The organism is Ruegeria sp. BHSA118, from assembly GCF_059613405.1.
On sequence record NZ_JBXWSM010000005.1, the window covers coordinates 1 to 57,671 of the forward strand.

Here is a 57,671-nt window from a genome sequence, read left to right on the forward strand (position 1 = left end):
TACAGAAAATCCATTCCGCATTTCATTGAAGCCTCGCGGATGAAGCCCGATGATCCGCAGTTTGCCGAGAACCTGGCAAACGCTCTGATGCAGACAGGGCAAATTGTGCAGGCATTGACCTACGCAGAGAAAAAGATTGAACGATTTCCAAACAATCGTGAACTCACCAGAGTCATCGACGAAATTCAACGCCAAGGGGAAAACTGGCGATCAATCATCCAGTTCACCACACACAAACTGGCGTCTGATCCGGACAACGCCGAATTGCTCTCAAAGCGCGCCCGCGCCTTCCAAAGCATCGGTTTTGTCGAAGAAAACACGCGGGATATCCAACATATCCAACGCGCGTACGAGTTGGAACCAAAGAACACAACGATTGCATTGCAAATGGCCATCAATCTGCACCAGACTGGTGACAGGGCCGAAGCGATCAAAGTTCTTCAAAACATCCTGGAAACCGATCCCCACAACCCGAATGCCCTGTTGCAATCCGCAATATTGACCGCACCGGAAAACGTGCCGCAGATGATCCCTGCGTTGAACGAGGCCATCGCTCAAACAAATCAACCTTTGCAAGAGCTCGAGTTTGCCAAGGCACATCTGATCGAAAAAAGCGAAGGCTTGGCCAAGGCGTTGCCGCAATTTGCAAAGGCAACCGCAATCCAACAGAGTATTCTGCCCTACGACCCCGAAATCGAAGAGAACAAATTATCCGATATTCTGGACATGTTCCCTGGAGGGTCGCCTGGGGTCAGTGCAGGGCAAAACAGCACGCCGACACCAATCTTTGTCATCGGTCAGCCGCGATCCGGAACCACTTTGATGGAGATGATGCTGAGCTCTGCGCCCGGTATCGCCGGTTGCGGCGAGCTGATGCTGATGACCGACCTTTCCGCCAAGCTTTATACGTCCGGCACGTCGCTCGATTCAGAAGCCGTGAAAGCAATTGCCCAAAGCTACCTGGATCAGATGCCCCGGATTCCGGCGGATTCAATCGCCTTTGTCGACAAGATGCCGCACAATTATCAAAATGTCGGCTTCATTCTTGCAGCCTTCCCGAATGCCCGGATCATCAACATGCTGCGGGATCCACGCGATGTCGGTTTGTCAAAATGGATCCAGCGGTTCCTTGCAGACGGCATGAACGACACATCCAACCTTGAAGCGATCGCGCATACCGCAAATCTGTATCGCCGGTACATGTCTCATTGGGACAAGCTGTTCGGAAACCGCATTCTGACACTGCCTTATGAAGATCTGGTGGTGGACCCCCTGATCCACAGCCAGCGCGTTGCCGAGTTTTGCGGTATTGAGTGGTGCCAATCCATGGTGCATCCCGAAAAGAACACCAGACAGGTGCGTACGGCCAGCGTTGATCAGGTGCGCAGCAAGATCTCGACCAAGTCAATCGGGCGCTGGCGCGAGGTCACGGATCAGATCAAACCGGTGCTGGACGGCTTTGACCCGGAACTTTGGCCGGAATACGACTTCAGTTGATCCGCAGAAGCAGAAAAGCCGCATCATGATGACGCGGCTTTTGTCCTTTTCGAAAACAGAGTCACTTCTGTTGGACGCGTCCGTCAACATAAGGCTGGTACGGCGCGTTTTCGGCCAGATATTCCGCGGTTACATCCGCAAGATCCGGACCGAAATCATAGGCGTTCTTGTCATCGCCCTCGAACATCGAATACCCATCGCCACCGTTGCGGACATAGTTGTTGGTTACGACCAGGTAGGTTTTGTTCGGGTCAATCGAAACGAACCCATCACCCTCGGCGACCATCACATCAATGATACGCCCTTCGTTCGGCGCTACGCTGGGATCCCAGGTAAAGCGCAGGCCCGCCACTTGCGGGAACCGGCCCTTGACCTCTTCCACCTGGCTTACACCGTTTTCCAGCGCGTCAACAACGGTCTGCCCGGTGATCTCAAAAGTGGACAGCGTGTTCTGGAACGGCAGCACGGTCAGCACTTCGCCCATGGTCACTTCTCCGGGGTCGATAGACGCCCGCAAACCACCCGAGTTCGCGATGGCAATCTGAACGCCCTGATCGGCAACCCGCGCCAGCATCGCATCGGCAACAAGATTGCCCATCTGGCATTCCTGTACGCGACATACAGAGCGATCCCCCTCGATGGCCTCGGCCGCGCTGGCGACAACCTTGTTTCGGATTTCATCCAGAGGCTGAGCAAGTTCCGCGATCCGGTCCAATGCGGCCTGATCCTCGGTCACGGTATTGTCCATGATCAAGGGTTCACCAACAGCTTCGACCACATTGCCTTCATCATCAAACGTGACGTTCAGTTCGCCCAAAAACTTGCCGTAGGCATAGGCTTGAACGATCTGCACACCGTTGACAACCGTGGGATACGGGCCCACGGCCTTGTCCGATGCATTCGAAAGATAGGTGTTCGAATGGCCGCCAACGATCACGTCGACGCCGCTTGTCTCAGCCGCGACACGCTGATCGACGCCATAGCCCGAATGGCTGAGTACGATGATCTTGTTGACGCCTTCGCCCGTCAGCTTGTCGACCTCGGCCTGAACAGCCGGTACCGGGTCTGAAAAGGTCACGTTGGGACCAGGCGACGCAAGTTCATGCGTATCGATCGGCGTCAGCCCGATCAGGCCAATCTGTTCGCCCCCCACCTCGATTATGGTGGACTTCTTGATGTGGTCGGTCAAAAGTTCTTCGTCGCGAATATCGGCATTGGACATCAGGACCGGGAAATCGACCGAGTCGATAAAGCCACGCAACACTTCCGGGCCGTCGTCAAACTCGTGATTGCCCACGGTCATCGCGTCATAGCCCAGCTTGTTCATGAACTCGGCAGCGACCTTGCCCTTGTAGTACGTGTAGAAAAGAGACCCCTGAAACTGATCGCCGCCATCCACCAGAATCGAATTGCCGGCACGCTCACGTGCTTCATTCACGGCTGTGACCAGGCGCGCCGATCCACCAAAGCACTTTCCTTCGGCATTGTCTTCCGCGTCGCATCCGCTGTCGTATTTGTTGATCGGCTCGAAGCGAGAATGAAAATCGTTGGTGTGCAAAATTGTCAGTTTGTAGTCGGCTGCCGCAACTCCGGCGGTCAGGCCCAGAACCGCAACTGAAGTCAAAATTCGGGTCTGCATCATGGTACTCCCAGTTATTATTTGTGGTGATCGTGCGCGCATGACGGCAGAGAGTCAAAGAAGAAATCCGACTTGATTCCATCTTCCGCGCGGGGCATCAGGTCCGTATGCTGATTTACAAGATTTTCCGAGCCGAAGAGTGGGCCGCCTTGCAGAACCAGGGTGCCTCGGACGGTGCTCCGATCGACGTCGCTGACGGGTTTGTCCACTTTTCCACCGCTGAACAAGCCGCTGAAACCGCAGCCAAACATTTTGCCGGTGTCGATGGTCTGGTTTTGCTGGCCTGTGACGCAGATGCGATGGGCGACGACCTGAGATGGGAGGTCTCGCGCGGGGGTGCCCTGTTCCCGCATCTCTATCGCCAGATCCGGATGAGCGATGTTGTCTGGTCACGCCCTCTGCCTTTTGACGGCACCGCGCACCAGTTCCCAAAGGACATGTCATGACACCCTATATCGACCCGGACCGCGACCAGTTCGAGGCCTTCAAGGCATTGGATCGGGACCAGCCGATCGAAATGCTCAATCTGGTGAAGTTTCGGGCCAAGGCGCAATACCCACCCGCGCACGAATTGGCGAATGCAGGCCTGACCGGAGCGCAAGCCTATCAGAACAACGGGGCTGAAACCGCTCCGATCATTGAACGTATCGGGGCGCGCATCCTTTGGCGTGGGGTGTTTGAAACGACGCTGATTGGCCCGGCGGACGAGGCGTGGGATGCCGTTTTCATTGCCCGCTATCCAACGGCACATGCATTTCTGGAAATGGTCACCGACCCAGCCTATCGTGCGGCGGTGATCCATCGTCAGGCGGCGGTGGAAACGTCGCGCCTGATCCGATGCGGTTCAGGTGAAGCCGGGGCGACATTCGGATGACACTGACAGAGAAACTGGGCCTTGCCGCCCTGCACCGCATGGACCCCGAGACCGCCCACGGGATGTCGATCAAAGTGTTGAAGGCAGGGCTTGCACCCGCACCCGGGCCGGTAACGACGCCGCGCCTGAAAACCGTCGTTGCCGGGCTGACCCTTCCGAACCCGGTTGGGCTGGCCGCCGGGTTCGACAAGAACGGCGAGGTTCTGACCCCACTGTCCCGCGCCGGGTTCGGTTTTGTCGAGGTCGGGGCGGTCACGCCGCGCCCGCAACCGGGAAACCCCAAACCCCGCCTGTTTCGCCTGACCGAGGACAAGGCAGCCATCAACCGCTTTGGCTTCAACAATGAAGGCATGAAGGTGATGGCCAAACGGCTGGCAGACCGCCCCAAAGATGCGGTCATTGGCCTGAATCTGGGGGCCAACAAGGACAGCGAAGACCGCGCGGGCGATTTTGTCAAAGTGCTGGCCCATTGTGCCGAACATCTGGATTTTGCAACCGTCAACGTATCATCGCCGAATACGGAAAGGCTGCGGGATTTGCAGGGCAAAGCCGCTCTCACCGCGTTGTTGAGCGGTGTGATCGAGACACGTGATGCGCTGCCGCGCCCGTTGCCGATCTTCCTGAAGATCGCACCGGATCTTACCGAGGCCGAATTGCAGGACATCGCCGAGGTCGCACGCGAAACCGGGGTGGACGCTGTGATCGCCACCAACACCACCCTGTCCCGCGACGGGTTGCGCAGCGCGCAGAAAGACGAAAGTGGTGGATTGTCGGGCGCCCCGCTGTTTGAAAAATCCACCCGTGTACTGGCTCGGCTGAGCAAACTGACGGGCGGGGATATCCCCCTGATAGGCGTGGGCGGCATCAGCAATGCCGAACAGGCCTATGCCAAAATTTGCGCCGGGGCATCGGCCGTGCAGTTCTATACCGCAATGGTGTATGGCGGCATTTCCCTGGCGGCCGACATCGCCAAAGGGCTGGATGACTTGCTGGCGCGTGACGGTTTTGACACCGTATCGCAAGCCGTCGGCAGCAAACGAGAGGATTGGCTGTGATCGAATACTGGCACAACCCCCGCTGTTCCAAATCCCGCGCCGGTCTGGCGCTTTTGGAAGAAAACGGTGCGCAGGTCTGCGTTCGAAAGTACCTGGAAGACGCGCCGTCAATAGACGAGTTGCGCGCTGCGCAATCCGCCCTTGGGCTGTCGCCCATCGAAATGATGCGCACAGGCGAAAAACGGTTCAAGGAACTGGGGCTGGCCAAAACCTCGCCCGACGATGACCTGATCCGTGCCATGGCCGAAAACCCGATCCTGATCGAGCGCCCTCTTGCAATTGCAGGAGACAAAGCCGCCATCGGGCGTCCGCCGGAAAAACTGTTGACGCTGCTCTAGGCCACCTGGGCTTCAAGCTTGGGATAGCGCCAGCCCATCGTTACACCACGTGCGATGTTGAGAACCATCAGCGCGGCCCACAGGCCATGATTGCCGAAGACAGGCACCAGCATGAACAAAGCGACCACATAGATCGCCACCGACTGAATCATCGCGTTTCGCATGGCGCGGGTCCAGGTGGCACCGATGTAGATACCGTCGAACATCCAGCTTGCCACCCCGATCACCGGGGCGATTGCGGCCCAGAACAGGTATTCGTGCCCGGCTTCACGCACTTGCGGTGAAGTTGACATCAGGTCGATCAGCGCCGGGCCGGCGACGAAGAAAACCGCAGCCAGCAACAGCGCGCCCCCAACACCCCATTGCGAGGCCATGACAGAGGCGCGACGCACCTGATACCTGTCTCTGGCGCCGACTGCGCCTCCGACCAGCGCTTCGGCGGAAAAGGCGAACCCATCAAGCGCAAAGGCGGTAATTTCAAGAAATTGCAGCAAGACCTGATTGGCCGCCAGATTCACGTCACCCAGATCCGAGCCAACAAAAAGGAATGTCGTGAACGATCCGGTCAACAGAACCGATCGCAGCATGATATCACCGTTGACCTGCAACATGCGCCGCAGCCGGGCGGCATCGAAAACCCGAGCCCAATCGCGCCAGATTCCATCTGCGAACCCATCCCGGCAAAGCCACAACCCCAAGGCCAATCCGGTCCATTCTGCAATCAGGGTGGCAATGGCAACCCCTTCGACTCCCCAGCCAAGGCCCAGAACGAACCACAGGTCGAGACCGATATTCAACCCGTTCATCCAAACCTGAAGGATGAACACGCCGCGCGTACGCTCGACGGCGATCAGCCAGCCGGTAACGGCATATAACGCGATGGTGGCGGGCGCCCCCCAGATGCGGATCTCCAGATAGGATCGGGTCAGGGCTTCGACTTCGGGGCTTGCCGGGGAAAGCGCGAACGCCCCCGTAAACACAGCCACTTGCGCAAGGATAAAGAACAGTCCTGCCGCGCCTCCCAGGATCAGGCCGCGCATCAGCAGCGCCCGGGTTTCAACGATGTCGCCTGCCCCGCGGGCCTGCGCCGCCATCCCGGTTGTGCCCATCCGCAGGAAACCGAAGATCCAATAGATTGTGGACAGGATCACAGCCCCGATGCCGACCGCCCCGATCGGGGCCGCCTCGCCCATCTGACCGACAACACCCGTATCCACCGCACCCAGTATCGGCACGGTGGCATTCGACAGAACTATGGGCACCGCGATCTTCAGCACCCGCCTGTGCGTGATGGGCGCCGAGGCGTCCTGCACGGTCAGCTCTTATCTCTGGAAGGTTGCGGCATCAGGAAATGTCCGGAAGCCTGCGCAAACAGTTTCGCATGATTGTCCTGCCAGGCTTCGACCCGGACCGAGGCATACCGCCGCCCGGATCTGCTGATGAAGGCCCGTGCATATGCGTCCCGTGGAAGGCCCGAGCGCAGATAGTCGACGGTAAAGTCGATGGTCTTGGGAAAGCGGATATTCGGGTCGGTCACAATGGCCTCTCCGTCGATCTCGCCACTTTCGATACGCGGGAACATATGTTCCCAACTGAGTGTAATGACGGCGGTCACTTCGAGGAATGCCGCGGTTACACCGCCGTGAATCGCAGGCAGAAACGGGTTGCCGATCAACTTGTCGTCGAAGTTCAGAACACCGGTCAGTTCGTCCCCGCGCCGGTCGAAGCTGATATTGAGAAAGCGGATATACGGGACACCGTCAACCAGCGCATGCAACGCTGCATCGCGTCGCTGCTTGACCACCTGCATTGGTTCGGGACGAGGTCTTGCCATGTTATTTCCCCTCAACCGTAAAGGACCCCGAGGCCGTGGCCACCGGCAGGTCTTTGTCCTGGTCCATAGCCGTGGCTCGTACAAACGCCACGTTCCGCGTGATGTGATAGCAGACGGCGTGCGCTGTAACCGTCTGACCCGGTGTCGCCGCGCGCATGTAGTCAATGCGCAGATCAATCGTGGCTGTCCCGCCGGGGGCCGACGGGTGGCTCATCACGGCAGCACCGCAGCATGTGTCCAGAATTGTGGAAATCGCCCCACCGTGAATCACCCCTGTGCGCGGATCACCGATCAGATCCTCATTGTAGGGCAACGTGATCTCTGCCTCGCCCTCGCCGATCTGTGTGAGCTTGAGGTTCAATGCCCGCGCATGGGGGATCGCCTCGATAAACTGGCGGGCTAAAACTGTCTTGTCGACCATAGGTTTGCGTCCTGTTCTCTGCCCGTCCTTTATGAGCCGCTGTTTCCGTAAAGGGCAAGCCCACCTGTTGCGCTTGGGATCGGGACCGCCTAGGTTGCTGACAAGGAGATCTGGAATGTCCAACAACCGTTTGTCATTCAAAGAGATGTGCGCCGAGTTCGACGTAACTCCGCGCACTCTGCGCTATTACGAATACATCGAGCTTTTGCAACCGGACCGCGAAGGTCGGTCCCGGTTTTACGGCCCGCGCGAATGCGCGCGGATGAAGCTGATCATGCGCGGCCGCAAGTTCGGATTTCCCCTGGAAGAGATCCGCCAATGGCTTTTGATCTACGAAGATCAGGGCAATGAGGCGCAAATGGCCACCTTCGTCGAGATGGCGGATCGCCAGATGAACGAGCTTCAGCAGCAGCGCCAGCAACTGGACGAAGCCATGGACGAGCTCAAGCGTCTGCGCGACCAGACGGCCAAGTCGCTGGGATAGCCGCCCCCAATCCGAAAATTCGAATTGATCACCCTGGATCTGCGCAAGCAGATGCGCGGTGTTTCCGCAATTGCGACAGCTTTGGTGGGAAATTCCGCATGACGCAACGGAAAGAAAATTGCGTCAGACCGTGCTTACGTGACCGGATGTTACGTCAACTTTGAAATGACGCAGCGTCTGGATTACGTAAACGTCACTCTCATGTTGTAAAGCGCGTACCAACTGCGCAACTCATATCTCATGACGCCAGTGACGAGAGTATGACGAATGACCGAAGATGTGATGACCATCCGTGAGATGTGCGAGACCTATGATGTCACGCCACGCACCTTGCGGTTCTATGAGGCCAAGGAACTTCTGTTCCCGATCCGTGAAGGCCAGAAACGTCTGTTCACCAAGCGTGATCGGGCGCGGCTCAAACTGATCCTGCGCGGCAAACGATTTGGGTTCAGCCTGGAAGAAATTCGGCAACTGCTGGATTTGTACCATGTCGGCGACCAGCAGGTCACGCAGATGACCCGCACCTATGAGATCGCGTGCGAGCGTCTGGAGGACATGGAAGCGCGCCGCGAAGAGCTGACGCAGGCCATCGACGATCTGAAAGAGCAGTTGCGCTGGGGCGAGAAAGTCATCGCCTCGATGAAACAGGAAAAGAAGGCAGCCGAGTAACATCGACCTGTCATCCGGACATATGAATTAAGGGAGCTTCACATGCCCGTTTACAACGCGCCAACCAAAGACATGCAGTTCATCCTGCACGACGTCCTGAATGTCTCGCAGTCGGACATACCCGGCTATAACGAACTGGAAGCCGAGTTTACCGGCGCGGTTCTGGAAGAAGCCGGCAAGGTTGCCACAAATGTTCTGCATCCGCTGAACGTCGTCGGCGACACCGAAGGGTGCCGGTTGGAAAACGGTATTGTGTACACCCCGACCGGGTTCAAGGAAGCCTTCGAGCAGATGAAGGAAGGCGGCTGGACTGGCCTCGACATGCCGGAAGAGTATGGTGGTCAGAACATGCCCTATGTGCTTGGCACCGCTGTGGGTGAGATGTTCTCGGGCTCAAACCAGGCCTTCACCATGTACCAGGGCCTGACGCACGGCGCGGCCTCGGCGATTCTGGCGCACGGAACCGACGAGCAGAAGAACAAGTACCTGCCCAAAATGGTCAGCTGTGAATGGACCGGCACCATGAACCTGACCGAACCGCATTGCGGCACCGATCTGGGCCTGATGCGCACCAAAGCGGAACCGCAGGGCGACGGAAGCTACAAAATCTCTGGCCAGAAGATCTTCATCTCGGCTGGCGATCACGACATGGCCGACAACATCATCCATCTGGTGTTGGCGAAAATCCCCGGTGGCCCCGAGGGTATCAAAGGCGTTTCGTTGTTCATCGTTCCCAAGTTCATCGTCAACGAAGACGGTTCGCTGGGCGAACGCAACGGCGTCTCGGTCGGCAAGATCGAAGAAAAGATGGGCATCCACGGCAACTCGACCTGCGTCATGAACTATGACGAGGCCACCGGCTGGCTGCTGGGCCAAGAGCACAAAGGTATGCGTGCTATGTTCACCATGATGAACGAAGCGCGTCTGGGTGTGGGCATGCAAGGCCTGTCACAGGCCGAAGCGGCGTATCAGAACGCTCTGGAATACGCCAAAGACCGCCTGCAGGGCCGCGATGTAACCGGTGTGAAAAACCCCGATGGCCCGGCTGATCCGCTGATCGTTCACCCTGACATCCGTCGCAATCTGATGGATCAGAAAAGCTTCACCGAAGGCGCACGCGCGTTCATTCTTTGGGGTGCAACCCTGATCGACAAGGCGCACCGGTCGGGTGACAAAGACGCGGACGGGCTGATCTCGCTTCTGACCCCAGTCATCAAGGGCTTCCTTACGGATGAAGGCTACGACATGACCGTTCAGGCGCAGCAGGTCTATGGGGGCCATGGCTACATCGAAGAATGGGGCATGTCGCAATACACCCGCGACGCCCGGATCGCCATGATCTATGAAGGCGCCAACGGCGTACAGGCGCTGGACCTTGTAGGCCGCAAACTGGCGCAGGATGGCGGCAAGCACGTCATGGCCTTCTTCGAGATGGTCAAAACCTTCTGCAAGGAAAACGCAGGCCAGAACGAAGCCTATGACAAGGCCTTTATCGAACCGCTGAAGGCTGCGTCCAAGGATCTGCAAGCTGCCGGCATGTATTTCATGCAGGAAGGCATGAAGAATCCGAACAACGCGCTGTCCGGTTCATATGACTTCATGCACATGTTTGGCCATGTCTGCCTGGGCCTGATGTGGGCGCGAATGGCCAAGGCCGCGCAAGAAGCGCTGGACGGTGGTGCGTCGGACAAAGAGTTCTACGAGACCAAGATCAACACCGGCCGCTTCTACATGGCGCGCCGCCTGCCCGCCACAGCGATGCACCTGTCGCGCATTCAAACCGGTGCGGACACGGTCATGGCGCTGGACGCGGCGAACTTCTGATCACAGTCTGGGTCCGGGTAACATTGCCCGGACCCAGCTTACCGGAGGAACAACATGCCGAAACGTTTTCGCCTGACCCGCCGTTTTCCGGTTGCAATGACTGAAGACGGGTATCGCAAACTCAAAGCCTTCGCGCGGGATGCTGGTCTGGACGAAGGCGAGGCGCTGTCGTTTCTGTTCGAAAATTTCAACAGCGTAATCAACGAGGACAACCTGACCCATCGCCTGCGCATCTTTAATTCCGAACTAGATACCCGGAAAAAGTGAATGCCAACGACGATTTTTGACGAAACCGCTAACTTGAATGCCGGATGCCTCCGGCGGGAGTATTTATGAAAAGATGAAGCGGCGATGCGTCCCTGCCACCGGGCGCACTCGCCATCAGGACAGGGACGACTTCACCTTTTGCGGTCATCGGCTCTCCAGCCTGTACCGCACGACCATTGAATAGGAAGATGGTTGATCAAAGGTTACCGACTGACCTTCATCTTTTCAAAAATACTCAATTCCGGCTTAGCCACGTGCGCCACGGGAGGGGCGATTGCATGACCATTAAACTGCACTGTTTCGGAGAAAGCGGCAATTCCTACAAGGCCGCTCTGGCGCTGGAAATGTCCGGTCTCGATTGGGAGCCGGTTTTTGTAGATTTCTTCAAGGGCGTCACCCGAAGCCCCGAGTTCCGTTCGGAAATCAACGTGATGGGCGAAGCACCCTTCATGGTCGATGGTGATTTCCAAACCTCCCAATCTGGTGCCATTCAGGCCTATGTGACTGAGAAATCCGGCAAGTTCGGCGGCAAGGACCGGGAAGAGAACTATGACATTCTGCGCTGGGTGCTTTGGGACAATCACAAGCTCAGCTCGATGGCGGGCCTGACCCGGTTCCTGATCAACTTTCTGCCCGAACAGCATCGCAACCCGGATGTGATCGCCTTCAATCAGGGCCGCCTGAAGGCCGCCTATCAGGTGCTGAACGCGCACCTGGAAGGCCGAGACTGGATCGTTGGTGACGGCGTGACCAACGCCGATCTCAGCTGCTGCGGCTACCTTTATTACCCCGAACCATTCGGCTTTGACCGCGCCGACTGGCCCCATATCGACGCCTGGCTGACCCGTTTGTCGGAACAGCCCGGCTGGAAACACCCCTATGACCTGATGCCCGGCAAACCGTCGGATCGAGCTTGAGGAGAAGACCCATGACCGAAGCTTATATTTATGATGCCCTGCGCACCCCGCGCGGCAAGGGCCGGAAAGATGGCAGCCTGCACGAGGTAACCTCGGTGCGCCTGTCCGCCCTGACCCTGAACGCGATGAAAGAGCGGAACAACCTTGAAGGCCACGCCGTTGAGGACGTGATCTGGGGCAACGTCACGCAGGTGATGGAGCAAGGCGGCTGTCTTGCGCGCTCGGCTGTTCTGGCCTCTGATCTGGATCAGTCGATCCCCGGTCTCGCAATCAACCGTTTCTGCGCCTCAGGCATGGAAGCTGTGAACCTCGCGGCGAACCAGGTCAAAGGCGGCGCAGGTGAGGCTTACATCGCAGGTGGCGTTGAAATGATGGGCCGCGTGGCCATGGGCAGCGATGGTGCTGCGATCGCCGTTGACCCTTCGCTGGCGATGGAAACCTACTTCGTGCCGCAGGGCATTTCGGCCGATATCATCGCGACCGAGTACGGTTTCTCCCGCGATGACGCAGATGCTCTGGCTGTTGAATCACAAAAACGTGCCGCGGAAGCATGGGCCGACAACCGTTTCGAAAAGTCGGTCATTACAGTCAAAGACCAGAACGGTCTGACCATTCTGGACCGCGATGAATACATGCGTCCAGGCACCGATATGCAAAGCCTCGGCGCTTTGAACCCGTCATTCGCAATGATGGGCGAACAGATGCCTGGCTTCGACAAGGTTGCAATGCTGAAATACCCCCATCTTGAGCGCGTAAACCACATCCACCATGCAGGCAACAGCTCGGGCATCGTGGACGGAGCCGCTGCTGTTCTGATCGGCAACAAGGAATTTGGCGAGAAATACGGCCTCAAGCCGCGTGCCCGCATCAAAGCAACCGCCAAGATTGGCACTGATCCGACCATCATGCTGACCGGCCCGGTACCGGTGACCGAGAAAATTTTGGCCGACAATGGCATGAAGATCAGCGATCTGGACCTGTTTGAAGTGAACGAAGCCTTCGCCTCGGTCGTGCTGCGTTTCCAGCAGGCATTTGATGTCGATCCTGCACTGGTCAACGTCAACGGTGGCTCGATCGCGATGGGTCACCCGCTGGGTGCCACGGGTGCGATGATCATTGGTACGCTGCTGGATGAGCTTGAGCGTCAGGACAAGGAAACCGGTCTGGCCACGCTTTGCATTGCATCCGGCATGGGTGCGGCAACCATTATCGAGCGCGTCTGATGCCCAAGCTGGATCTTTCTCAGATTCCGTTTCAGGGCGGCTCGGCCTATCCCGGCAAGCTGGCCGAAGCGACCGCAGGTCGCTTCGCGCAGCGCGTGGGCGATGCGGGCGGGCTGACCCAATACGGGGTCAACATCGTGCGGCTGGAACCGCAGGGCCTGTCCTCGCTGCGGCATTACCATATGAAACAGGACGAGTTTGCCATCATCCTCAGCGGCTCGTGCACGCTGGTCGATGATGATGGCGAGCATGAGATGAAGCTCGGCGATTGCGCCGCCTGGCCCGCAGGTGAAGCCAACGGCCATCACCTTGTGAACAAGACCGATGCGCCCATGACCTTTCTGGTGGTGGGCACACGGACCCCGACCGAGACCGGCTATTACAGCGACATGGACATGATGGTGAAGGTTGATGAGAACGGATTCTCCTTCACCCGCAAGGATGGCAGCCCGCTGACGGCTGACCAGATTGGAGATGACAATGACTGATTTCACTCTGAGCAAAGACGCAGACGGCGTCGCCACGATCACCTGGGACGTGCCCGGGAAGACCATGAACGTGATGTCCTTTGACGGGCTGGCAGAATTGAGCGATTGCATCGATCAGGCGCTGGCCGACGATGAGGTGAAAGGCATCATTGTTACTTCGGGCAAAGAAGGGTCATTTGCAGGCGGCATGGACCTGAACCTGCTGGCGGTGATGAAAGAACAGGCGGGCGACAATCCGGCCAAGGGTCTGTTCGAGGGCACGATGAAAATGCACGCCCTGCTGCGCAAGATCGAACTGGCGGGTATGGACCCCAAGACCAAGAAAGGCGGCAAGCCGATTGCTACCGTTCTGCCCGGGACCGCTGCGGGCATCGGTATGGAACTGCCCCTGTCTACCCATCGTATCTTTGCGGCCGAAAACCCAAAGGCAAAGTACGGCCTGCCCGAGATCATGGTCGGCATCTTCCCTGGCGCGGGCGGCACCACCCGTATGGTCCGCAAAGTTGGCGCCATTGCGGCGGCTCCGCTGTTGCTGGAAGGCAAAATGCTGGACGTCAAGAAAGCCAAAGGCGCAGGCTATATCGACGAAATCGCAGCCGATCCAATGGCAGCAGCCAGGGAATGGGTGCTGAGCGCCAAGGACGCCGATCTGGTCAAGCCTTGGGACGCGAAGGGTTATAAAATGCCTGGTGGCGCCCCCTATCATCCCGCAGGCTTCATGAACTTCGTTGGCGCGTCGGCGATGGTGAATGGCAAGACCCAAGGGGCCTTCCCGGCAGCCAAGGCTCTGCTGAGCGCAGTTTACGAAGGCGCTCTGGTCGATTTCGACACCGCGCTGAAAATCGAAGCGCGCTGGTTCACGTCCGTGCTGATGAACCCGTCGTCTGGTGCGATGATCCGATCGCTGTTCCTGAACAAGGAAGCACTGGAAAAAGGTGCCGTGCGCCCCGCCGGTGTTCCGGATCAGTCCGTCAAGAAGATCGGCGTTCTGGGCGCAGGCATGATGGGGGCTGGTATCGCTCTGGTATCGGCGCAGGCCGGTATGGAAGTGGTTCTGATCGACCGCGATCAGGAGGCTGCCGACAAAGGCAAAGCCTATACCGAGACCTACCTGGACAAAGGCATGAAGCGCGGCAAGGTCACGGCTGAGAAAAAAGAGTCTATGCTGGGTCGCATCACAGCGACGCCGGATTTGGACAACCTCAAAGGCTGCGATCTGATCATCGAAGCGGTCTTTGAAGACATGGGCGTCAAGGCTGAGATGACCAAGAAGGTCGAGGCGATCATCCCCGAGGACTGCATTTTTGCGTCGAACACCTCGACCCTGCCGATCAGCGATCTGGCCAAAGCATCCGTGCGCCCAGATCAGTTCATCGGCATCCACTTCTTCTCGCCCGTCGAGAAGATGTTCCTGGTCGAGATCATCAAAGGCAAGGAAACCGGTGATCGCGCAGTGGCCAAGGCGCTGGACTATGTGCGCCAGATCCGCAAGACGCCGATCGTGGTCAATGATGCGCGCTTCTTCTACGCAAACCGCTGCATCATTCCTTACATCAACGAAGGTGTGCGGATGATTGCTGAGGGTGTGAACCCAGTGCTGATCGACAACGCGGCGCGTCAACTGGGCTTCCCTGTGGGACCAATTCAGCTGACCGATGAGACCTCGATTGATCTGGGAGCCAAGATCGCGCGTGCGACCAAGGCTGCTATGGGCGATGCCTACCCGGAAAGCCCCTCGGACGATCTGATCTTCTGGATGGAAGAACAGGGCCGTCTGGGTCGCAAGGCAAACGCGGGCTTCTTCGACTACGACGAAAAAGGCAAGCGTGTCGAATACTGGAAGGGCCTGCAAGAGAAGTATCCGCATGCCGAAGACCAGCCGGACCTGATCGAAGTTCAGGAACGTCTGATGTTCGCGCAGGTTCTGGAAGCGGTTCGGGCGCTGGAAGAAGGTGTTCTGGAAGATATCCGTGAAGGCGACGTGGGCGCCATTCTTGGCTGGGGCTTTGCGCCGTGGTCCGGTGGTCCGCTCAGCTGGCTCGACATCATCGGCACGCCCTACGCAGCCGAGCGTTGTGATCAGTTGGCCGAGAAATATGGCGAACGCTTTGCCTGCCCACCGCTGCTGCATGAGATGGCAGAAAAGGGTCAAACCTTCTACGGGCGTTTCAACCCCGAAGCAAAGGCTGCCTGAATCAGTGACGCAGGCGCGTGAGATCACGCGCCTGCATCGTTTTTGTCAGTGTTTGGTTAGATCTGCCATTCGGGCCGCAGAAACAGCACCGGCGCGTTTGGACGCCCCGGTCGACCCGGCCGCCTGACCCCAGAGGGCGGACGAATCGGAAATATCGGTTCCTGCGGAATGGGTGCAGGCAGAGCACCCAATGGGTTAGCAAGGGCTGACATATCTCCCCTGCTTGCAATCAGGTTGACCAGCTTTGTGCCGGTCTCTTCATCGGCGACATCGTAACCAGCCCCGCTGACCCTGCCGCGCATGTTGAACAGGCCGGAAGGGCAGTAAGCTTGCAGGCCGCCCTCGACAAAGATCACCTGATCTTCGTCGAAATACAGGGAACGGACCTCGAACGACGATCCCGGCGCCTGCGACATAAACCGACCCAGGCCATTCAGCAGTCTTGCGGATACGACTGAACACCCGCTGGCATCGGCATCAAACCGCGACAGGTTCAGAGCGATGCCCTGCTCGGGCATCAGCCAAACGGGGCGCCCATTATACGCGGCGCGTGCAGGTACGAAAACCGGCAAATACTCGGAACGGCGCTCTTCGGCAGGAATGACCACGACGCTGGTCGAGATGCGGCGCACCTCTTTGAACCCGTGATCCAGAGTTCGGACAAGATCGCCGACTGCGATGCGCTCAACCGGTTTCCACCCGCTGGTTGTCGCAACCTTCGTGTCGTTCAAAAAACCACCACGGCGCGCGTTCACGGCGTGGTTCAAACTGGATGGATCAGTGTCGGACGACTGATCAAGATAAACAGAAATACTCGTAACTTCAGACACGTGCCTAACCCCCTTTGGCACAAACTCACTATGCCAAACAGCTAACATCAAAAAATCGGGGCTGTCTTATTTCAGACATATTTATGCCCAATTTGGGCCGTCTCAGCGCGTTTCCGGGGCGATTTGGTAAACACTTACAAGACATAAACAGGCTTTTGTGCAATTCCCGAAACGGTCAACATGAAAGGATCTTACGAATCCATTTGCACCTGATCCGTTGAAGTGAACCCGCTTGTTAGGGACGCAGCGTGCAAAACCCGATGGCAGAGCGCTGTTGCACGTGTCAGGCAAGCTCTTGCCGGGTGGATGACTTCCTGGCCCGCCAGCCCAGCAAAACCCCTGCCGTCGCGATCAGGACAATCCCGGACACCTGCATCAAATCGAGGGTCTGACCCAGTGCGACGAATGCAAAGAGCGGCCCGAAGATCATCACCGAATACTCGAACACGGCCACGTAAGAGGTCTCGCCTATCTGATAGGCTTTGATGAGCATGAAGACGGCAATCGTCGACCCGACGGCCTGAACAACAATCCATTGCAGCGCGGGCCCCACTTCCCAGACCCAACCCCGTGTCACAAAGCCGTCCGGCCCGTCCAGCGTGGCAACGGGTGCAAGCGTGAACAAGGCGGCGCCCACGGCCCCCGACAACCCAAGGGTAATGACCATCGCTGCCAGCATCGCAACCGTGCTTTCACGCGCGCAGTATGTCCGCGTCATGATCGAACTCAAGGCATAGAAAAAACCTGCGGCAACTGGAAAAACCGAACGCATGTCAAATTCGACCGGGTTTGGCTGCAAAACCAGAAGAGTGCCCGAAAAACCGACCAGCACAGCCAGTATGCGCCACGGCCCGATCTTTTGCCCAAGCGCAATGGACGAAATCAACAGCACGAAAATCGGCGAGGTGAACAGCCCTGCCAGGGCTTGCGCAATCGGCATCAACGACAGCGACGCAAAATAGAAAAACATGGCCGTCGTAATCAGAAGACTGCGTAAGATGACCGCCCCCCACCGTTGCGGCCTCAGCCCGCCCAGCCCCATAAGGGACAGGCCGACAATCAGCGGCAGCATCAGCAATGCCCGCATAAAATGGAACTGCCACAGCCCGACCGTCTCGGCCAGCAGGATCACAACATTGTCGATCACGCCGATAATTGCCATTGCCGCTACCATAAGGGCTGAAGCCAGCACCGGAGAGGTGGTCGTGTCTGCCTGCATGTTTGCGCCCTTGTTGCGATCAAAGATCCACGATCTTTTTCCTGACGGGTATCCAGCACAAATCGGAATACCTGCGCAACAAGTTTGCGCACGGCGTTTTCACCATGCTAAGCTGCGGCAAAACAATTTCGAGCAGACCCCAACCAGATGACGGCCCTGAAACAGTACCAGCGGATCGAAGCCACCGGTCTGTGGCGCCCTTCGCCCGATGAACAGCGGCGCGAAGTTGTGGTATCGATTGGCAAGGCCACCCTGACCATTTCCGATTTCAATGACAGGGCTTTGACGCATTGGTCTTTGGCGGCGCTTGAACGGCAGAACCCCGGTGTCTTTCCGGCTGTTTTTTGCCCCGACGGTGATCCGGATGAGACATTGGAACTGGGAGAATCCGAAACCACGATGCTTGAAGCGATCGATCGGCTGCAACGTGCCATCGAACGCTCTCGTCCCCATCCCGGCCGGTTGCGCTGGATGAGCGTCGGAGGCGTTGTGGCCGCGGTTCTGGCCGTATTGTTGTTTTGGCTGCCCGGTGCGTTGCAAAACCATGTTGTTTCGGTCGTGCCCGAAATCAAACGACAGGAAATCGGAGACACGATACTGCGTCGGATCGAGCGTGTCTCGGGACCGGCCTGTTCTTCTGTGGATGCGCAGGCTTCACTGGATCGGTTGGCCAGTCGTACGGGCGTACGGCAGATCATTATTCTGCCCGCCGGCGTTCAGGACAGCCTCAGCTTGCCGGGAGGCACCGTTCTGTTGAACCGGGCGCTGGTTGAAGACCACGAAGACCCTGCCGTCGCAGCAGGCTATATTATTGAAGAGCGCGCGCGGACGGCGCTCAACGACCCGCTGGATGATCTGCTGGACAGAACCGGTGCGTCCTCGGCCTTTCGACTGTTGACGACCGGGGAACTGACACCTGAGATCATCGACACTTATACCGAACAGGTCCTCTCGCAGCCCCGACCTTCCCTTCCGGACGATGACTTGCTGGCGATGTTCTCGCAAAGCGCCCTGCCCTCTACCCCTTACGCCTATGCTAAGGACATTACCGGTGAATCAGTACTGGGTCTGATCGAGGCCGATCCCATGGCCGGCCGGACACTGGAACAGGTGTTGCCGGACCGTGATTGGGTCCGGCTGCAAAACATATGCGGTGAATAAGCCCGGTTACTTGGTTCCGAACATCCGGTCGCCCGCGTCGCCCAGACCCGGCATGATATAGCCTTTCGAGTTCAGCTCGCGGTCCAGTGCCGCAGTGACGATGTGCACATCCGGGTGCGCCTCTTTCATACGCGCCACACCTTCCGGCGCGGCCAACAGACACAGAAAGCGGATATCCGTCGCCCCCGCCTCTTTCAGCAGGTCAATCGCCGCAGCCGAACTGTTGCCGGTGGCCAGCATCGGATCCACCGCGATAACCAAACGGTCTTTCAGGCTCTCGGGTGCTTTGAAATAATACTGCACGGGCTTCAAGGTTTCTTCGTCGCGATACAGACCGACAAAACCGACACGCGCAGAAGGAACCAGCTCCAGCACCCCATCCAGCATCCCGTTTCCGGCACGCAGGATCGACACCAGCGCCATTTTCTTGCCTGCCAGTATGGGGGCGTCCATCTCTTCCATCGGCGTTTCGATATTGCGCGTGGTCAGGGGAATGTCGCGCGTGACCTCATAGGCCAGCAGCAGCGTTATTTCGCGCAGCAACTGCCGGAACCCGGCCGTCGAGGTGCCCTTGTCCCTCATGAGCGTCAGTTTGTGTTGCACCAGAGGGTGATCGACGATGGTCAGATGTTCGCTCATGTTTTCTCCAGTCTTTCCTTGACCCGCGCGCGGGTGTCTTCATCGCAAAAGGCCGCATCCAGGGCGGTCTCGTTCAGGGCCGCAAAATCTTCGGCCTCCCAGCCGAAAGCTGCGTTCAGCATTTCATATTCCCGCCGCATGGTCGTGTGAAAAAATGGCGGGTCATCCGTTGAGACGGTGACCTTCACGCCCGCATCACGCAAGGCCGCAATCGGGTGGGCCGCAAAATCCGGGAAAAGCCCCAGAACCACATTCGATCCCGGACAGACCTCAAGAGTGATGTCCCTGTCGACCAGTTCGCGAACAAGGTCCGGATCCTCGATGGCGCGAACACCGTGCCCGATGCGCTCGACTCCCAGATCGCGCACAGCATCGCGCACGCTTTCCGGGCCTCCGAACTCACCGGCATGTGTCGTCAGCCGCAGGCCGGCCTCGCGCGCGCAGTCGAACGCCCATTTGAAATCGCCCTGTGTGCCAACGGATTCATTGCCACCCATGCCAAAACCGGTGATCCAGTCGCCCGCAGTCTCGGCCGCGCAATTGGCGCTGCGCTTGGCTTGATCGGGGCCAAAATGGCGCACACAGGTAATGACGCCGCGCAAGGTTATGTCAAACTTGCGCTCGGCCTCGTCCGCTGCGTCCTGAATAGCGTTCAGATAGTCCCTCCAGGCGTGCAGGTCGCCGCCGCCACAAAAATCGGGGCTCAGAAAAGTCTCAGAGTAGACGACACCGTTTTCGGCGCTTTCTTCGAGAATGGCCAATGTCAGCCGCCGGAAATCTTCGGGCGTTTTCAGAACTTCGCAGGCAGCTTCATACACATTCAGGAAATGCGCGAAATCGCGGAAATCATAAGATCCGTCCGGCTTGAAGATACCGCTCAGATCCACCCGTTTTTCATGCGCAAGCTGACGTATGAAGGCCGGTGGCGCGGCGCCTTCGTGATGCAGGTGCAGTTCTATTTTCGGCAGATCGGCGACGCTCATAGAAAGTTCCTTCCCGGCCCTTGCGCCGGAATGTTCAGGTGATGGGCGATGCTGGCGGCAATATCGGCAAAGTCTACCTGGCCGATCTGCCCCGTGCCTGACCCGGAAATCAGAACCGGTACTTGTTCACGTGTGTGATCTGTCCCGGTCCAGCTGGGATCATTGCCATGATCGGCGGTCAACAACAACAGGTCGCCGGGGCGCAGCCTGGCCAGAATTTTGCCGATCTCCTGGTCGAACCATTCCAATGCTCGGGCATAGCCGCTGATATCGCGGCGGTGGCCGTAAAGACTGTCGAATTCAACAAAGTTGGCGAAAGTCAGGCTGCCCTCTTCGGCGTCATCCACCAGATCTGAAAGGTGCCGCATGAGTTCAGCGTCCGACCCTTTGCGCAGCGTGTCGATACCCTGCATGGAAAAGATGTCGCCGATCTTGCCCACCGCGTGCACCTTCCGCCCGGCATCCTGCGCCCAATTGGTCAGAACCGGTGCCGGCGGCAGAATGGCGAAATCCTTGCGGTTGGTTGTTCGTTCGAAACCCGCCTCTGGCGAGCCGACAAAGGGGCGCGCAATGACACGGCCCACTTTCATCTCGTGCAAGCGCGGTGCAAGTGCGCGGCACATACCCAGCAAACGGTCCAGCCCGAAACTCTCTTCATGGGCTGCGATCTGAAACACACTGTCGGCTGAGGTGTAGCAGATCGGCCAGCCGGTTCGCATATGCTCGGCACCCAGTTCGGCGATGATCGTCGTGCCCGAGGCATGGCAATCGCCAAGGATGCCTTCGGTCCCGGCGGCCCGGGCCGCTGCGCGGCTCAGGTCCGCAGGAAAAGCCGGAACCGTATCCGGGAAATAGTGCCAATCCCACGGCACCGGCAGACCTGCCAGTTCCCAGTGGCCCGAGGGCGTGTCTTTGCCGGGCGAATGCTCGCGCGCGCACCCCCACAGCCCATTGGGTTTGGCGTCCAATCCGGGGGTTGCTTCACCAGACGCCAGTCGCGCAGCCGCACCCAAACCCAGCGCATCGAGGTTCGGCAGGTTCAAAGGGCCAAAGCGCCCGTCTTCCGCCCGCCCTTCGGCACAGGCCTGCGCGATATGGGCCAGCGTATTTGCCCCACTATCCGGAACGTCGCCATTGAAAAAACGATCGGCATCAGGCGCACCGCCTATTCCAACGGAATCCATGACGACGAGAAATGCACGGCTCATACGCTGATCCTTTCGTGGATCAGATCCGGAAGCGTCGGAGCCGTTTCGCTGATCTCAATCGCGCTCAGCACGGTTTCTGCGGCTCGGCGCGCAGCATCTTCTCGAGCAGCATGGATCACTGCAATCGGCGCGCCCTTTGACACGTGATCCCCAAACCGAAGAATACTGGATATCCCGACGGCGGGGTCGATCTCATCACTTTCGACCTGACGGCCACCGCCCAGCGCAACCACGGCAAGACCCAGAGCTTCGCCATCGACGGTCGAGATAAAGCCGTCCCGCGGGGCCGGAACCTCTTGGATGACATTCGCCTCAGGCAGGAAGCGGGCCCAGGCATCGACAAACTGAACCGGGCCACCAACCGCTGCCATCATACGCCCGAACCGTTCGGCAGCGCGGCCGTCACGGATGATTTCAAAGATCTTCTCACGCCCTTCCTCAACCGTTCCGCACATTCCTGCGTCGGTCAGCAGGACACCCCCCAGCTCGGCGGAAATGTCTGCCAAAGGGGACGCATTCGACCCCGTCAGCACCTTCATCACTTCCGCGATTTCCAAGGCATTCCCCAACGCCGGGGCCAATGGTTGGTTCATATCCGTGATCACCGCCGACGTGCGGCATCCTGCTGCGTTTGCGGTCTGGGTCAATGCGGTGGCCAATTTGCGGGCATCTTCGATCGTTTTCATGAAAGCACCGCTGCCGGTTTTGACATCCAGAACCAGCGCGTCCGGGCTGGCGGCCAGCTTTTTGGACAGGATCGACGCTGTGATCAGATCCAAGCTCTCGACCGTCGCGGTCACATCCCGCACCGCATAAAGGCGCTTGTCTGCCGGCGCGATCTGGCCCGTCGCGCCGACGATGGCCGCGCCGGTATCGCGTAAAATCTGCGCAAGACGGTCCTGCCCGATCTGAGTGCTGACCCCCGGTATCGCCTCTAGCTTGTCCAGCGTTCCGCCAGTATGCCCAAGACCCCGGCCCGAGATCATTGGGACATACGCCCCACATTCCGCCAACGCCGGAGCAAGAACCAGACTGACGCTGTCCCCGACCCCTCCGGTCGAGTGCTTGTCGATCACCGGCCCGTCCACGTCCCACGTCAGAACGTCACCGCTGTCGCGCATCGCAATCGTCAAATCGGCACGCCCCTGAGGGCCCAGTCCGCCCATGCAGACAGCCATGGCGAATGCCCCGGCCTGCGCGTCGCTGACGCTTCCATCCGCAAGTCCCTGCGCAAACCAGATCAGTTCCTCGCGACCGGGCACCTCCTGCCTGCGCAGTTTTGCTATGATCGAGCGGGCGTCCATGCGTTCAGACATCCTCCATATGTGACGCGTCGAATGCGCCCGGCAACAAATCCCCGATGGTTGTTTTAAATTCAGCGCCGTCCACGGTTGCCAGGGTAACCTTCACATCGCGCTTGCCAAACTCGGCCAGTTTCTGGCGACACCCACCGCAAGGCGGCACAGGCTGAGGGCTGGAGGCGACCACATAGACCTCTGTCAGTTCCTGCTCTCCTGCGGCGACCATCGCGGCGATTGCACCAGCCTCGGCACAAGTGCCTTCGGGATAGGCCACGTTTTCAACGTTACACCCGGAAAAGATCTGACCCGTCGAAGTCCGAAGCGCTGCGCCAACCTTGAAATTCGAATAAGGCGCATAGGCGTTTTCGCGGACTGACAAGGCAGCGTCTTTGAGCGACATGGCGATTCCCCGTTTTTTGATCATCTGGTCAGAAATTTGGATCGTTACGTAAAAAGGCAGAGGAATTGAAGCCCCCAGCCAATGTTTTTCAGTCAGCCCAGTGTGGTCGTGAACGTACCGGGCAAGGTGACTTCCAGCAACTCGATGTTGTCCGAGGGCGAGGACAAGCGCGTGCGCATCCCGGGCGGGATGACAAAGGCGTCTCCCTGCTCCAGCCGGTAGGGCTCGCGCCCTTCGCCTTCCAGTGTCACTTGGCCGTCCATCACGAAGGTGAAATGGATATCGGTGTCATGGCTGGCCCATTCCGGATCGCCCTGCCCTTTGCGCACAACCTGAACGCCTGCGACCCCTTTGGTGTTCTCGGCAATTGTCGTATCGCGGCAGATGTAACCCGGAAGACGGAATGGCACCCATTCAGCATCCTTGGCCTGGTTGTAGACAAAGCGTTGCCCCTGCCATTCACGGTCCGGGCGAAAATGCGGCGTGGGAAGCTGCATGTCATGGTCGATTTCCGTAACATGTTCCGCTGGCACACCTATCTCGATGACCTGAACATTGTCCGACGCCTCGAGCACACGGTGACGAATTTCCGGCGGCTGGATAAAGCAATCCCCTGCGGTCAGGCGCATTTTCTCTCCCTGATCCTCGTAGACGACATCCACCCAGCCATGAATGCAGAATATCAGCTGGAACCCAACTTTGTGAAAATGCACCATATCGGGCACCGGGCCCCCGTCCGGGATGCGGATATGGCTGGCGATGATCGATCCGCCCAGACGATCCGGCACCAGATCGCGATAGTGCATCCCCGCCCGGCCGATGATCCAGGGCGCCTGATCCTTGAGCCTGCGCACCACGAAGGAATGAACTGTTTCAGGCATCACCAGCGGCGGATTACGCTCTTCGATTTCGATCCGGGTCCCATTCGGCGCGACAAGAACGCGTTGGCCATCTGCAAAGCTTTCCGGGTCATCTGTCAGGATGCGCAATGTTCCCGGACCTTCGGGCGCGTCTTTTTCGATCCGCAGCCGCAGACCGTGCCCAGAAAACACTGCGACGCGCGGATCGTCTGCGGGATAGATCATGTCCATCTGCATCCCCAACACCTTGGTAAAAAAGGGGATGTCGTTTCGAATTTCCTGGGTAGGCAAACGAAATTCAGCTTGGGTCCGGGAAGGCTCGGATGTTTTTGTCATGAGATGTCTCGTCAGAATTCGATTTTGGCCATCCGATCAGAACAGAGGCCAAAATGCCAATCGAAAAGAACATCTCGAGCGTTTCTTCCATCACGAAAAGCCGCGTTTTCATAACTGACGACAATGCTTCGCCGTGCAGCCCGGTGAATTCTTCAAGAAGTTGGGCGATGACGGCAAGACATCCGGCCGCAATGAACACGATCATAAAAGACGCGCGCTGTTTGACAGCACGCCATCCCGTCGGGATCCCATGCCAGATGACGCCGCCCAGAACAACGCAGGCCAGAACAACCCTGACCACAGTGACGTCCAGCACGGCGTCCAGGCCGTCAAGGATCAGGAACGGCAAACTGCCTTCAGGATAAACGCTTTCCTCAAGCTCACGCTCGGCCAACAATAGGAATGTCAGCCCGATATACAGCCGGGTGACACCCGGGTATCGCCACAAACCCGTCACACCCGCTGCAAACAAACACACCGCGGAAAGTGTTTCAAACAACCCGCCTTCCTGATTGAAAACCAGTGCCTGTTCTGGCCAGATGCCAACAGCACCAAGAAGCACAACACCCGACAGCACCGCAAACCATATGGTCAGCCGCGCAATTCCGGTATCCGCCACAGAACCAGAGAACAGGCCATCGACCTGATCATTTGCCTTGAAAGTCATTACTGCTTCGTCTTGCCTGAGTGTTTGTTCGTTACGCAAAGTTGACTAGATGTAAAAAAAATATGTCAAAATTCAACCCATTTCGGGTGTGCAACTGCGACAAGTCGGCAAAGTTACGCAACGTAGCCAAGCTTGGACAAATAGTTTAATGTTAAATCAAATTCAAAGAGGGAACTGAAACTTCAATGTCTGACACCCCCAGCCTGCGACAGGCCGCCCTTGACTATCACGCCCATCCGAAACCCGGAAAACTTGAGATCAAGGCCACGAAACCGATGGCCAACGGTCGCGATCTGGCGCGCGCCTATTCGCCAGGCGTGGCCGAGGCCAGCCTTGAAATCAAAGCCGACGCCGCCAACGCGGAAAAGTACACGGCACGCGGCAACCTTGTCGCCGTGGTATCCAACGGCACCGCGGTTCTTGGTCTGGGCAATATCGGGGCGCTGGCATCGAAACCGGTGATGGAAGGCAAAGCCGTCCTGTTCAAGAAATTCGCTGGCATTGACTGTTTTGATATCGAAGTAAACCAGCCTGATCCAGAAAAGCTGGCGGATATCGTCTGCGCGCTGGAACCGACATTCGGGGCCATCAACCTGGAAGACATCAAGGCACCGGATTGTTTCATTGTCGAAAAACTGTGCCGCGAGCGCATGAACATTCCCGTTTTTCACGACGATCAGCACGGAACCGCCATTGTCGTCGGGGCCGCGGCCAAGAACGCATTGCATGTGGCGGGGAAATCCTTTGCGGACATCAAAGTCGTATCAACCGGCGGCGGGGCTGCGGGGATTGCCTGCCTGAACATGCTGGTGAAACTGGGTGTGAAACAGGAAAACATCTGGCTGTGCGATATTCACGGGCTCGTCTACGAGGGGCGCGCCGAGGATATGAACCCGCATAAATCGCAGTTCGCGCAGAAAACGGAATTGCGGACTCTGGATGATGTAATCGGCGATGCAGATCTGTTTCTGGGCCTTAGCGGCCCGAATGTCCTGAAGCCTGAAATGGTTCAGAAAATGGCCGATCGTCCGATCATCTTCGCACTGGCCAACCCAACGCCAGAAATTCTGCCTCAGGCCGCGCGTGAAGTAGCCCCGAACGCGATCATCGCCACGGGGCGCAGCGATTTCCCCAATCAGGTCAACAACGTGTTGTGTTTCCCGTTTATCTTCCGGGGCGCTCTGGATGTGGGCGCGACCGAGATCAATGACGCGATGCAGATCGCCTGCGTTGACGGCATTGCGGAAATGGCCCGCGCGACAACAAGCGCCGAGGCCGCAGCCGCCTACAAGGGCGAGCAACTGACCTTTGGGCCGGATTACCTGATTCCGAAACCCTTTGACCCGCGTTTGGTGGGTGTCGTCTCATCTTCCGTTGCCAAGGCAGCGATGGAAAGCGGTGTCGCAAAGCGCCCCATCAAGAATCTTGAGGCCTACAAGGAAAAACTCAACCAGACGGTTTTCAAGTCGGCGCTTTTGATGCGCCCCGTGTTCGAGGCCGCGGCCGTCGCGTCCCGTCGCATCGTATTTGCCGAAGGCGAAGATGAAAGGGTGCTGCGGGCTGCACAGGCCATTCTTGAGGAAACAACGGAAACACCGATCCTGATCGGACGCCCCGAAGTCATCGAATCCCGATGCGAAAAACTGGGCCTGACCATTCGCCCGGGCACAGACTGCCAAATCGTGAACCCGGAAAACGATCCGCGTTATTACGATTACTGGAACTCGTATCATCAGATCATGCAGCGCCGAGGTGTGACCCCGGATCTGGCCAAGGCGATCATGCGCACAAATACAACCGCCATCGGCGCGATCATGGTGTATCGGGGCGAGGCCGACAGCTTGATCTGCGGCACGTTCGGCGAATATCGCTGGCATCTGAACTATGTTGAGCAGGTACTTGACGAGGGCAACCTGCGCCCGCACGGCGCGTTGTCGCTGATGATTTTGGAAGACGGCCCCCTGTTCATCGCCGATACGCATGTCCGGCAATTGCCGACGCCAGAAGAACTGGCGGAATCCACCATTGGCGCAGCGCGGCATGTTCGCCGTTTTGGGATCGAACCCAAGATCGCGTTCTGTTCGCAATCACAATTCGGCAATCAGGCAGAAGGATCGGGAAAACGCCTGCGCGCTGCATTGGACATCCTGGACCAGAAACCGCGCGACTTTGTCTATGAAGGCGAAATGAACCTGGATGCGGCCCTTGATGCGGATCTTCGGGAGCGGATTTTTCCGGGATCACGCCTGCAGGGCGCGGCAAATGTTCTGATCTTTGCACATGCGGACGCGGCCAGCGGCGTGCGCAATATCCTTAAAATGAAAGCGGACGGGATCGAAGTCGGCCCCATTCTGATGGGAATGGGCAACAAGGCGCATATCGTCACCCCGGCCATTACCGCACGCGGATTGCTGAACATGGCTGCCATCGCAGGGACCCCGGTGGCGCATTACGGGTAAGCCGGCCGCCCGACACCCTGAACCGCATCCCCCCGCGGGGGTGCAGTTAACACAATTCTCACCTTTTGACGGCTATATGTCGTTGCATCTCCGTGGGAGCCATGGGGCACGCGGAAGAATGGCGATTGGCTTTGCCCCGAGTCGCCTCGGACGTGATCTTTTGCACTGTCGGGTTTGCAAGTTTGCAAAATGGCCTCTTTGGCGCAGAAAATCCAATGCTGGAAAAGTAGTTTGCAAAAATTTGCAAGCTGTTGCGCGAAATACTGCAAATATTTTGCGATAAACTGACGCGTCGTCATTTGACGCGCTTGCCCGATAGTTTTCTGGGTCCTAACACAAAGACCAAGTCGTTGTGAGGAGGACGAGATGGCGTATCAGGACGTATATGACAGTTGGAAGAAAGACCCCGAGGCATTCTGGATGGACGCCGCCAAGGGGATCGATTGGGTCAAAGAACCCAGCAAAGCTCTGTTCGACGACAACGCGCCTTTGTACGAATGGTTCAGCGACGCACGGGTCAATACCTGCTGGAACGCCGTGGACCGCCACGTGGAAAACGGGCGCGGCGAGCAGACCGCCATCATCTATGACAGCCCGATCACCCACACCAAGCGCGAGATTTCCTATGTCGAGCTGCGCAACCGCGTGGCCAATCTTGCCGGCGCGCTGCGTGCGAAAGGTATCGAAAAAGGCGACCGCGTCATCATCTACATGCCGATGATCCCCGAGGCGCTTGAGGCGATGCTGGCCTGCGCACGTCTGGGCGCTGTGCATTCCGTTGTGTTCGGCGGATTTGCCAGCAACGAACTGGCGGTCCGGATCGACGACGCCAAACCCAAAGCCGTCATTGCGGCGTCCTGCGGTATGGAACCTGGCCGGGTCGTGCACTACAAACCGCTTCTGGACGGCGCCATTGAACTTGCCGAGCACAAGCCGGATTTCTGCGTCGTCTTTCAGCGCGAACAAGAAGTTGCGCAGCTGATCGAAGGGCGCGACTACAACTGGCACGGTTTCCAGTACGGTGTCGAACCGGCGGAATGTGTTCCCGTCGACGGCAATGATCCGGCGTACATTCTGTACACATCGGGCACCACGGGGGCACCCAAAGGCGTCGTGCGCCCCACTGCCGGGCATCTGGTGGCACTGAACTGGACCATGAAGAACATCTATAACGTTGATCCCGGTGATGTATTCTGGGCGGCGTCCGATGTGGGTTGGGTCGTTGGACATTCCTATATCTGCTATGCACCCCTGATCCACGGCAACACGACGATTGTGTTTGAAGGCAAACCGGTCGGCACCCCTGATGCGGGAACCTTCTGGCGCGTGATCTCTGAACATAAAGTGAAAAGCTTCTTCACCGCCCCAACAGCGATCCGTGCGGTGAAACGAGAAGACCCCAAAGGCGAATTGATCGCCAAGTACGATCTGTCTCATCTGCGGGCACTGTATCTTGCGGGGGAACGGGCTGACCCCGACACCATCATCTGGGCGCAGGATGCGCTGAAGGTACCGGTGATCGACCATTGGTGGCAGACCGAAACCGGATGGGCCATCGCCGGAAACCCGCTGGGCATCGAAGAGCTTCCGATCAAGCTGGGTTCGCCCGCGAAACCTATGCCCGGTTATGACGTGCAAATTCTCGACGAAGGCGGCCACCCGATGAAAGCCGGCGAACTGGGGGCCATCGCGGTCAAACTGCCATTGCCTCCGGGCACCCTGCCGACCTTGTGGAACGCCGAAGAACGGTTCAGGAAATCCTATCTGGAACATTTCCCCGGGTATTATGAAACCGGCGATGCCGGCATGATCGACGAGGACGGATATCTTTACATCATGGCCCGCACCGATGATGTCATCAACGTAGCAGGTCACCGTCTGTCGACCGGGGGGATGGAAGAAGTGCTTGCCGCTCACCCGGACGTGGCCGAATGCGCGGTGATCGGTGTATCGGATCAGCTTAAGGGTCAAATGCCCGTTGGGTTCCTGTGCCTGAATGCCGGCGCTGATCGGGATCATGGCGACGTGGTTCAGGAAGTCGTCAAGATGGTGCGGGAAAAGATCGGCCCGGTGGCGGCCTTCAAACTGGCCGTGGTCGTCGACAGGTTGCCCAAGACACGTTCGGGTAAAATCCTGCGGGGTACGATGGTGTCGATTGCAGACGGTCAGGACTATAAAATGCCTGCAACGATCGATGATCCAGCCATTCTTGACGAGATCAAAGAGGCCTTGCAGACAATCGGTTACGCCAAGTAACCCGAGGGCGGCATAAGCCGCCCAATTTTTTTGTCTTCTCTTGCAACCGGAAGCAGCCCCTCTACTGTCACGTTTAGACAGTGAGGACCCATGACACAAACCGATATCTGGCGTCTCAGCGCCACAGACCTGACCACCCTGACAAGACGCGGCGACCTGAGTGCGACCGAGGCGGTTCGGGCCTCGATCGAGCGAATGGATGAGGTCAACCCGCATTTGAATGCGGTGGTGGAAGACCTGCGCGCGCAAGCGTTGGAACGCGCCAAAGCGCTGGACAATGCGCGGGCTGGTGGCAAACCCACGGGTCCGCTGCATGGCGTGCCGGTCACGATCAAGGTGAACGTTGACCAGAAAGGCCATGCCACATCCAACGGTGTCGTCGCATTGAAGGATGTGATTGCACCGGATGACGCCCCGGTTGTGAGCAATCTGCTAAAGGCAGGGGCTGTTGTTGTCGGGCGGACCAACACGCCCGAGTTCTCTTTCCGCGCCGACACGGACAATCCGCTGTATGGCCGTACACACAACCCCTGGGGGCGGCATATCTCACCCGGCGGCTCTTCCGGTGGGGCCGGCGCTGCGGTCATGGCCGGAATCGGCGCGCTGGCCCACGGCAACGATATCGGCGGCAGCCTGCGCTTTCCCGCGGCGGCCAACGGAGCCGTGACGGTGAAACCCGGGTTGAGGCGTGTCCCGGCATGGAACCCAAGCCAGAAGGTCGAACGCGGTTTGCTGGCGCAATCGATGTCAGTTCAGGGCCTGATAACCCGGTCGGCCGCTGACCTGCATCTGTCCATGCCCAGCCTGATCGCCGCCGACGCGCGTGACCCGTTTCACGTGCCGATGCCCTGGCGTGGCCCTGATCCCGACGCGCCCGTCAAGGTGGCCTTTACCAAGAATACATTCGGCTATGCCCTGCACCCCGAGGTGGACAAAGCGCTCGACACGGCACGGGACGCACTGACCGATGCAGGTTACGTGGTGCAAGAGATTGACCCGCCTGATGTATTTGAATGCGGTCGGATCGGTTACCGTACGCTGATGGGCGAAGTGCTCACGCTCATGAAGTCAGATATCGAAGCGGCCGGTTCGAAAACCATTCAGAACATCTTTGCGGTCTATTTCCAGGAATTCCCGCCTATTGTCGAAACCGAGATGATTCAGATGCTGGCCAAACGAAGCCACTATGCGCGGGAATGGTCTCTGTTTTTGCAGGATTACCCTTTGGTGCTGTCGCCTTTCCTGCCACAACCGTTCTTCAAACCCGACCGGGACACCGAAGGCGCCGACGGAGTGCATGAGGTTCTGGGGTGTGCCGTATATTCCTATGCGATGAACTTTCTGGGCCTGCCTGCCGCATGCGTTCCGGCCCGGCTGGCTGAATTGCCAAAGGGCCCTCAGCCGATCAATGTTCAGATCGCGGCACAGCGCTGGCGCGAAGATCTGGCGGTGGATGCGGCCGCGGCAATCGAGGCACGCGTGGGGCAAATGTGCCTGCCGCTTTGGGAAAAGCCAGAGTTGCAGGGTGGCTGCAAAAAATAGACCCCGGGACATTGTACCCGGGGTCCGACTGCTAAAATAAGCCCGGATTTCTGATGACGAGCGTAGCACCACCCACCCTCGCCAGCGCAAAATCTGCGCAATCATTCGAATACGCCGTTCAGGTGGCCACTCACTCCCACCTTGGCGTGTTCTCCGGGCAATTTCACATTAGCCAATCGTTAAGGGAATTCCTGTGAACTGCTTCACATAGGCGTGAGAAAAATTCGGAGGTGGCCGATTTTACGTAAATTGTTCGGATATTAGACGTTCTTCCAACCCATGGCCGGGGTCGAAAAGGATACGGTGCGCAATGGCTGGTTCCGACCTGATCTCGACCCAGTCTATATCCGGGAAAGAAACGGAATCAGCAGCCACGATGACCGGTCGCTTGTCAGCTTCGACCACATCGAACCTGACTTTCGCCATTTTCGGCAACAAGGCACCGCGCCACCGCCGTGGGCGAAACGCCGCGATGGGTGTTAAGGCCAGAACGTCAGCGCCAATCGGGACAATCGGCCCATGCGCGGAATAGTTGTAGGCGGTCGATCCCGCTGGCGTGGCAAGCAATGCCCCGTCACAGACCAATTCGGCCATGCGCACCCGGCCGTCTACGCTGATCTTGAGCCTTGCTGCCTGAGGGCCCGCGCGTAGCAATGACACTTCGTTGATCGCCAAGGCTTGGTGCAGTTTTCCTGATTGGTCCATCGCCTGCATGGCCAACGGGTTGATAACCTCTTCTTCGGCATCCTCCAACCGCGCCATCAGATCGTCTTCGTGATACTCATTCATCAGAAAGCCGATCGTGCCGCGATTCATCCCGTAAACCGGAGTATCGAGATGCTGCACATTGTACAAAGTGTGCAACATGAAGCCATCACCCCCAAGAGCAACCACAACATCTGCGTCGCGTGGTGCTACATTACCGTGTTTGGACACCAGAATATCCCGGGCCGTTTGCGCCACTTTGACCTCACTGGCAAGAAAGGCGATTCTTTTTTTCATGTTTTCCGGTTTCCGGTGCTGCACATTTGGTTCCGAAACAAACATACCTTTCCCCGATAGGCCAGTCTTGACGCCGCAGCGGGCCAAATCGTCGCTTTAAGCCTTTTGCAAATGTGGCGTTTCCGATAGGAAATCCGCAAGATTTTTACCCAGCCATGTGGAGCGCCCATGAACGCCAATCTTCGTGATACCGGATTTTTCACCCAGTCCCTTTCTGATCGTGATCCCGAGCTTTTTGGCTCGATCACGTCGGAACTGGGTCGTCAGCGCGACGAGATCGAGCTGATCGCGTCCGAGAACATCGTCTCTGCCGCCGTGATGGAGGCGCAGGGCTCGGTGATGACCAACAAATACGCCGAAGGCTATCCCGGCCGTCGCTATTATGGCGGTTGCCAGTTCGTCGACATCGCCGAAAACCTCGCCATCGACCGCGCCAAACAGCTTTTCGGCTGTGAATTCGCCAATGTGCAGCCCAATTCCGGCTCTCAGGCCAACCAGGGCGTGTTTCAGGCGCTGATTCAGCCCGGCGACACCATTCTGGGCATGAGCCTGGATGCCGGTGGCCACCTGACCCACGGCGCGCGGCCCAACCAGTCGGGCAAGTGGTTCAACGCCGTGCAATACGGCGTGCGCCAGCAGGACAACATGCTGGACTATGATCAGGTCGAGGCGCTGGCGAAAGAGCATAACCCCAAGCTGATCATCGCGGGCGGTTCGGCCATCCCGCGCCAGATCGACTTTGCCCGCATGCGTCAGATCGCCGACATGGTCGGGGCCTATCTGCACGTGGACATGGCGCATTTTGCCGGTCTGGTTGCGGCGGGCGAACATCCCAGCCCCTTCCCGCATGCGCATGTGGCGACCACCACCACGCACAAGACCCTGCGCGGTCCGCGTGGCGGCATGATCCTGACCAATGATGAAGATATCGCAAAGAAAGTGAACTCGGCCATCTTCCCCGGCATTCAGGGCGGCCCGCTGATGCACGTGATCGCGGCCAAGGCCGTGGCCTTCGGCGAGGCGCTGCAGCCTGCCTTCAAGGACTACATCAAGCAGGTTGTCGTCAATTCGCAGGCCTTGTCGGATCAGTTGATCAAGGGCGGTCTGGACACGGTGACCCATGGCACCGACACCCATGTGGTGCTGGTCGACCTGCGCCCCAAAGGGGTCAAGGGCAACGCCACCGAAAAGGCCCTGGGCCGCGCGCATATCACCTGCAACAAGAACGGCGTGCCGTTTGACCCGGAAAAGCCGACCATCACGTCGGGCATCCGCCTGGGTTCGCCCGCCGGCACCACACGAGGCTTTGGCGAGGTTGAATTCCGCCAGATCGCCGACTGGATCATCGAGGTCGTCGACGGCCTGGCCGCCAATGGCGAGGACGGAAACGGCGCGGTCGAAGCCAAGGTCAAGGCCGAAGTCGCAGACCTCTGCGCCAAATTCCCGATCTATCCGAACCTGTAACTGGTCCACCCTCAAACACGGAACGGCGCCATGAGGCGCCGTTTTTTTGCTTAAGATACCTAAAAACGTTCTGGATCTCGCCCAGCGCATATCCGGTGTTTTGGGCAAGGTCCCGGGCCCAAAGGTCGCCCAGACCATTCAGGTAAATACGCGCTTTTTCCGCCTCGACCAGCTTTTCGCGCAGCAGTTCACATCGGATCCGTGCATTCGATGTCATGACACCCACGGATTTGCGCCATGTTCAGACCTTGGCGCGCTGTCCGGAATCCAAGCTCAGATCAAGCCGCGCCACCACAGAAAAACCAGCAAAAGTGTCGTCAGCGCCAGCATGTTGAAGGCCAGCCCCCCCAGCAGGCCAAGGAACCAACCCCATCTGCGATCCGCAAGATTGATAGACCCCAGATGTTCCTGCACCACGTCGGACGCCTTGAACAGCCTGGGGTTATCCAGAACCAGCCTCAGTTTGGGATGAGACGCCATCGCCTCGGCCCGGGCCAGAATCAAGGCCTGCTTGTAGACGCGCCGCGGCAATCGGCGCCTGGCCTTGCGGATCGATGCCTCAAGCGTCTTGTCGCGCACCCCGAGCTTTGCGCGCAGCAACACAACCGTTTCGGCGATCCGGGTCTGAATGTCTGGGTCCTGCGGCATTGGTGGCCTCCTGCGGAGGCAATCTAGCGGCAGCGTCAATGACCTACAATGGGGCTGGTCGTTTCCGGCGGTGACTTGTATCACGCGTTACATGCTGAACACCATCATACATGGCGAACCGACCGCCCGACCGCCCCTTGTCATTGCCCACGGCCTGTATGGGTCGGCCCGAAATTGGGGCGTGATTGCCAGACGGCTATCAGACCAGCGGCAGGTTGTGGCCGTTGATATGCGTAACCACGCCTACAGCGCGTGGGACGCTTGTCATGACTATCCCCATCTGGCGCAGGATATCGCCGAGGTCATCGAACAGATTGGCGGGACAGCGGACGTTCTTGGGCATTCAATGGGCGGCAAGGCCGCGATGACACTTGCGCTGCAACACGGCGCGCTAGTGAACAAACTGGTGGTCGCAGATATTGCGCCGGTGAAATACACGCACAGCCAAATTCAATTCATCGAGGCCATGCGTGCCGTGGATTTCTCGCGCATTGCACGCCGCTCGGATGCCGAGCAGCAATTGGCCGAGCAAGGCGTCGAAAAAGCATTGCAGAGCTTTTTCACCCAATCGCTGGACATCAAGGGAAAGCGTTGGTTGCTGAACCTGGATGTGTTGGCGGACCAGATGCCAAACGTCATGGGCTTTCCCGAATTGGACGCCCAGTGGCAAGGCCCCGCGCTGTTCTTGTCGGGGGGCGAGTCAGATTACGTCTTGCCGGAACATCGAGCCAAGATCCGCGCTTTGTTTCCCGGCGCGCGATTTGCCAAGATTCCCGGCGCCGGACATTGGCTGCACGCCGAAAAACCGCGCGAATTCGAAGCTGCTGTCAGGACCTTCCTGAACGCCTGATCAAGCGCCTTGATACAGCCGCCTGGCCACCATCCAGGATGCCGGAGCGGCGATTACGGCCCCCGCGGCCGCGGCGCCCACAATTGCGCTGACGGACACCATTCCAGCCGACAGCACGGCGATTACGGCCGAACCAGACAGAGCAGTTGCAATCAGTGAATACAGCATAGCGGCAAGGCGAAACATGGCCGGATTTTCCTTTTGATGGCTTCCGGTCAAATATTTCACGATTCGAATATATTACGCTTTGATTTGTGTCAGTTTCAAACGGTTCCGAAGCTAGGATTTGGAGATTTCACCGCCCCCATTCAACCAGTCCGTCAATCCACCAAGATTGTACACCCTCTGGTATCCCATATCCTTCAGGAGTTTTCCGGCCAAAGCCGCGCGCCCGCCTGATGCGCAGTACAACACGATGGGGCGATCCTTGCGCAGTTCAGGGTCATGTGATTGCAATGCATCATCTGCCCGAAACTCCAGCATGCCGCGGGGTATATGATGCGCCCCGACGGCGCGGCCCGTGTTTTCCAACTCATTCGCATCGCGAATGTCCAACAGCAGCGCCCCCTGTTCGGTCATCGCCTTTGCCTTGGCCGCATCGATACGCTCGACCACCGCGTTGGCCGCCTCCATCATCTCTTTCACCGTCACCGGCATGTGGGTTCTCCTTTACGTCACCGCGCAGAGGTTAACATGCGAATTTTGGAAGGTGTAGACATGGAAGGAAACGCGCGTGTTACTGCTCGCGAAACGCGCGCGACATGCTGTCTGATACCGGTTTGGCGATATAGGCCGCAAAGGTGCGTTCCTCGGTCTGGATCATGATTTCAGCGGGCATCCCCGGTGTCGGAACAAAGCCGCGCACGCGCTGCAACTCATCCGGGGTCAGTGAGACTCGTGCCAGATAGACTTCCTGCGGAACACCGGTCGAATCCTCAAGCAGCGCATCGGCCGAAATATAGAAGACCTCGCCATACAAAACAGGCGTCGTGCGCTGATTCAATGCGATCAGGCGGACTGTGGCGGTCTGCCCCGTGACGACACTGTCAATCTCGGTACGCGGAATCTGTGCCTCGATGATCAGGGGCGCATCCGCGGGCAGGATCTCGGCTATCGGTTCCCCGGTCTCAATCACACCGCCAGGCGTGTGATAATGCAATCGCACCACCGTTCCGGTGACCGGCGCGCGCACCACGGCCCGGTCAAGAACGCTGCGCGCCTGTCGGGATTTTTCACGCACGCTTTCCAGATCAGCTTCGATCACGCCCAGTTCGTCCAGTGCGGCCTCACGATAAGCGGACCGCGTACGCGCAATCTGTTCGTCATATTTCAGCAGCATCTGGTTGATTTCAGCGGCTTCCGCCTGCAACCGGGCCTGCTGACCTTCGGCTTCGGCCTGGACACGACGGATGGTGTTCAACTCCCCTTTGCGGACAAGGCCCTTTTCGAACAGTTGGTTCTTGGCTTCGAACTCCTCCTGCAAGATCTCGGCACGCCGGGCCATGCTGTCCAGCTGCGCCTCAAATCCGCTGGATCGGATTTTCAGTGCTTCCATGTTGCGCTCCAGCAAGGCCAAGTCATTCAGCAGCGTCTTGCGCGACACATCGAAGCTGAGCTTTTGCCCATCCAGAATGGCCATTACTTCAGGATCGTCGGATGCTTCGACAAGCGCCTGCGAAAACACGAGGCGGTCGCGTTCCCCGTACTCGGCCAGCAACCGTTCGGTCATGGCCTGAAGGCGCAGCTTGCGAATATGCAGCTCACGCTCATTGGCCTGCGCCGAGGTCTGGTCCAGGGTCATCAACACCTGACCTGCCTGAACCGCCTGACCTTCCACAACCTTGATGTCTTCGATGATGCCGCCTTCAAGATGTTGGACAATCTTGTTTCGGCCCGTGGCCACAAAGCTGCCTTGCGCGATGACCGCTGCGGCCAGCGGGGCACTGAAGGACCAGACCCCGAAACCGCCGAAGCACACGACAAGCATGACCAGCCCGATCACCATCAACCTGTTGATCGAGCGCGGAACCTCGGCATACCAGACATCTGGATCATTGGCTGAGTTGTTCACAGGTACGAGGTCATTCATGGTCAGCCCCCCTGCTGGCCTTCAATTCCGGTCTGCTTGCGCGGCCCGTTGAGCTGCTGAAGAACCTGATCACGCTGGCCGAACAGGGCCACGCGCCCGTCCGTCAGCAACATGATCTTGTCGACAACATTCAACAACGTCGGCTTCTGCGTAATGACGACCACGGTGATCTTGCTTTGACGCGCCTGTTCGATCGCACATGCCAGCGCCTTGTCCCCTGCGACGTCAAGATTTGAATTCGGTTCATCCAGCACAACCATTCTGGGGTTGCCGAAGAACGCCCGCGCCAGTGCGATACGCTGCTTCTGACCACCGGACAAAGGCGAGCCATCGGCGGCCACCACGGTCTCATATCCCTGCGGCAACGTTGCAATCATGTTATGAACATCGGCCAGAACGGCGGCATCGTGGATCTGTTCGTCAGTGGCATCCGCCCGCATCCGGCCGATATTGTCCTTGATCGTGCCCGGGAACAGCTGAACATCCTGCGGCAGGTAGCCGATGCTTTCACCGAACTGGCGCGGGTCCCAGTTTCGGATGTCCATCAGGTCAAGCCTGACGCTGCCCGATGTGGGCAGAATGGATCCCACCAGAGTTTTCCCAAGCGTGGTTTTCCCGGCACCGGAATTGCCGATGATGGCCAAAGTTTCGCCGGGAACCAGCGAGAACGTGATGCCGTTCAGAACCACGCGTTTGGTTCCGCCCGGTACATAGAGCAGGCGTTCGACATCCAGACGACCTTCGGGGCGTGGCAAGCGCAATTTTTCGTATTGCAGGGCCGAAGTCGACAGCAGCGCCTTGATCCGGCCATAAGCTCCGCGCGTCAGCAGATAGCTGTTCCATCCTTCAATCGAACCTTCGATTGGCGCAAAGGCACGCCCGGCAATGATCGAGGCCGCAATCACCATACCGCCCGTGATCTCTCCTTGTAGCGCCAGGAACGCGCCCCAACCCAGAATTCCGATCTGCGTCAAAAGGCGAACGGCGCGCGAGATTGAAGCGAAGATCACGTTGCGATCCTGTGCCCGAACCTGCCAGGTCAGGGATTGGGCAGTGTCCCGCCCCCAGATCCGCACGGCCTCGGGGATCATTGCCAGGGCGTTGATGATCTGGCTGTTGCGAGACATCGAATCCAGATGCAGATTCGCCATGGACTGTGCCTTGTTGGCCTCGGCAAACGGCTTGGCAGTCATTTTCTGGTTGATCAGCGCAATCGTCATCAGGATCAGCGCAGTAACCACTACGATCATGCCCAGTTGCGGATGCACCAGGAAAATCATCAGGATGAACAGCGGCGCAAACGGCACGTCCAGAAATGAAAGCAGTGTGCCCGAGACCAGAAAACCACGAAGCTGTTGCAGATCGCCCAATGTCTGATACTCGCGCCCGTTTCCATGCAGCGACGCATAGGCCGCCGCGCTCAGAACCGGTGCGCCCAGCCGGGCCGCCACTTCGACCCCGGTCCGCATGAGCATGAACCGCCGCACCGCATCAAAAGCAGACTGGAAGACCACCGCCCCTGCAACGATGGCCGTCAGCATGATCAGCGTGTCCAGCGACCGGCTGGTCAGAACACGGTCACTGATCTGGAACAGATAGATCGGGATCGCCAGGATCAGGATGTTCGTGGCGCAGGTCAGGACCAGAACAAATGCAAGATTGCGCCGGATCGCCCGCATCGAAACGCGCAACGTACGCTGGAAGTCTTCGGGCGGGGTGCGTTTGTGGAAGGTTTGGGGTGGCCCGTTCCCATCACCGCCGCCGGAATTCGTTTGCAACAGTGGCTGGTTTGCCTTGGCCTCGATCGTGGTGCCTATGCCGTTCCCACCGGATGAGCGTGCAGAGGGGGTCTTGCGCGCAGTCGAGTCCCCGGCGGATGCCGGATCTGGGCCGTCGGCGTCGGCCACCCCATTGCCGCCACCCGCCGTACCTTCATCTTGCGCGGGTTGCGGCTGCGCACGCTGATGGGGAGGATCAGCGCGCCGTCGTTCGCGTGAGTGTTTTTGGTCTTCAGCTTGCTGTGGCGCTTCGGTTTCTACCGTCGAATCCGGATCTGACTCAGACACGCGCATCTCCTGCGTCAGGTGCAACCGGGCTTTGACCCGTTGTGTCACTGGATCTGCCCCACCGTCTGCGCGCTGGCGTTTCGGGCCCAAACCGCCCTGCCTGTCCAAGGGACTGGATAAGAGCGGACGGCGCGACGAAAAAACAATCGACATATACAAACCTTCTGGTCACTCGATAAAAACTTGGGGGGGTCAGGCCAGCAGGGTTTGCAGGCCGTCATCTGGTGTCGTTGTGTCAGTGGATGGTGCGTCCAGTGCCAGGGCCGCATCCGGTTGCGGCACAGACATGTCCGCCATGATTGCGGCGATCGCCTCGTTGGTCATTTCTGTGATTTCTTGGTTGTCTGGCATGTCAATCAGGCTGGCCTGATGAAGCAGCAGGTCGGAATAAGATCCGTCAGCGGCCATAACCGTCGAATCCACACCCATTTTGGTCAGATTGACAGAGTTCAACAGGGCGTTGCTGCCTGCGACGACATCGGTATCGGCGGCACTTGGACCGGACAGGTCAATTTGATCCTGATCCAGCATCATGGTGACCTGTTCAACAATGTTCACCTGCAACAAGTCTCCGTCGATCTTGAGCACGCGCAACTGTTCCATTCCTGCGAACAAGGGATCGTTGAGCAGCGCGTTCTCCAAGGCATCGATGTCCGTTTGATCAAGCGCCATGGCGTCGGAAAGGTTTTGTTGCAGATCCTGATGTGTATCTGCGCCTATCGTTTTGACCGACGCGTCATTCATGATCACGTTTTCATCATCTCCGGCCATTGCGCCGGGCTTACCGCCGCTGATGATATCGTCATCCATCAGGGCGTTGGCCTGGTACAACATGTCCACGGAAATCATATTCCCGTCGATCATAATCAGGTCGTAAAAGCTGCCCAGCTGCACGATGTCGGTGACATTGAACATTTCGTTGTCGCCCAACGCGTACAAGGTCGATGCGGCCGAAATCTCGGTCTGTATGTTGTCGATATCCGTGGCGTCGATAACTTGCTTGACGAAGTTGGCCACAACCAGATCACCGTAGACCCAATCCACAACGATGAACTCGGGCTGTCCGGTTGTTCCGGTGCCATTGTCCAGCCAGGGGGCATCTCGACCTTCGACTTCGATCTTCGAGGATTGGATCACATTGGTGCCGCTGCCCGTTCCCGGCGCCCCCACATCCCAATCTGACACAAGCGCGACCTGGCTGATGGCGGTCAGGCTGATCGCCTGCCCTCCGACGGCGATATAGGGAGCATCAACCCAACCTACAGATGCCGAGACAGCATTGATCGCAAGGTTTCCTCCGGTCACGACCAGGTGTCCGTCGTCAAAGTCAGGATCTTTCGACTGATCCCACTCGGCCGGAAGCATGGCCTCGGCCTCATCATCTCCATCTTCGGCTTCATCCGGCTGATGGAACGCAGGCAGGATGTCTGTCCATACCGGAGCGTCGTCAACGTACTTGCCGTTCACGATCACCCCCAACGCATCATCGCCATGAAACTGATGTATCGTGACCCCGTCGATATTCGCGTTTGCCGGGGCCAACATCTGTTCGGCCAGCGCCTCGAGCATTTCGGTCGACTTGTAATCCGCGAGTGAAAGCGAAGGGGCTGCCAGGGTATGAAGCGACAGCGCCATGTCCAGCATCTCTTCGCCCTGGGCGATCAGCGCCTCGGTATCGCGAAAGTCCCCTTCCCCCACCGTGTCGTTGTCGCGCATGACCACCTTTTGCACGGTGAACGTCATTGCCGAACCCAATGGCACTGTATCCGGTCGCAGAATAATCAGTTCCGGTGCAGAAGACGGACCGGATACGCTGTCTGGCACAAATCGCGTGGACTCCGCGCTGTCACCGTTGAGGATGATGACCGACTCATGCACCGGTCCGACAGGAGCTTTTGGCAACGGCAGTTCCGGTTGAGAGGGAAGAAAATTGAATGGCAGGGCTTTGTATTCGCCCGCCGGGATATCCAGATCAGCTTTGATGTGAATCGAGGTTGGCTCGTCAAGCCCGTCTATTTCGGCTTTCCGCCTCAGGGCGCTGAATTCCTCGTACTGATCCCTCAGGCGGGCTTGTTCTATTGTAAGCTCAAAAGTTCCAACAAAATGCGCTATCGTTTCCGTAATACCGTCAAGTGCCATGTCGGTTTTCCTTTTTGCCCGCGGCGGCTCGTAATTTCCGCTTTGGGTTCAGTTGGGCCGGGGCCGCGTTTTGCGGCCCCGGCATTTTCGAAAGGTAGCAAGGCCCGAAAATGCGAGCCCCGCCTTTTGACTTAAACGTCCGTGTCGTCGCTGGCGTGGGACATGGTCATCGAACCACCCACCATGGTCGTATCGACCGTGTTGCCCAGAACGTTGGCGCCCATGATGATCGACTGATTGAATGCAGACGTATCAACGACAGCCGCAGCCGACGCATAGGACTCGCCGGTCACGATACCATCGCCACCATTGTTCGCGCCCCAGGCACCACCATTGCCGCCGGCACCACCGTCACCTGAATAGGCGCCGCCACCGTTACCACCGGTGATCGTGCCACCCATGGTATCGCCGGACGTTGCACTGCCCATCGAAGCTCCGCTGGTTCCGCCGTTCGCGGCGGATGCGCCACCGGCACCACCGTTGCCCGAGTCGGCCGCACCAGTTGCGTCGCCGGAGCCAGTCGATGTGGCATCATTGTCGGAACTGCCTTCGCCACCGTATCCGGCAATTGCTTCGGCCAGGCTGTCAGCCGCACCGTTCGTGTCGGCGTCTCCGAAGATGTCGGCAGCTCCACCGTTGCCTGCGGTATTGGCCGCGTCGGCGGACCCGGCTCCGTTGCCGGTAGACGTTGATGTTGGCGTTGTGCTACCGCCCGCGCCGCCGTCGCCGTCGGCAGCCGATGTTCCGGTACCGGCCGCATCCGCTGCGCCATCTGCTGCGTTCGACCCGCCGTCACCGCCGCTGCCGTCGGTGTCCTGCGAGTTGCTGGCCGCGCCGTTCACGTCGCCGGGGCTCTGGTCGATATCCGGCCCGCTTGCCGACTGATCGCCAACACCCTGCGCATCGGAATCCGCATCAGCGGTTCCACCGGAGCCGTCGCCGCCCGAGCCGTCGCCACCTGAACCGTCGCCGGCCGTGCCGTCGCCACCGGTGCCGTCACCGCCGGTTCCGTCACCGCCTTCGCCTGCTTCGGCGTCAATCATGCCCAGCTCTTCCTGCAAAGCCATGATTGCAGCTTCGACCATCGCGCCGAATCCACCTTCGCCGTCGCCGCCGGTACCGTCGCCACCGGTTCCGTCACCGCCAGTGCCGTCACCGCCGGATCCGTCACCACCGGTTCCGGTTCCGCCAGAGCCGTCAGCCGAGCTGTCCGCGCCGCTGTCAGCAGAGCCGTCCGCAGTGTTGTCACCCGCAGTGGCATCATTTGCATCGGTGTTGCTGTCGCTGGTGTTCGAAGCCGAACCATCTGCCGCAGCATTACCGTCGCCACCATCCGCGCCGGACGCGTCCGCAGCGTTGTCGGCCGTTCCGGTCCCGGTTCCTGTCGAGTCGGAATCGCTGTCGCCGCCATTTGCGTTACCGGCTGCGTTCGAACCGGACAGACCCAGGCCCAGACCCAGACCAAACGAATCTGCGCTGCCGCCGGCTCCGCCGGTTCCGCTGCCATCGGCACTTGTGCTGCCATCATTGTCGGACGACGCCGAACTATCCGCGGCACCGCCATCTCCACCGGCGCTGTCACCGTCGGATCCTGCGCCCGCCATACCAACACCATTGCTGGCATTGCTTGCGTCACCGGTCGATCCGCCCCGGCCGGCGCTGGAATCGGCATCTGCACTGCCGGTATCGCCACCGTCAGCCCACGCGTGGCTGCCAAAGGTTGATGAATCGGCTGCTCCACCGTAACTGGTTCCACCGTCGCCCGATTTTCCACCGTTGGCATCAGAGCTGATACCTTCAGCCGCAGTTGCCGTGCCGCCATTGGCATCACCGTTCTGGGTGAAGTCAGCGTTGTTGGATACGGTCGGTGAATCAAGCGTGTCATCGTCGCTCAGGCTGGCGACCTGGCTGTTCACGGATGACATTGCCGTTCCGGCACCGTCCATCGAGATATCCAGATTCATGTCATCGCCTGGATCATAGGTCAGATCGCGACCAGCAGTGATAACGTCACCCACTGTCGCCGAGTCGCCAAGATCCAGATCAACCTGATCATCGTCGCGCGGAATCCACTCACCGCCGCCGAAATCGATGTTGATTGAGTTGCTGTTGGAGTTGTCGTTGGTGTTGTCGCCGGCATTAAGCGTCTGGTCTTGATCCTGACCCTGGTCCTGATCCTGACCCTGGTCCTGATCCTGGCCCTGGTCCTGACCTTGGTCTTGGCCCTGATCCTGGCCCTGTTCGTTGGCGTTTTCTACATTTTGGTCCTGCTGCTGTTGCTGCGCAGTCACATCGGCTTCGACAAGAGCCTCATCAACCTGAATTTCAACATCAACCGGAGCTTCGAGGTTTTCGACAACAATTTCGTCAACGGTCGTTACGTTTGTATTGTTTACATTACGTCTCATAACAAATTCCCATTTCTGGAACGCCTGACCGCCATTCATCTACAAAGCGGCAACGGGCGTGATTGAAACTAAAAAACCCGCACAGCGTTCAAACACGCTGAATGCGGTCCACGGTCGTTTTCCTGAGGCCACCTCCTTTCCCGGCTAAGCCGAATACGCGACCGTTCACAATCGATGCTGAAATACGCAAAGAACGGGCGCGGCAGGGACAGACGCTTTCACAATTAAAGCCTGACCATGTTTGCAGCGACGCACGCTCGCGCCTAGCTAACTGAAAGTTCTGATGTGGGTAAGATATTGATTTTTTTGACTATAATAAAAAAATCGCGAAACCTTCCCCGGTCTGGATCAAAAAGTTCTAAATAATAAAAGCAACAAAAAATAGTGCAATTGTTTCCGTTGGTTACACAATTCCACGCCAAAAAACCTAAACAATAGTTCTATTTCTCGGGCCCGTGAACCATACCATCTGGTTGTGGAAAATCACGTTTTCAGCTACACTAAAACATATGTAATTCTTTGATTAGTTAACTACTTTTGCGCCGGCAATTCCATTTCGATAAAGCCATTTCCGGTTAACCCCGTATTGTGAGGGAATATAATGAGTGAGTCTTTGAACAATGAATCTGGCAATCAGAGTCTTTATTCAGAAGATTTTTCGATTGTCTTCCTCGGGAAAGAACTATTCTATTCAAATCAAACTCTAAGAAGCGTTCAAACTGAATTTGGCGTCCGCGCTTTTCGCTTCGAAACACTCGAGGCAATGCGCGCACATGTTCCGGACAGCGGCAAGATCGTCGTCGTGGATCAGATGTTGATCGAGGACCTTTTGGCGCGCCCCGATGCATACACCAAAAGTGCAGGTTCCGGCTGTCTAGCTTTCGCCTATCGCAAAGAGGAATCCGCCCGACACCTGTTCGAAGGCTGGAACCGCGCGCAGTTTGGAGATGTCGGTTTTCTACCGATGAACGTGGCACCGGACGCATGGCGCGCCATCCTCCGACTGCTGATGCACGAGGAACTTTATCTTCCGAGCTTTCTGGCTGACTGTGTCTCATCCCCCTGTCAGCGCGCGCCTGAAAGACCACGGCAACGGGAAGCCATTACATCCAACGGCGCGGATCGGCACGCACAGTATTCCAAGCTGACACGCCGCGAAAAACAGGTTCTGCAACTGGTCTCAGAAGGCAAAAGCAACAAGTTGATTGCGGCCAAGCTGGGCATCACGGAACACACGGTCAAACTGCACATGCATAACGTTGTCGGAAAGATCGGTGTCAGCAACCGGACGGCGGCTGCTCACTTCTATTTCGAGGTAGCGCCTCATGAGGCGCAGCAGACCGCCCTTGACTGATCCGTTTGAAGCCCGGTTCGACCGCCTGATCCTTTTGGTCGGCAGGCTGAACTATATGTGGACAAATACCGAAAGCCTGCTGATCCACCTGATCGCCGGCCTGACCGGAACGTCCAAGGACGTGGCCGTAATCATCTTTCTGACTTTGAACACTACCCGCGCGCGAATAGATCTGGTTGAAAGGCTTGCAAAAATGGAAGGGCGTCCTGCCCGGGTTCGCGATCCGATCCTTGAACATACGCAAAGGCTGGCCAAGCTTTCCGGCATCCGCAACAAGTACAACCATTGCATCTATTCCTTCGACCCCGAAAGCGGAAACCCGAAAACGATCCTTATGCGGATCGCTGACCGCAAAACTGACATAAAACTCGGCCGCGAAGATACCGTCGACGACCATGCCCTGCGCCAGATCGAAGAAGTCGTTGATCAGCTGTCAGCCGCAAACAGGGACATTTGGAAACTGATCCGACAATTGGGGTTTCCGGTTTAGGCTCGGTCGCACAGCAGTGTTGAGTGGGCCCCTCGCAGCACCCGCGCGTCCCCCACGGCGCGTCCTGCCACGCACACATAAGTCCCAGCATTTTTCAAAAATTTTGTGGTGCGGGCGGTGGGACTCGAACCCACACGGGCATACGCCCTTCAGATTTTAAGTCTGATATGTCTACCATTCCATCACGCCCGCACGGCGCAGCCTCTGTGGCCATGCAATTTCCTTACAAGCACAGCGGGATGAGAACAATGCGCTTTGACGCAGATGGGCCGGGATTTTTCGGTGGAAAGCTGTGTCTGCCGTCGCCGTCGTTCAGCGGCAGGGCCTTCCCCCGTTTTCAAGGTCACATAGCAGTCACCTTTCCGACATCGTCGCTTCCTCGGCATTCCATCTTCGCGCGGATTGCGCTGCGCGTTCACTTTGCGCATGACCTTGGTGACGTCTCCATTTGCCAACACTGAGAACCGTTCTTCGCCCAATCGCAAAGAAAACCCGACCGGGTTTTCAGCGTCTTGGAATGATCCTTTGTTGGGACTTCCATCGTTTACAAATAATAATATTCATTTTAATGATTGCGTATGAATGGAATTTCTTTGTCCCGACGCAGTTTCCTGTTCAATGCCACGTGCCTTGCGGCACTTGGAGCTCAAGCCAGGATCGTGCAGGCAGAGCTGCGGCTTGGTCCTTCAGCCCGAATTACGACCGTTTCAGACGGATACCTGTCATTGCCACCTGATGTTGTTTTCGGAGCCATGCCCAAGGAAGAGGTCGAGCAAATCCTGACCCGCAATCAAGCGGACGCGACCAAGTACGAGCCAGAGTGCAACGTCACGCTTTATCGGGATGATGAAAACACCGTGCTGTTCGATGCTGGAGCGGGGCCGGACTTCATGCCCACATCGGGCAAACTGATGGAAACTTTTGAAACAATCGGCCTTTCGCCCGAAAGTGTCACGCATGTGGTTTTCACACACGCGCACCCGGATCATATCTGGGGTGTTCTGGATGATTTCGACGACCTGCTTTTCCCAAATGCGACGCACCTCATTGGACGCAAAGAATGGGATTATTGGTGGAACCCCTCAACGGTGGACACGATAGGCGAAGATCGCACGGCGTTCGCGGCCGGCGCCAAACGGCGATTGGAAGCGATCGAGGATCAGGTCGCGTTCTTCGAGGATGGGCAAGAGATACTTCCGGGCATTGCTGCACGGGCAAGCTTTGGGCACACGCCCGGTCACATGGCGTTTGAGCTTCGAAATGGGAATGAGTCTGTGATGGTCGTCGGTGACGCGCTGGGAAATCCGCACGTGGCCTTTGAACACCCCGATTGGCACAGTGGAACCGATCAGGATCCCCAGGTCGCCGCAGCTGCGCGTTACTCACTGCTGGATCAGGTTTCCGAAGAGGAAATGAGAATAATCGGCTTCCATTTGCCGAACGGTGGAATTGGCCGCGTCGAAAAGACCGGTTCTGCCTACAGATTCATTGGAGAGGCGTCATGATACGATCATTCGTGTTTGCGGTTGCTTTCGTCACACCAGCTTGGGCAAGCGAGGATATCGCAGACCAGTATCCGCAAAGCGTTCTGTATTCCAAGCCGGTCGAATACGTCCCTGGCGTCTATTCCGCCATTGGCGCAACCGCTCCGCCGACCTACGATAACTCTGGCCACAACAACAACCTGAGCTTCATCGTGACCGGTGAGGGGGTGGTCGTTGTCAACGGTGGTGCCGCCTATGTGCTTGCCGAGGCGCTGCACAAGGAAATTCAGGCGATTACGGATCAGCCGGTCACGCTTGTCTTCAACGAAAACGGTCAGGGGCACGCGATGCTTGGCAATGCCTACTGGTCGGAAATCGGTGTTCCAATCGTCGCCCATTCGGATGCAGCAGCTGAGTTCGAGGAGTATGGCCCTCAAATCCTTGAGGGAATGAAACGATACAATCAGGACAAGGCAGAGGGAACGTTTCTGGCGGGCCCAACCGAGACATTCGATGATGAATACGTGGTTGAGATGGGCAACTTCCGGATCGAAGCCAAATACCTCGGACCGGCCCACAGCCCCGGCGATATCTCGATCTGGTTGCCGAACCAAAGCCTTGTCATTGCAGGTGACATGGCATTCCACGAGCGTATGCTGCCGATCTTTCAGGATACCTATACCGCGGATTGGCTGGAAACCTGGGACAACGAGTTCGAGGCTTTGAATGCCACATATGTCATACCCGGGCACGGTCATCCCACGAATATGGATCAGGTGCGCCGCTATACACGCGATTACCTGGTGTATCTGCGAACCAGGATTCAGGAACATATGGATGCGGGCGGCGATCTGACCGAAGCCTATTATGTCGATCAGTCCCCTTATGCCCATCTGGACACGTTCGAGGAACTGGCAACAAAGAACGCCGGGCGCGTTTTCGAACAGATGGAGTTCGAGTAAGTCAGGAGTGCTGCAATACCGGCAGCCGCATCAAAATCCTGTGCGTGCCTATCGCCCCAACCCACATGAAGAAAACGGCAAGCCAGGCGGTCAATGACAGGGCGGACCCACCTGAAAGTCCGGCGCCCACGGCGCAACCTCCGGCCAGCATCGCCCCGAACCCCATGAGGACAGCTCCGACGAGGTACCGCTCCATCGGAGTGTCCGGGCCAAAACGTTCGATCCTCCACTCGCCGGAAATGATGGCAGATCCTGCTGCGCCAATGGCCACGCCCGGCACAAGACCGATACCGAAAGACAGCACCACATTTCGCTCTGCAACCAACGTCATCAGCGTGTCTGTGGCCGGGCCGGTAAACGTCACCGAAGACACTGGCACGACTTCAAATGATGCCTGCGCGATGGAAAATGTCATGAACCAGCCAAGCGCCACTGCCCCGCCAACTCCGGCGGCTGTCACGATCTTTGCAGGCGCGACCTTCCTGTGAAGGGCAAACACGATCGACAGGACAAATCCAATTGCGGCAACGGCCGAATAGACCGATGGTGAAAGCCCCATTATTTCTGCAAGATCGCGCCCTGCGCCTCCTGAGATGGTCCACAGACCGGAAATTGCTTCACGGGCCGGGCTGAGAACGCCTGTGTAGGCTGCCTGCGCCACCAAGGTCAAAATCAATCCTGTCACAAGTGCACGCAGATTACCGCACGAGGCCAAGACCAGCAGGCGAGAAGCGCATCCGCGCGCTAGAACCATGCCGATGCCAAACATCGCCCCACCAATAACCGCACCGCTAAGGCTGCCGGTGGACGCGATCGCACGTGCCTCGGAAAGGTCCAGCAATTCAAGCGAGACAAGCGCCTGTACCAGCGTCAGTGCCGCGGTAAAGGCGATCAGCCAAACCGCCAAACGGGGGCCAAGCTTACCTTCGGCAACTTCCACCGTCGATGCGCGCAAACAAAAATGAGACTTCTGAGCCGTCACACCGAACAAGATACCCACCAGCACTCCGGCAAACGCCAAGGTGCCCGGGTCTCCCAGCAAATCGATGAGCCTCTCCATGGGCAGAAACTCTCACTTCGTTGCGTGTGTGTCCTTGTCTTTGGTCAATTCGCCAGCGTCATTGCGCAGCCATTGGCCTGCGTGCCAATTGACATTGCGTCCATAACTCACCCAATGCAGATACCAGCCGGTCCACGTCTTCACTGGTGTGCACCGGCGACGGCGTAATCCGCAGACGTTCCGTTCCTTTGGGAACAGTTGGATAGTTGATCGGCTGGATGTAGATCCCATAGTCACGCATCAGCACATCCGAAATGAAGCGACACTTGACCGGATCGCCGACCATGACCGGAATGATATGGCTTGGGTTCGGTGTATGGGGAATACCCAGATCGTCCAGCCTGTCCCGGACTTCGCGCACGCGCTTTTTGTGCTGTTGCCGCTCTGCATTGCTTTGCTTCAGGTGCTTCACCGAAGCCGCGGCACCTGCTGCCACGGCCGGCGGCAAAGCAGTGGTGAAAATAAATCCGCTGGCAAAGGATCGGACAAAATCTACAAGTTCCCGCGACGCCGCGATGTACCCACCGACCACGCCGAACGCCTTGCCCAAGGTCCCTTCAATCACGGTCAGGCGGTCCATCAGGCCCTCTCGCTCGGCAATGCCCCCGCCGCGCGGACCGTACAGCCCGACCGCGTGAACCTCATCCAGATAGGTCATCGCGCCATACCGGTCCGCCAGATCACAGATCTCGGCAATCGGTGCAATATCGCCATCCATGGAATAGACGCTTTCAAACGCGATCAGCTTGGGCGCATTTGCAGGCAAGTCCGCAAGTTGCCTTTCAAGGTCTTCAAGATCGTTGTGCTTCCAGATCCGTTTTTGACAACGGCTGTGACGAATCCCCTCGATCATCGAGGCATGGTTCAATTCGTCGGACAAAACCGTGATGCCGGGAATGCGGGACGCCAAGGTTCCCAAGGCAGCCCAATTGGATACGTAGCCGGACGTGAACAGCAAAGCTGCGTCCTTGCCGTGAAGGTCCGCAAGCTCCTGCTCCAACAGAACGTGTTCGTGCGTGGTCCCCGAAATATTCCGCGTCCCGCCGGCACATGCACCGCATTTGTCGATCGCCCCGTGCATGGCCGCCAGAACCTTGGGATGCTGCCCCATTCCAAGATAGTCGTTCGAGCACCAGACAGTGACTTTTTCGGGACCACCCCCTGTGAAACTGCGCGCCTTTGGAAACGCGCCGCATTGACGTTCGAGTTCTGCAAAAACCCGGTAGTTTCCTTCTTGTTTCAGCTGATCAAGTTGATCTCGAAAATACTGCCGGTAGTTCATTTCAATTCCCAACGGCCTCTTCCACGATTCCGGACAACAGGGTCTGGACCTTTTGCATCGGGCCGTCCGGATAGCTTCGGTATCCGACCTTCACCCCGTCATCGTCCTCGGTCACGAAAATCCCATATGGGCAATAGCCGATATTCATCGGATCAGCTTCCATCACCTCTCGCGAAATCTTTGCCGAGCAAAAAATAAAAATGTCCGCCGCCGCGAATATCTGTTTGTCGCTGCCGACATCAGCGCCCGTTCGGTTCAACATTTCGCCAACGTGGCTTACATAATCGATGACCAGCCCCTGCCCGACAATGGCGGATTCGACGGCAAAGGTGGCGTCATCAAAACTTCCGTCAAAGGGGGTCGTGATGATATCCTCGGCAAGCCCTTGACTGGCGGAGACTGCAAAAAACGCGGCCGTGACAATAAAGTGTTTCATGGTTTTGATCCTCCTCCTGAGCCGCAGTTTCTCAGATTGAGCTTCGGGGGCTTTGACCCGTGTCAAAACCCCCGAAAACTTCTATCCGAACATGTCCGAGGTGATACCGGCGTACCAACCCAGCGACTCTTCGTACGTTGCTTTTCTCAGATCGGCATCTTCGCCGGTCTGGCTGATGAAGCCGTCCACCTTGGCGATTTTTTCGGGCGTCGCCTCGTAGGTTGCGCCAACCTTCACGCCATCATCCGTGTCGATCAGTGACCAGCAGGTGTTGGAGAACTTGGCCGGGAACACCTTGGATCCGGTCAACGCGCCCCGTACGGCATTCGCACAGACTTTCGCCTGACTGTTGGCCGAGAAGCCCGATTTCGGCATGTCACCCTGCTGGCTGGCATCGCCAAGGACATAGATGTCCGGATCAGCCTTGGAGGACATGTCCGCGGCGTTCACCGGCGCCCAGTTGCCTTCGGTCACTCCTGCCATTTCTGCAATGCGTCCGGCTTTCATCGCCGGGATCACGTTGCAGACGTCGACTTTGGTCTCTTCTCCGTCGATGGTCACGGTCATCGCGTCCGGGTTGACCGAGACATTGCCGCCACCGAAGTCTTCACCGATCCAGTCGACCATGCCTTCGTAATGGTTTGCCCAGCCTTCCTGGAACAATGCCATCTTCGAAAACTTCGGCTTCGGATCCGCCACGATGATTTTCGCTGTGGGATTGTTTGCTTTCAGAACATGCGCAACCATCGAGACCCGCTCATAGGGTCCGGGCGGGCAGCGGTACGGATTTGGTGGTGCAACCATCGCAAAAGTACCGCCTTCCGGCATCGCCATGATCTGAGCTTTCAGAAGCTCCGTCTGCGAGCCGGCCTTGTATGCATGCGGCATCTTGTTCTGCGCCGAGAGGTCCCAGCCTTCAACAGCCCCGTCAACAAAATCGATACCCGGGCTGAGGATCAGCTTGTCGTACGGAACCGAGCCACCCCCGGCCAATGATACAGTCTTGGCGTCGCGGTCAACACCGATGGCCCAATCGTGGACCACGTTTATCCCATAGTCGGCGGCAAGCGTGCCATAGCTGTGGGCGATATCCGAAAGTTCCTGGAACCCTCCAAGATACAGGTTCGAGAAGAAGCAGGTGTAGTAGGTCCGCGACGGCTCGATCAGCGTCACGTCGATCTCACCTTTGCTGTCCTTCGCAATATAGCGGGCAGCCGTAGCGCCGCCTGCACCGCCGCCGACAACAACGACCCGGGGCCTGCCCTGAGCCAGAACCATCGGTGCAGATAATCCGGCTGCCACCACCCCGGCGGCTCCTAGAAATGTACGTCTGTCGAGTGTCATCGCGTTTCCTCCCCTTAGGCACAATCACTCTGGGTTATTGAAATATGCGGCCAAGGCCGCGATCTCGTCATTGCTCAGCCTTCCGGCGATCATTTGCATAACCGGGTGTGGCCGCTTTTTGTCCTTGTATGCGTGCATGGCGACGACAAAATCCTCGTCGGGCCAATACACGATCGACGGGATACCTTCGTCACTTCCTTCGATCTGATGGCATGTCGTGCATTCGCTGCTGAGATATGCGCCGTATTCCGGGTCTCCCTGAATCGCCAGGATCGCGAGATCAATCGAATGGTCCGTGCCTTTTGCGGTTGGGTCCGCTTCGGGAATATCCCGAGGGTTGTCTGAAAACCCCCGCAAATAGGCAATCACATTGGCCCGGTCTTCCGGGTCTTTCAGACCGCGAAAGCTCATCCTTGTGCCCGACGCAAATGCACGTGGATTTTCGATATAAGCTGACAAAGTGTCAGCGTGCCATTCCAAACCCGAATTCCCCGCGCGCATAAGGCTCTTGGAATAATTGAAACCATCAAGACCCGCAGCCTTGCGCCCAAAGAGACCATTCAGATGCGGGCCGATTTTGTTTTCGGCTCCTTCGCCAACCTGATGGCAGCCTTTGCATTTGGCGAACACTGTTTTCCCGGCCTTGGCATCACCAAGGTCCTCGGTTGCGTAGGTCGATGTGGCGAAAGCCGCCAGAACCGCCGTGCACGCCACTATGCCCGACCACCGCATGATCAGCTTCCGAACGATTTGAGGTAGACAATCACGGCTTCGATGTCGTCCGGCTTTCTGAGCCCCGCGAAAGACATTCGCGTGCCCTTCATGTAATCCTTGGGTCTTGTCAGGAAGGCCGCCATTTCCTCATCCGTCCAGACAAGGCCGGCCTCGGCGGCGGCTTTCATTGCATTGGAGTACTTGAACCCCTCGACCGATCCTGCATTGGACCCGACAACCCCGTTCAATGCCGGCCCGGTGCTGTGCTTTGCACCTTCACCAACCTGATGGCAGGCTTTGCACTTCTTGAAGACTTTCTCTCCGGCGGCAACCAGTTCTGTTGCCCCGTCAGTTTTTTCAGCCTCTTGAACGGCTGGTTCCGTAGCGGCTTCTTCCTCGGGCTTGGGTGCCGTTGCCGGAATGAACGACGGGCCGTCCGCAGTGAAGGTCGGCAACCCCTCTACAGTGGCATCATTCATCACCGAGTTCGACCCACCTTCGGGTGGCGTTTCGACCAGAAAAACAGAGCGCATCGTGACAGCGACCTCTGCCTTGCAGTTTTCCATACAAGGCTCTTTGCGCCATTCAGCATACTCGGTCTCGGGTCGCGTATCGACAACAAAACCGTCCTTATTGTACATCTCGAAATCGGCGAAGTTTTCGTTGCTCAGTTCGAAATCGTCATCCACCAAATCATTTGAATAAAGGATGTAGGCAACAATCGCATAGGTCTCATCTGCGGTCAAAGTGCCCGCCTCGCCAAATGGCATGGATCGGGAAATGTAATCCCAGGCGGTAGACAAATGCGGCCAGTAAGACCCGACGGTCTTCACGGGATCTTCGTTTGCAAGCGTATCGAACCCGCCGGCAAGAACGGGCCAGTTGTCCACACCTTCCGCGAACTCTCCGTGACATGACGCGCAGCGGTCGGCAAAAACTTCTTCCCCGGTCCAAACGTCACCCGATCCGACAGGCAAGCCCCGCCCGTCCGGCAGAACGTCAACGTCCCAGGCCGTGATCTCTACCTCCAGCGCAGGCCGTCCAAGCCCATAAGTGCCCTCGCGGTCGGGCGCAGGTGCGGTCAGGTTCGCGGCATTCGCAACCCGTTCCGCTGCGGCGGCCTGAATTTCCTGGACTTTGAGCTCAAGCTGGGCTGCTCGTTCGGCTTCTGTCTTCGCTTTTTCCTGTGCGGCCGCTGCGTGGGCCTCAACCTGACCAATCCGGGTTTCCAAAGTGTCGATCTTCGATTGGCCAAAGTTTCTGTTGGCGAACACCAACGCCCCTGCAAGCACCAATGCTGTGCCGCCAAATACGGGCAGGAAAACATGACTAAGAGACTTCGACATTCTCAGCGATCCCTTCTGCGCTTACGTACCACGTCTGGATACAGTTGTTGTGATAGACCGAGTTCTCGCCGCGCTTTTCGCGCAGCTGGTCTTTGGTTGGCTGTACATAGCCGGTCTCATCTATTGCTCGGGCCTGTAAGAGCATGGGTGCCCCGTCCCAATTCGTGTCGAGATAGAAACGTGTCAAAGCCTTGGTGTCGCCCTGCTTGCCAAGGCGTGCCGTTTCCCACGTGATGCCGCCGTCCTTGGAGACATCGACACGGGTAATCTGTCCGTGGCCTGACCAAGCAAGCCCTGAAATCACCAGCGGCCCCGGCCCATGTTTGATCGGCATTTGCGGGCTGGGCGAGGTTATGACGGATTTCGCGTCCATCACCCAAGTCCATTTCTGGGCCGTGCCATCGGCATAGACATCGGTGTATTTCGAAGTTTCTTCGCGGCTTTCGACCGCCCTGTCGACGACCTCGATCCGGCGCAGCCACTTGACCCACATGTTGCCTTCCCAGCCAGGAACAACCAGTCGCACGGGATAGCCATGTTCCATCCGCAGGGCCTCGCCATTTGCCTTGAAGGCCACCAACACATCATCCAGCGCTTTTTCCATCGGAATGGAGCGGCCATTGGACGACGCATCCGCGCCCTCGACATAGACCCATTTGTCGGGCGAGATATCGGCGCCGGCCTCCTGCAACAGCATGCGCAGCGGAACACCTGTGTATTCCATGTTGTGGATCATACCATGGGTGAATTGCACACCGTTGAGCTGCGCGCCTGCCCACTCCATCCCGGTGTTCGCAGCGCATTCGCAGAAATACACGTGGTTTTCGCGCGGGAAACGTTCGATGTCGTCATACGTAAAGACAAGCGGGCGATCGACCAGCCCGTTGATCATCAGCCGATAGTCTTCCTTGCGCAGCTCGATTGCGCCCGAGTGGTGCCGTTCAAAAGCGCAGCCCTGGGGTGTGATGGTACCGTCAAGCGCGTGGATCGGCGTGAAGTTGATCGACGAAATCGGAGAGGCCGTCAGCCATTCCACATTGCGACGCACAACATGGGATTCATAGCTTATCGGCATGCCATAGGGTGTCTCGTCAACGCCTGCACCCGTGTACGATGCCCAATCCTGAAGTTCTGTTATCAGGGGGTCGGGCGTGTCTGCCACTGCCGCACCTGCAACTGACCCCGCGGCGACCGCGGCACTGCCTTTCAGGAAGGCGCGGCGGGACGGTTTGAACGCGTCATCCATATCTCTTAGGTCTCCAACTGTTTCTTAGGCGCCGACAACATCGACGCTGGTGTTCTCTTGCACCGTTACGGTTCCAAGGTTGCGAATGTGGTTTTCGACGACATCCCAGATCGGCGGTCCCTCGGTGCCTTCGTTGACACTGGCCCAGCCGGCCACGACATAGGTTTTCGACGGATCAATCGCTTCACCCGTTTTGAGCAGGGTCATCTCGCTGATCCGCTGCCCTTGCGGCTTGGTCACGTCGATGCGGTAGCCCAGACCACCGACACGGACCATATCCCCGCCCTGCTGGTAGTAGGGATCGGGATTGAAGAGGTTGTCGCCAACATCCTCAAGGATCACATGGATGAACTCACCCGTCATTTCCGTGCGATAAGCATTCGGATACGACATCGAGGTGACATTCCAGATGTCCTCGCGCGTGATCTCCTGCCCCGGCAGGATCGACGGCCCCCAACGAACACCGGGGGACATGGCAATGTCTGCCTCCCGCTCTTTGAGCAGGGCATCACAGATCAGGTCATCCCAGGTTCCGTTGAAATTGCCGCGACGATAAAGCAACGAGTCCGTTTTGCCGATCACTTCGCTGAGCGTCGCCTCAAAGGGCGCGCGCTGCTCATCTATCAGAGCGGTGATCGCAGGATCCGGAGCGATTACATCAGAGAAGAGCGGGATCAGCTTGTGCTTCAACCCCATCAACTGCCCATCCCGCACATCCAGATCCACGCGGCTGACGAACTTGCCGTTCGAGCCTGACGCGATGATATGCGTTTTGCCCACCAGAACCGGCTCGGGCAGCGCATCATGGGTGTGGCCACTCAGGATCACGTCGATCCCCTGCACCCGGCCTGCCATTTTCTTGTCCACGTCAAAGCCGTTATGGCTGAGGACGACGACGACATCGGCACCGGCATCGCGAACCTCGTCCACCATGGCCTGCATGTTTTCGTCCCGGATACCGAAAGAGTATTCGGGGAACATCCAACCCGGGTTCGCGATTGGCATATAAGGGAACGCCTGCCCGATCACGGCAACCTTTGCACCGCCCCGGTCAAAGAACTTGTAGGGCTTGAACAATTCCGCAGGTTCATCCCATTCGGCATCAAAGATGTTCTGACCCAAAGCCGCAAAGGGCAACCCTTCGACGATTTCGTTAACTCTGTCGCTGCCCAGCGTGAACTCCCAATGAAAGGTCATTGCATCAGGTTTCAGCGCGTTCATGACATTGACCATGTCCTGACCGGCGGTCTGGTAACAGGTGTAAGACCCGTGCCAGGTATCGCCGCCATCCAAAAGCAGGGCATCGGGCCGGTCCGAACGGATGGCATTGATGACAGTCGAAACCCGGTCCAAACCACCAACCCGACCGTAGGTCTTTGCCAGGGCTGAAAAGTCGTCGTAGGTCAGCGCATAGGCCGACGAGCTGCCATCTTCGATCCCGTAGGCCTTGCGGAACGCGGCCCCCGTGACATGCGGCATCTGCCCCTTTGCCTCACCGATACCCAGGTTTATCTCGGGTTCACGGAAGTATATCGGTTTGAGTTGTGCGTGAATGTCGGTGACATGGATCAGGCTGATATTGCCAAAGGTCTCAAACTCCAGCAGCTGATCCTGCGTCAGGCTTTGCTGCGCAGAAAGCCTGGCCCAATTGCCAAACCCGGACGCCCCGTACAGAGCCGATGCCGCCATTGAAACCTGCAAG

At 57.9% G+C, this 57,671-nt stretch carries 52 protein-coding genes and 1 tRNA gene (1 of these 53 running past the window's edge); 23 read left to right on the forward strand and 30 right to left on the reverse strand.

Translation table 11 applies throughout. The annotated features are described in order from the left end of the window. Nucleotides 1-1,497, forward strand: a 1,497-nt coding sequence (locus AC2FNN_RS02535) for a tetratricopeptide repeat-containing sulfotransferase family protein (protein ID WP_496756391.1), incomplete at its 5' end; no start/stop codon positions are given. 61 nt (nt 1,498-1,558) lie between these two features. Here the strand turns inward: AC2FNN_RS02535 and AC2FNN_RS02540 are convergent. Then, entirely contained in the window at nt 1,559-3,136 is a 1,578-nt protein-coding gene (locus AC2FNN_RS02540) for a bifunctional metallophosphatase/5'-nucleotidase (protein WP_496756393.1), read from the reverse strand. A 107-nt stretch (nt 3,137-3,243) separates the two neighbouring features. On the opposite strand from AC2FNN_RS02540, the gene AC2FNN_RS02545 reads away from it, so the two are divergent. The 4 genes from AC2FNN_RS02545 to arsC are packed head-to-tail and all read left to right on the forward strand — an operon-like array spanning nt 3,244 to nt 5,403. Continuing rightward, entirely contained in the window at nt 3,244-3,582 is a 339-nt protein-coding gene (locus AC2FNN_RS02545) for a DUF952 domain-containing protein (protein WP_496756395.1), read from the forward strand. Then, entirely contained in the window at nt 3,579-4,010 is a 432-nt protein-coding gene (locus AC2FNN_RS02550) for a DUF1330 domain-containing protein (RefSeq protein WP_496756396.1), read from the forward strand. Before AC2FNN_RS02545 ends, AC2FNN_RS02550 begins: the two co-directional genes overlap by 4 nt. Then, nucleotides 4,007-5,065 carry a quinone-dependent dihydroorotate dehydrogenase gene (locus AC2FNN_RS02555; RefSeq protein ID WP_496756397.1) on the forward strand — a complete coding sequence of 353 codons (1,059 nt, stop codon included), beginning with the start codon at nt 4,007-4,009 and terminating at the stop codon, nt 5,063-5,065. Before AC2FNN_RS02550 ends, AC2FNN_RS02555 begins: the two co-directional genes overlap by 4 nt. Next, on the forward strand, nt 5,062-5,403 hold the full coding sequence (gene arsC / locus AC2FNN_RS02560) for an arsenate reductase (glutaredoxin) (RefSeq protein WP_496756399.1): 342 nt from the start codon (nt 5,062-5,064) through the stop codon (nt 5,401-5,403). The genes AC2FNN_RS02555 and arsC overlap by 4 nt, the downstream gene beginning before the upstream one ends. Here arsC and AC2FNN_RS02565 read toward each other — a convergent pair. Genes AC2FNN_RS02565 through AC2FNN_RS02575 form a run of 3 tightly spaced genes read right to left on the reverse strand, consistent with a single transcriptional unit; the run spans nt 5,400 to nt 7,658 of the window. Then, a complete protein-coding gene (locus AC2FNN_RS02565) occupies nt 5,400-6,716 on the reverse strand; it encodes an MATE family efflux transporter (RefSeq protein WP_496756401.1) in 1,317 nt (438 codons plus the stop codon). The two genes, arsC and AC2FNN_RS02565, sit on opposite strands and share 4 nt — an antisense overlap. A 2-nt stretch (nt 6,717-6,718) precedes the next feature. Beyond that, nucleotides 6,719-7,237, reverse strand: a complete 519-nt coding sequence (locus AC2FNN_RS02570; protein WP_496756402.1) for a PaaI family thioesterase — start codon at nt 7,235-7,237, stop codon at nt 6,719-6,721. A gap of 1 nt (nt 7,238) precedes the next feature. Then, entirely contained in the window at nt 7,239-7,658 is a 420-nt protein-coding gene (locus tag AC2FNN_RS02575; protein ID WP_171723606.1) for a PaaI family thioesterase, read from the reverse strand. Nucleotides 7,659-7,773: 115 nt separating this feature from the next. On the opposite strand from AC2FNN_RS02575, the gene AC2FNN_RS02580 reads away from it, so the two are divergent. From AC2FNN_RS02580 to AC2FNN_RS02615, 8 genes are all read left to right on the forward strand, one after another. Beyond that, a complete protein-coding gene (locus tag AC2FNN_RS02580; RefSeq protein WP_152457425.1) occupies nt 7,774-8,142 on the forward strand; it encodes a MerR family transcriptional regulator in 369 nt (122 codons plus the stop codon). A gap of 267 nt (nt 8,143-8,409) precedes the next feature. Next, on the forward strand, nt 8,410-8,811 hold the full coding sequence (locus AC2FNN_RS02585) for a MerR family transcriptional regulator (protein WP_152457424.1): 402 nt from the start codon (nt 8,410-8,412) through the stop codon (nt 8,809-8,811). A gap of 42 nt (nt 8,812-8,853) precedes the next feature. Then, the gene (locus tag AC2FNN_RS02590) at nt 8,854-10,635 is read left to right on the forward strand and encodes an acyl-CoA dehydrogenase C-terminal domain-containing protein (RefSeq protein WP_496756404.1); all 1,782 of its coding nucleotides are present in this window, start codon (nt 8,854-8,856) and stop codon (nt 10,633-10,635) included. Nucleotides 10,636-10,689: 54 nt separating this feature from the next. After that, on the forward strand, nt 10,690-10,902 hold the full coding sequence (locus tag AC2FNN_RS02595; protein ID WP_496756406.1) for a hypothetical protein: 213 nt from the start codon (nt 10,690-10,692) through the stop codon (nt 10,900-10,902). 278 nt (nt 10,903-11,180) lie between these two features. Continuing rightward, on the forward strand, nt 11,181-11,819 hold the full coding sequence (locus AC2FNN_RS02600; RefSeq protein WP_496756408.1) for a glutathione S-transferase family protein: 639 nt from the start codon (nt 11,181-11,183) through the stop codon (nt 11,817-11,819). A gap of 11 nt (nt 11,820-11,830) precedes the next feature. After that, nucleotides 11,831-13,042, forward strand: a complete 1,212-nt coding sequence (locus tag AC2FNN_RS02605; RefSeq protein WP_496756409.1) for an acetyl-CoA C-acetyltransferase — start codon at nt 11,831-11,833, stop codon at nt 13,040-13,042. Next, nucleotides 13,042-13,530 (forward strand): cupin domain-containing protein, encoded by a 489-nt coding sequence (locus AC2FNN_RS02610; protein ID WP_496756411.1) that lies wholly within the window; start codon nt 13,042-13,044, stop codon nt 13,528-13,530. Before AC2FNN_RS02605 ends, AC2FNN_RS02610 begins: the two co-directional genes overlap by 1 nt. Next, complete coding sequence (locus tag AC2FNN_RS02615) at nt 13,523-15,724, forward strand: 3-hydroxyacyl-CoA dehydrogenase NAD-binding domain-containing protein (protein ID WP_496756412.1); 2,202 nt, start codon at nt 13,523-13,525, stop codon at nt 15,722-15,724. The genes AC2FNN_RS02610 and AC2FNN_RS02615 overlap by 8 nt, the downstream gene beginning before the upstream one ends. A 56-nt stretch (nt 15,725-15,780) precedes the next feature. Here the strand turns inward: AC2FNN_RS02615 and AC2FNN_RS02620 are convergent, their stop codons facing one another. Together AC2FNN_RS02620 and AC2FNN_RS02625 are read right to left on the reverse strand one after the other, a co-directional pair. Beyond that, nucleotides 15,781-16,554 (reverse strand): Hint domain-containing protein, encoded by a 774-nt coding sequence (locus AC2FNN_RS02620; RefSeq protein ID WP_496756414.1) that lies wholly within the window; start codon nt 16,552-16,554, stop codon nt 15,781-15,783. A 283-nt stretch (nt 16,555-16,837) separates the two neighbouring features. Next, nucleotides 16,838-17,773, reverse strand: a complete 936-nt coding sequence (locus AC2FNN_RS02625; protein ID WP_496756415.1) for a DMT family transporter — start codon at nt 17,771-17,773, stop codon at nt 16,838-16,840. 147 nt (nt 17,774-17,920) lie between these two features. On the opposite strand from AC2FNN_RS02625, the gene AC2FNN_RS02630 reads away from it, so the two are divergent. Next, nucleotides 17,921-18,934 (forward strand): hypothetical protein, encoded by a 1,014-nt coding sequence (locus AC2FNN_RS02630; protein WP_496756416.1) that lies wholly within the window; start codon nt 17,921-17,923, stop codon nt 18,932-18,934. A 6-nt stretch (nt 18,935-18,940) separates the two neighbouring features. On the opposite strand, the gene upp is transcribed toward AC2FNN_RS02630, so the two are convergent. The 7 genes from upp to AC2FNN_RS02665 form a co-directional block, all read right to left on the reverse strand. After that, nucleotides 18,941-19,573: a uracil phosphoribosyltransferase gene (gene upp / locus AC2FNN_RS02635; protein WP_496756417.1), complete on the reverse strand. Its 633-nt coding sequence runs from the start codon at nt 19,571-19,573 to the stop codon at nt 18,941-18,943. Then, the gene (locus AC2FNN_RS02640; RefSeq protein ID WP_496756418.1) at nt 19,570-20,556 is read right to left on the reverse strand and encodes an adenosine deaminase; all 987 of its coding nucleotides are present in this window, start codon (nt 20,554-20,556) and stop codon (nt 19,570-19,572) included. Before AC2FNN_RS02640 ends, upp begins: the two co-directional genes overlap by 4 nt. Then, on the reverse strand, nt 20,553-21,764 hold the full coding sequence (locus tag AC2FNN_RS02645) for a phosphopentomutase (RefSeq protein WP_496756419.1): 1,212 nt from the start codon (nt 21,762-21,764) through the stop codon (nt 20,553-20,555). Before AC2FNN_RS02645 ends, AC2FNN_RS02640 begins: the two co-directional genes overlap by 4 nt. Beyond that, nucleotides 21,761-23,068, reverse strand: a complete 1,308-nt coding sequence (locus AC2FNN_RS02650) for a thymidine phosphorylase (protein ID WP_496756420.1) — start codon at nt 23,066-23,068, stop codon at nt 21,761-21,763. The genes AC2FNN_RS02645 and AC2FNN_RS02650 overlap by 4 nt, the downstream gene beginning before the upstream one ends. 4 nt (nt 23,069-23,072) lie before the next feature. Further along, nucleotides 23,073-23,489 (reverse strand): cytidine deaminase, encoded by a 417-nt coding sequence (locus tag AC2FNN_RS02655; protein WP_171723615.1) that lies wholly within the window; start codon nt 23,487-23,489, stop codon nt 23,073-23,075. Nucleotides 23,490-23,557: 68 nt separating this feature from the next. Next, complete coding sequence (locus tag AC2FNN_RS02660) at nt 23,558-24,661, reverse strand: cupin domain-containing protein (protein ID WP_496756422.1); 1,104 nt, start codon at nt 24,659-24,661, stop codon at nt 23,558-23,560. Next, complete coding sequence (locus AC2FNN_RS02665; protein WP_496756424.1) at nt 24,624-25,328, reverse strand: hypothetical protein; 705 nt, start codon at nt 25,326-25,328, stop codon at nt 24,624-24,626. The genes AC2FNN_RS02660 and AC2FNN_RS02665 overlap by 38 nt, the downstream gene beginning before the upstream one ends. Before the next feature lie 185 nt (nt 25,329-25,513). On the opposite strand from AC2FNN_RS02665, the gene AC2FNN_RS02670 reads away from it, so the two are divergent. From AC2FNN_RS02670 to AC2FNN_RS02680, 3 genes are all read left to right on the forward strand, one after another. After that, nucleotides 25,514-27,787: an NADP-dependent malic enzyme gene (locus tag AC2FNN_RS02670; protein ID WP_496756426.1), complete on the forward strand. Its 2,274-nt coding sequence runs from the start codon at nt 25,514-25,516 to the stop codon at nt 27,785-27,787. Between the two features lie 366 nt (nt 27,788-28,153). Beyond that, on the forward strand, nt 28,154-30,043 hold the full coding sequence (prpE, locus tag AC2FNN_RS02675; protein WP_496756428.1) for a propionate-CoA ligase PrpE: 1,890 nt from the start codon (nt 28,154-28,156) through the stop codon (nt 30,041-30,043). 90 nt (nt 30,044-30,133) lie between these two features. Then, nucleotides 30,134-31,585: an amidase family protein gene (locus AC2FNN_RS02680; protein ID WP_496756430.1), complete on the forward strand. Its 1,452-nt coding sequence runs from the start codon at nt 30,134-30,136 to the stop codon at nt 31,583-31,585. 240 nt (nt 31,586-31,825) lie between these two features. Here the strand turns inward: AC2FNN_RS02680 and AC2FNN_RS02685 are convergent, their stop codons facing one another. Then, entirely contained in the window at nt 31,826-32,587 is a 762-nt protein-coding gene (locus AC2FNN_RS02685) for an NAD kinase (protein ID WP_496756431.1), read from the reverse strand. A gap of 168 nt (nt 32,588-32,755) precedes the next feature. Here AC2FNN_RS02685 and glyA point away from each other — a divergent pair, with 168 nt between their 5' ends. Next, entirely contained in the window at nt 32,756-34,051 is a 1,296-nt protein-coding gene (gene glyA / locus AC2FNN_RS02690; RefSeq protein WP_496756432.1) for a serine hydroxymethyltransferase, read from the forward strand. Between the two features lie 273 nt (nt 34,052-34,324). Here glyA and AC2FNN_RS02695 read toward each other — a convergent pair whose 3' ends face one another. Next, a complete protein-coding gene (locus AC2FNN_RS02695; protein ID WP_496756434.1) occupies nt 34,325-34,699 on the reverse strand; it encodes a hypothetical protein in 375 nt (124 codons plus the stop codon). A 91-nt stretch (nt 34,700-34,790) separates the two neighbouring features. On the opposite strand from AC2FNN_RS02695, the gene AC2FNN_RS02700 reads away from it, so the two are divergent. Further along, nucleotides 34,791-35,549, forward strand: coding sequence for an alpha/beta fold hydrolase (locus AC2FNN_RS02700; RefSeq protein WP_496756435.1), 759 nt, complete (start codon nt 34,791-34,793; stop codon nt 35,547-35,549). Here AC2FNN_RS02700 and AC2FNN_RS02705 read toward each other — a convergent pair whose 3' ends face one another. The 6 genes from AC2FNN_RS02705 to AC2FNN_RS02730 form a co-directional block, all read right to left on the reverse strand. Further along, nucleotides 35,550-35,735, reverse strand: a complete 186-nt coding sequence (locus AC2FNN_RS02705; protein WP_152457401.1) for a hypothetical protein — start codon at nt 35,733-35,735, stop codon at nt 35,550-35,552. Between the two features lie 93 nt (nt 35,736-35,828). Beyond that, a complete protein-coding gene (locus AC2FNN_RS02710; protein ID WP_496756437.1) occupies nt 35,829-36,206 on the reverse strand; it encodes a rhodanese-like domain-containing protein in 378 nt (125 codons plus the stop codon). A gap of 79 nt (nt 36,207-36,285) precedes the next feature. Further along, nucleotides 36,286-37,638: an HlyD family type I secretion periplasmic adaptor subunit gene (locus AC2FNN_RS02715; protein WP_496756439.1), complete on the reverse strand. Its 1,353-nt coding sequence runs from the start codon at nt 37,636-37,638 to the stop codon at nt 36,286-36,288. Between the two features lie 2 nt (nt 37,639-37,640). Further along, nucleotides 37,641-39,710: a type I secretion system permease/ATPase gene (locus tag AC2FNN_RS02720; RefSeq protein ID WP_496756522.1), complete on the reverse strand. Its 2,070-nt coding sequence runs from the start codon at nt 39,708-39,710 to the stop codon at nt 37,641-37,643. Nucleotides 39,711-39,896: 186 nt separating this feature from the next. Then, nucleotides 39,897-41,843, reverse strand: a complete 1,947-nt coding sequence (locus AC2FNN_RS02725) for a type I secretion protein (protein ID WP_496756440.1) — start codon at nt 41,841-41,843, stop codon at nt 39,897-39,899. Nucleotides 41,844-41,974: 131 nt separating this feature from the next. Then, the gene (locus tag AC2FNN_RS02730) at nt 41,975-44,251 is read right to left on the reverse strand and encodes a hypothetical protein (RefSeq protein WP_496756441.1); all 2,277 of its coding nucleotides are present in this window, start codon (nt 44,249-44,251) and stop codon (nt 41,975-41,977) included. 763 nt (nt 44,252-45,014) lie between these two features. Between AC2FNN_RS02730 and AC2FNN_RS02735 the strand changes: the two genes are divergently transcribed. Both AC2FNN_RS02735 and AC2FNN_RS02740 read left to right on the forward strand, forming a co-directional pair. Then, nucleotides 45,015-45,605, forward strand: coding sequence for a helix-turn-helix transcriptional regulator (locus AC2FNN_RS02735; RefSeq protein ID WP_496756443.1), 591 nt, complete (start codon nt 45,015-45,017; stop codon nt 45,603-45,605). Next, the gene (locus AC2FNN_RS02740) at nt 45,598-46,095 is read left to right on the forward strand and encodes a hypothetical protein (protein WP_496756444.1); all 498 of its coding nucleotides are present in this window, start codon (nt 45,598-45,600) and stop codon (nt 46,093-46,095) included. The genes AC2FNN_RS02735 and AC2FNN_RS02740 overlap by 8 nt, the downstream gene beginning before the upstream one ends. A 106-nt stretch (nt 46,096-46,201) precedes the next feature. Here AC2FNN_RS02740 and AC2FNN_RS02745 read toward each other — a convergent pair. Next, nucleotides 46,202-46,287: transfer RNA gene (locus AC2FNN_RS02745), tRNA-Leu, on the reverse strand. A 386-nt stretch (nt 46,288-46,673) separates the two neighbouring features. On the opposite strand from AC2FNN_RS02745, the gene AC2FNN_RS02750 reads away from it, so the two are divergent. Beyond that, nucleotides 46,674-47,600, forward strand: a complete 927-nt coding sequence (locus AC2FNN_RS02750) for an MBL fold metallo-hydrolase (RefSeq protein WP_496756446.1) — start codon at nt 46,674-46,676, stop codon at nt 47,598-47,600. After that, nucleotides 47,597-48,541 carry an MBL fold metallo-hydrolase gene (locus tag AC2FNN_RS02755; protein ID WP_496756447.1) on the forward strand — a complete coding sequence of 315 codons (945 nt, stop codon included), beginning with the start codon at nt 47,597-47,599 and terminating at the stop codon, nt 48,539-48,541. Before AC2FNN_RS02750 ends, AC2FNN_RS02755 begins: the two co-directional genes overlap by 4 nt. A 1-nt stretch (nt 48,542) precedes the next feature. Here the strand turns inward: AC2FNN_RS02755 and AC2FNN_RS02760 are convergent, their stop codons facing one another. The 8 genes from AC2FNN_RS02760 to soxB form a co-directional block, all read right to left on the reverse strand. Further along, complete coding sequence (locus AC2FNN_RS02760) at nt 48,543-49,601, reverse strand: YeeE/YedE family protein (RefSeq protein WP_496756448.1); 1,059 nt, start codon at nt 49,599-49,601, stop codon at nt 48,543-48,545. A 58-nt stretch (nt 49,602-49,659) separates the two neighbouring features. Continuing rightward, nucleotides 49,660-50,883, reverse strand: a complete 1,224-nt coding sequence (gene hemA, locus AC2FNN_RS02765) for a 5-aminolevulinate synthase (RefSeq protein ID WP_496756450.1) — start codon at nt 50,881-50,883, stop codon at nt 49,660-49,662. 1 nt (nt 50,884) lies between these two features. Continuing rightward, complete coding sequence (locus tag AC2FNN_RS02770; protein ID WP_496756451.1) at nt 50,885-51,319, reverse strand: DUF302 domain-containing protein; 435 nt, start codon at nt 51,317-51,319, stop codon at nt 50,885-50,887. Nucleotides 51,320-51,400: 81 nt separating this feature from the next. Continuing rightward, a complete protein-coding gene (locus tag AC2FNN_RS02775; RefSeq protein ID WP_496756453.1) occupies nt 51,401-52,663 on the reverse strand; it encodes an FCSD flavin-binding domain-containing protein in 1,263 nt (420 codons plus the stop codon). A 24-nt stretch (nt 52,664-52,687) separates the two neighbouring features. Beyond that, nucleotides 52,688-53,395 (reverse strand): c-type cytochrome, encoded by a 708-nt coding sequence (locus AC2FNN_RS02780; RefSeq protein ID WP_496756455.1) that lies wholly within the window; start codon nt 53,393-53,395, stop codon nt 52,688-52,690. A 2-nt stretch (nt 53,396-53,397) separates the two neighbouring features. After that, the gene (locus AC2FNN_RS02785; protein WP_496756457.1) at nt 53,398-54,723 is read right to left on the reverse strand and encodes a c-type cytochrome; all 1,326 of its coding nucleotides are present in this window, start codon (nt 54,721-54,723) and stop codon (nt 53,398-53,400) included. Continuing rightward, nucleotides 54,707-55,969 carry a sulfite dehydrogenase gene (soxC, locus tag AC2FNN_RS02790; RefSeq protein WP_496756459.1) on the reverse strand — a complete coding sequence of 421 codons (1,263 nt, stop codon included), beginning with the start codon at nt 55,967-55,969 and terminating at the stop codon, nt 54,707-54,709. Before soxC ends, AC2FNN_RS02785 begins: the two co-directional genes overlap by 17 nt. Nucleotides 55,970-55,993: 24 nt before the next feature. Next, on the reverse strand, nt 55,994-57,671 hold the 3' portion of the coding sequence (soxB, locus tag AC2FNN_RS02795; RefSeq protein WP_496756460.1) for a thiosulfohydrolase SoxB. It continues 20 nt past the right edge of the window; the window shows 1,678 of its 1,698 coding nt (coding positions 21-1,698); its start codon lies off the right edge, out of view; the stop codon is at nt 55,994-55,996.

Coding starts and splice junctions, on each gene's coding strand:
- AC2FNN_RS02710 (WP_496756437.1), bottom strand. CDS start 36,206: ATGCCGGTGACGGTGAAAGAGATGATGGAGGCGGCCAACGCGGTGGTC.
- upp (WP_496756417.1), bottom strand. CDS start 19,573: ATGAGCGAACATCTGACCATCGTCGATCACCCTCTGGTGCAACACAAA.
- AC2FNN_RS02595 (WP_496756406.1), top strand. CDS start 10,690: ATGCCGAAACGTTTTCGCCTGACCCGCCGTTTTCCGGTTGCAATGACT.
- AC2FNN_RS02585 (WP_152457424.1), top strand. CDS start 8,410: ATGACCGAAGATGTGATGACCATCCGTGAGATGTGCGAGACCTATGAT.
- AC2FNN_RS02580 (WP_152457425.1), top strand. CDS start 7,774: ATGTCCAACAACCGTTTGTCATTCAAAGAGATGTGCGCCGAGTTCGAC.
- AC2FNN_RS02725 (WP_496756440.1), bottom strand. CDS start 41,843: ATGGCACTTGACGGTATTACGGAAACGATAGCGCATTTTGTTGGAACT.
- AC2FNN_RS02650 (WP_496756420.1), bottom strand. CDS start 23,068: ATGGACGCCCGCTCGATCATAGCAAAACTGCGCAGGCAGGAGGTGCCC.
- AC2FNN_RS02715 (WP_496756439.1), bottom strand. CDS start 37,638: ATGAATGACCTCGTACCTGTGAACAACTCAGCCAATGATCCAGATGTC.
- AC2FNN_RS02760 (WP_496756448.1), bottom strand. CDS start 49,601: ATGGAGAGGCTCATCGATTTGCTGGGAGACCCGGGCACCTTGGCGTTT.
- AC2FNN_RS02700 (WP_496756435.1), top strand. CDS start 34,791: ATGCTGAACACCATCATACATGGCGAACCGACCGCCCGACCGCCCCTT.
- AC2FNN_RS02610 (WP_496756411.1), top strand. CDS start 13,042: ATGCCCAAGCTGGATCTTTCTCAGATTCCGTTTCAGGGCGGCTCGGCC.
- prpE (WP_496756428.1), top strand. CDS start 28,154: ATGGCGTATCAGGACGTATATGACAGTTGGAAGAAAGACCCCGAGGCA.
- AC2FNN_RS02640 (WP_496756418.1), bottom strand. CDS start 20,556: ATGAGCGTCGCCGATCTGCCGAAAATAGAACTGCACCTGCATCACGAA.
- AC2FNN_RS02540 (WP_496756393.1), bottom strand. CDS start 3,136: ATGCAGACCCGAATTTTGACTTCAGTTGCGGTTCTGGGCCTGACCGCC.
- AC2FNN_RS02780 (WP_496756455.1), bottom strand. CDS start 53,395: ATGCGGTGGTCGGGCATAGTGGCGTGCACGGCGGTTCTGGCGGCTTTC.
- hemA (WP_496756450.1), bottom strand. CDS start 50,883: ATGAACTACCGGCAGTATTTTCGAGATCAACTTGATCAGCTGAAACAA.
- AC2FNN_RS02605 (WP_496756409.1), top strand. CDS start 11,831: ATGACCGAAGCTTATATTTATGATGCCCTGCGCACCCCGCGCGGCAAG.
- AC2FNN_RS02665 (WP_496756424.1), bottom strand. CDS start 25,328: ATGACTTTCAAGGCAAATGATCAGGTCGATGGCCTGTTCTCTGGTTCT.
- AC2FNN_RS02555 (WP_496756397.1), top strand. CDS start 4,007: ATGACACTGACAGAGAAACTGGGCCTTGCCGCCCTGCACCGCATGGAC.
- AC2FNN_RS02720 (WP_496756522.1), bottom strand. CDS start 39,710: ATGCGCGTGTCTGAGTCAGATCCGGATTCGACGGTAGAAACCGAAGCG.
- AC2FNN_RS02750 (WP_496756446.1), top strand. CDS start 46,674: ATGAATGGAATTTCTTTGTCCCGACGCAGTTTCCTGTTCAATGCCACG.
- soxC (WP_496756459.1), bottom strand. CDS start 55,969: ATGGATGACGCGTTCAAACCGTCCCGCCGCGCCTTCCTGAAAGGCAGT.
- glyA (WP_496756432.1), top strand. CDS start 32,756: ATGAACGCCAATCTTCGTGATACCGGATTTTTCACCCAGTCCCTTTCT.
- AC2FNN_RS02625 (WP_496756415.1), bottom strand. CDS start 17,773: ATGCAGGCAGACACGACCACCTCTCCGGTGCTGGCTTCAGCCCTTATG.
- AC2FNN_RS02755 (WP_496756447.1), top strand. CDS start 47,597: ATGATACGATCATTCGTGTTTGCGGTTGCTTTCGTCACACCAGCTTGG.
- AC2FNN_RS02680 (WP_496756430.1), top strand. CDS start 30,134: ATGACACAAACCGATATCTGGCGTCTCAGCGCCACAGACCTGACCACC.
- AC2FNN_RS02615 (WP_496756412.1), top strand. CDS start 13,523: ATGACTGATTTCACTCTGAGCAAAGACGCAGACGGCGTCGCCACGATC.
- AC2FNN_RS02730 (WP_496756441.1), bottom strand. CDS start 44,251: ATGAGACGTAATGTAAACAATACAAACGTAACGACCGTTGACGAAATT.
- AC2FNN_RS02660 (WP_496756422.1), bottom strand. CDS start 24,661: ATGACAAAAACATCCGAGCCTTCCCGGACCCAAGCTGAATTTCGTTTG.
- AC2FNN_RS02630 (WP_496756416.1), top strand. CDS start 17,921: ATGACGGCCCTGAAACAGTACCAGCGGATCGAAGCCACCGGTCTGTGG.
- AC2FNN_RS02550 (WP_496756396.1), top strand. CDS start 3,579: ATGACACCCTATATCGACCCGGACCGCGACCAGTTCGAGGCCTTCAAG.
- AC2FNN_RS02695 (WP_496756434.1), bottom strand. CDS start 34,699: ATGCCGCAGGACCCAGACATTCAGACCCGGATCGCCGAAACGGTTGTG.
- AC2FNN_RS02735 (WP_496756443.1), top strand. CDS start 45,015: ATGCGCGCACATGTTCCGGACAGCGGCAAGATCGTCGTCGTGGATCAG.
- AC2FNN_RS02655 (WP_171723615.1), bottom strand. CDS start 23,489: ATGATCAAAAAACGGGGAATCGCCATGTCGCTCAAAGACGCTGCCTTG.
- AC2FNN_RS02705 (WP_152457401.1), bottom strand. CDS start 35,735: ATGTTTCGCCTTGCCGCTATGCTGTATTCACTGATTGCAACTGCTCTG.
- AC2FNN_RS02670 (WP_496756426.1), top strand. CDS start 25,514: ATGTCTGACACCCCCAGCCTGCGACAGGCCGCCCTTGACTATCACGCC.
- AC2FNN_RS02775 (WP_496756453.1), bottom strand. CDS start 52,663: ATGACACTCGACAGACGTACATTTCTAGGAGCCGCCGGGGTGGTGGCA.
- AC2FNN_RS02570 (WP_496756402.1), bottom strand. CDS start 7,237: ATGGCAAGACCTCGTCCCGAACCAATGCAGGTGGTCAAGCAGCGACGC.
- AC2FNN_RS02600 (WP_496756408.1), top strand. CDS start 11,181: ATGACCATTAAACTGCACTGTTTCGGAGAAAGCGGCAATTCCTACAAG.
- AC2FNN_RS02770 (WP_496756451.1), bottom strand. CDS start 51,319: ATGAAACACTTTATTGTCACGGCCGCGTTTTTTGCAGTCTCCGCCAGT.
- AC2FNN_RS02785 (WP_496756457.1), bottom strand. CDS start 54,723: ATGTCGAAGTCTCTTAGTCATGTTTTCCTGCCCGTATTTGGCGGCACA.
- AC2FNN_RS02575 (WP_171723606.1), bottom strand. CDS start 7,658: ATGGTCGACAAGACAGTTTTAGCCCGCCAGTTTATCGAGGCGATCCCC.
- AC2FNN_RS02645 (WP_496756419.1), bottom strand. CDS start 21,764: ATGAGCCGTGCATTTCTCGTCGTCATGGATTCCGTTGGAATAGGCGGT.
- AC2FNN_RS02590 (WP_496756404.1), top strand. CDS start 8,854: ATGCCCGTTTACAACGCGCCAACCAAAGACATGCAGTTCATCCTGCAC.
- AC2FNN_RS02545 (WP_496756395.1), top strand. CDS start 3,244: ATGCTGATTTACAAGATTTTCCGAGCCGAAGAGTGGGCCGCCTTGCAG.
- AC2FNN_RS02685 (WP_496756431.1), bottom strand. CDS start 32,587: ATGAAAAAAAGAATCGCCTTTCTTGCCAGTGAGGTCAAAGTGGCGCAA.